Raw genomic sequence first — 56,922 nt, 5'->3', positions numbered from 1 at the left:
GGGCCGTCCGCCCGCCCCGCGGGCGGCCGTCCGGCGGCCCGGACCGAACGGAACCGGCCACCGCTCCCCCGGACCACCCGGTCGGGCGAGGGCCGCGGCGCGCCCGGCCGGGGTGGCACCCGCCGTACGCGCCCCGCAGCCGCTCCCGGGGCCGGCGCGGCGGGCGGGACCGACGGCCGGCGGGCCGGCGGGACCGACGGCCGGCGCCGGACCTCCCCGTATCCAGACGGTATACAGAGCGCGCCCAGAGGAGCGCCGCAGAATGGCGTGAGCCCGCCGACAGCGGACCGCGGCTCCCGCCTCCCGGCCACCCGAACGACCGCGGCGGGAGGCACACGCCCGGCGGCGGGCCGAACCAGCGGCACGTCCGCCCGCGCACCGGTCGTCCCGTGACGCCCGCCGTACCGGTCGGGGCTTGCCCCTGCCCGTGCCCGCCGCGAGGACGTACCGCCCTGCACACCCATGCACACGGCAAGTGATCCACCCCTGTGACCCCACGTGAACCCCAAAAGGAAGCACATGCTCACAGCCGGACGTTCCGAAGCCGCCCCCGTACCCACCGACCCCTTCCTGTCCACGGTCGACGAGATCACCGCATGGTTCGCCTCCTCCCCGGAGAAGGTGGACGCGGCTCTTTCCGGCAGCGAGCGGGAACGCGTGCTGAGCAGGGTCGCGGGGATCAACGACGCAGCCGCCGCCGGTGACCGGCAGGCGCTCTACGCGCAGCAGTTCCTGCTGGACCGCGTCTACCGACTGCACACCAAGCTCCCGGAGCAGGAGAGCGCCGAGGGCTCGGTCGTCGTCCACGAGATCGGACGGATGCTGGAGACGGCCACCTCGCAGGCCCAGGACGCGCTCGTCGAGCCCGGCCTGCTCGACGAGCTGCCCTCCGAGCCGCGCCGGTACCTCTCCTGGCTCAAGCAGACCGCGCGCAACCACCGGGTGTACAAGCACCCCTATTACCACGAGTTCATCCGCAACGATGCCACCGAGAACGACCTCCGCAACTACGTGATGCAGGAGTCGGTCGTGGACGGCCGCTTCGACGACCTGCTCGCGATGATGCAGGTGGGCACCGCCGGGGCCGCCAAGCTGGAGATCGCCTCCAACTTCTGGGACGAGATGGGCAACGGCGATCCCGCCGAGGTCCACACCCACCTCTTCAACAAGATCTTCGAGGTCTTCGAGATCCCGGAGGAGGAGCTGGAGCGCTCGCTGAGCGCCACCTCCCTGCTCAACGGCAACCTCGCCGTGCTGCTCGCCCGCTACCGCGCCCTGTACGGGGAGTCCGTGGGCTTCCTGGGCATGACCGAGTGGATGGCACCCGACCGGTTCGTCCAGGTCGTGCACGCCTGGGAGCGGCTGGGCCTGCCGGACGTGGGCATCACCTACCACCGGCTGCACATCACCATCGACTCCCAGCACGCGCAGGGCTGGTTCCACAACGTGGTGCTGCCCGCCGCCGAGTCCCCCGCCATGCGGCGCGCGATCGCGCGCGGTGTGCTGTGGCGTCTCAACTCCTCGGCCGCATACCTCGACGAGCGTATGCCGTCGGCCGCCGCCTGACCCTTTCGTCCACCCGGCTCTGGAGGAGACACGCCATGCCGCTCGGCAGCCAAGGCTTCAGCATCATCGACCTGCCGGACACAGCACCGGACATCCTGCCCAGCTACGACGACTGCCCCGTCGACGAGTACATGGGCAACGGCACCCGCTTCAAGCGGTTCTCGCAGTACCGGCTCCGGCCGGAGGGCACCGACGCGTGGTCGTTCGAGCGGCTCCCGCACCGCGACTACACGACCTACCGGAAGTTCAACTCGGTCGGCGGCGGCATCCGCCGCGTCTACGAGCCGATCAAGGTCGACTTCACCCCGCTGATCCGGGCCGGTATCACCGAGCTGGGCCTGGACCGGTCGGAGGACTGGCAGATCAACGTCCACCAGAACCGGACACGCGCCGACGGCGACCGGCCCGGCCCGCTGACGCCCGAGGGCGTGCACCACGACGGCCACGAGTTCGTCATGATCGGGATCCTCAACAAGGTGAACGCCGCCGGCGGGACGACGCGGCTGTGGAACCCGGGGGCGGACGAGCCCTTCTGGACCGGCACCCTGGAGCCCGGGCAGGCGGTCGTCCTGGACGACCGGGCGCTGGCGCACGACGTGACCGACGTGCTCTCCGCGGACGGCGGCCCCGGCCACCGGGACATCGTCATCATCGCCTTCTCCCGCTGGGCGGAGAAGTGGTACGGCGAGGAGCACGACGCCGCCGCACTCGCCGAGCAGTAGCGACTCCCGGTGCGGTCCGCCCCGCGGCGCACGCCGCCCGGGGCGGACCGCACCCGCCGCCTGACAGGACGGGTCCATGACCGATTTCTTCAAGTACCAGGCAGCGGGCAACGACTACCTGGTGATCGACCCCCGCCACACCGGCGTCGCCGTCACCCCCGAGACCGTCCGGCTGCTCTGCGACCGGCACCTGGGCGTCGGCGCGGACGGGGTGCTGCACGGCCCCCTGGAGCCCTTCTCCCCCGGTGCGCCGGTCCGCCTGGCGATGTACAACCCGGACGGCTCGGTGTGCGGGCGCAGCGGCAACGGGCTGCGGATGTTCGCCCTCCACCTCGCCGAGCAGGAGCCGGGCACCTGGGGCGGGGGCGAGGGGTTCACGGTGCGCACCCTCGCCGGGGACAGCCCCGTGCGGATCACCGACGCGGCCGCCGGACGGGTCCGGGTGGGCATGGGGCGTCCGAGCTTCGACGCCGCCGACCTCCCGCTCACCGACGAGGACGGCAAGCCTCTCTCCGGCCGCGCGGTCGACGTGCCGCTGTCGGTGGGCGACGAGGTCCTGCACGTCACCTGCGTGCACAACGGCAACCCGCACACCGTGGTCCCGGTGGAGCGCCCGACCGCGGAGCTGGCCCGGCGCCTCGGTCCGGCGATCGCCCGGCACGACCGCTTCCCCGAGGCCACCAACGTGCAGTTCATGCGGGCGGCCGGACCGGACGTGCTGGAGATCGAGGTCTTCGAGCGCGGCGCCGGGTACGTCACCGCCTCGGGCAGCAGCGCCTGCGCCGCCGCCTCCGCCGCGCGCGAGCGGGGCCTGTGCGGCGACCGCGTGGAGGTGCGGATGCCGGGCGGCAGTGTGCACATCGGCCTCGCCGCCGACGGCGCGGTCACCATGACCGGGACCGCCGAGCAGGTGGCGTCCGGGGTCCTCGCGCCGGCCCTGCGCGCCCGGCTCGCCCGGCTGACCGCGGCGGAGGGCTCGCGGTGAGCGCGCCCGCGGCTGCCGCAGGCACCGGCGAGGACCACGACTACCCCATACGCACCTGGGTGTTCGAGGACGCCGCCGGGCGCTTCGACATCGACCTCGGGGACAGCAACATGCGCCCCGTCCGGTTCGACGAGCTCACCGTGCCGCCCGGGCTGGAGCTGGACTACGGCCACGACCGCGGTATCCCGGGCCTGCGCGGGAGGGTGGCCGCGCTCTACGGCGGCGACCCCGGCTCCGTGCTGGTCACCCAGGGCGCCCAGCAGGCGCTGCACCTGGTGTACACGACCCTGCTGACGCCGGGCTCCCAGGTCGTCACCTTCCGTCCCGGCTGGCAGCAGTCCTGGGACGTCCCCTCCGAACTCGGCTGCCGGGTCGAGCTCGTCGGCTACCGGCCCGACCTCACCTTCGACGTGGAGGCGGCGGAGCGGGTCGCCGGTCCCGACCTGAGGCTGATCGTCGTCAACAGCCCGTGCAACCCCACCGGTCGCCACATCGCCGGGGCCGACCTGCGCAGGCTGGCGGCCCTGGCCGCGCGGACCGACGCCTACCTGCTGCTCGACGAGGAGTACGCGCTCGGCCTCTCCGCGTCCTTCGCCGTCGGAGCGGAGCGGGTGGTCTCGGTGTCGAGCCTGTCCAAGGTCTACGGCTTCCCCGGGCTGCGGGTCGGCTGGATGTACGGGCCGCGGGCCCTCGTCGACGCCTGTGCGCGGAGCAAGTTCCTCGCCACCATCTCCAACTCCGTGCTGTGCGAGGAGCTCGCCTGCACGGTGCTGGACGAGCGGGAGCGGCACCTGGCCGCCTACCGGGAGCTGACCGGCCAGGGCCTGGCCCTGGTGCGCGGCTTCGCCGAGCGCAACGCCGACGCGGTGCGGCTCGTGGAACCGCAGGGCACCCCCTTCGCCTGGCTCTGGCTCACCACCGGCGAGCGGCCGCTGGCGATGTGCCGCCGCGCCCTCGACCTGGGCGTGCTGCTGATGCCCGGCGAGACGCTCGGCGCACGGGACGGGTTCCGGATCTGCTTCGCCCGGGAACCGGAGGCCGTGGCCGAGGGCCTGCGGCGGGTGGAGAGGGTCCTCAGACCCCCGGGGGGAGCCGGTCCCGGCGCGGCCCCCGGCCCCGAGGCACCGACCGGCCCGCCCCCGCCCTCCTGACCCCCGGCCGGCCCGGCCCCGCCGTCCCCGGCTCCCGCCCCCTCCCTCCGTCCGGGCCCCGCGCCCGGGCGGTCGGGCGCCCCACCGAGTGACCACCCCGCGACAGCCGAATGGAGTCCCGCAACGATGAGCACCCTGGACGCCGCCGAGGACCGCATGCCCCTCTCCTTCGGGCAGGAGCAGCTGTGGTTCCTGGACCAGATGAACCCGGGGACCACCACCTACAACGTCACCTCCGCGTACCGCCTGCGCGGGTCCCTGGACGTCCCGGCCCTGGAAGGCGCCCTCAACCTGCTGGTCGCGCGCCACGACCAGCTGCGGGTGACCTTCCACCAGGCGGACGGCGTCCCCTACCAGGTCGTCGCCCCCGCCGAGGACACACCGCTGGCCGTCGAGGACCTGGCGGGCGCGGACGACCCCGAGGCCGCGCTCCGCGAGGCGCTCCAGGCCGAGGGCGACACCCCCTTCGACCTGTCGGCGGGCCCGATCCGGCGCTTCCGCCTGCTGCGCCTGGGCGACGACCACCATGTGCTCTGCACCAGCTTCCACCACATCGTCACGGACGGCTGGTCCGGCGGAGTGATCAACCGGGAGATCGCGGAGGCGTACCGGGAGCTCGCCGCCGGGCGCACCCCCGCCCTGCCGGAGCCCGAGGCCGGCTACCTGGACCACATCCGGCGCCAGCGGCAGCAGCGCGCCGAGAACGTCTGGGAGACCGAACTGGACTTCTGGGCCGAGCGGCTGGCGGGCCTGGAGGCCCTGGAACTGCCGGCGGACCGGCTGCGCCCGGCGCAGCCGACGCACAGCGGCGAGACCTTCGTGGTGGAGTTCCCGCCGGAACTCCTCACGCAGGCACGGGCCCTGGCCCAGCAGCAGGGCGCCTCGCTCTACATGGTGGCGGCGGCCGCGGTGAACGTGGTCCTCAGCCGCTACAGCGGGCGGGAGGACATCGCGCTCGGCGTGCCCATGCTGGGCCGCACCGAGCCCGAACTGGAAGACGTCGTCGGCCTGTTCATCAACATGACGGTGCTGCGCTCGGACCTGTCCGGCGGCATCACCTTCGCCGAGCTGATCGAGCGGATCGCCGACGCCAACCTGGACATGTACGACAACCAGGACGTGCCCTTCGACCAGGTCGTCGACCGTGTGCAGCCGGCCCGCGACGCGGGCCGCAACCCCCTCTTCCAGATCGCCTGCCAGCTGCTCGGCGAGACGACCTCCGGCGACGCCCTGGCGCTGGCGGGGCTCGCGTCGGAGACCATCACGGTGGCGGGCGGGCAGTCCCGGTTCGACCTGTCGTTCACCTTCATCGAGGGCACCGGGCGGCTGCGCCTGATCGTCGAGTACGCCACCGACCTGTACGACCGCTGGCGGATCGAGGCCCTCGTCGGGCACATCCGGACGGTGCTCGGCGCGGCGGCCGCGGCGCCCGACACCCCGGTCACCCAGCTGCCGCTGCTCACCGGGGAGGAGCGCACCGCGCTGCTCGAGGCGGGCCGCGGGGCGGACTTCGACTTCCCCTCCGAGCCGGTCCACGCCACCATCGCGCGGATCGCCGGGGAACACCCGGACCTCGTGGCGGCGGTGTGCCGCGGCGTGGAGATGACCTACGGCGAGCTGATGCGCCGCGCCACCGCGCTGGCCCGCTACATCCGCTCCCGCGGGGTGAAGCCGGAGCAGGTCGTGGCCATCGCCATGGACCGCGACCTGGACGCGCTGGTGTCCGTCCTGGGCGTGATGGTCTCCGGCGCGGCGTACACCCTGCTGGACCCCTCGCACCCCAACGCGCGGCTGGACCACATGCTGCGGGACACCGCCTCGCCGCTGGTCATCACGCGGTCCTCGGTGAAGGACTTCCCCGACTCCTGCGGCTGGGAGCGGTTCCTGGTCGACACCGAGTGGGACGCCGTCGAGGCCCTGCACAGCGACGAGCCGCTGGAGGAGTGGGCGACGCCCACCTCGCTGGTGTACGTGCTCTACACCTCCGGGTCGACCGGCCGCCCCAAGGGCGTGATGATCGAGCAGCGGGGCCTGCGGATCTTCATCGAGGCGTACCGGCGCTCCTTCGGCGAGTGGGGCCACCGGGACCGGCTGCTCCAGCTCCCCGCGCTGACCTTCGACATGTCCCAGGGCGAGATCTTCGCGGGTCTGATCAGCGGCTCGGCCATGGTGCTGGTGGCGCCCGAGGACGCCTCCTCCCCCGAGTCCCTGGCCGCGCTGATGCGCGGGCAGCGGGTGACCTACGCGGGGCTGTCGCCGGCGATCCTCTCGGTGGTCGAGGCCGGCCCCTACCCGGACCTGAAGCACATCATGGGCGGCGCCGAGGCCCTGCCCGCCGAGCTGGTCAACAAGTGGAACCAGCCGGGCCGGATGTTCGTGAACCTCTACGGGCCCACCGAGGCGTCCATCGCCACGACCGAGTACCTGTGCGAGCACAAGGAGTGGCGCTCCTCGCCGCCCATCGGCCGTCCCGAGTTCGGCCGCCTGCACTACGTGGTGGACAGGGAGTTCAACCTGGTGCCCGTCGGCGTGCCGGGCGAGCTGCTGATCGGCGGTGACGAGGGCCTGGCCCGCGGCTACCTCAACCTCCCCGAGATGACCGACGAGAAGTTCGTCCCGGACCCCTTCCAGGAGACCGGGCGGGTCTACCGGACCGGCGACCTGGTGCGCTGGACCCCCGACCTGCAGATCGACTTCATCGGCCGCCTGGACAACCAGGTGAAGCTGCGCGGTCTGCGGATCGAACTCGGCGAGATCGAGTCGGGGCTGCTGACCCACCCCAAGGTGCGGATGGCGCTGGTCCTGCTGCGCGAGGACGGGGGCGAGAAGCAGCTCGTGGCCTACTACACGGTGCTCGGCGAGGAGTCCCCGGCGGTGGCCGAGCTGCGGGAGCACCTGGGCCGCACCATGCCCGAGTACATGGTGCCCACGGCCTGGGTGGAGCTGCCGGAGTTCCCGCTCACACCGGCCCGCAAGATCGACCGGGCCGCCCTGCCCGCCCCGGCGGGTGCGGAGGGCGGGGGCGGCTCCTACGTCGCGCCCGCCACGCCCACCGAGGAGAAGGTCGTGGAGGCCTTCGAGGCGGTGCTCAAGCGCGGTGAGATCGGCACCGCGGGCGACTTCTTCGGCCTCGGCGGCAACTCGCTCCAGGCGATGCGGGTGGTGAGCCGTCTGAACAAGCACTTCAAGGTGAAGGTCAACGTCCGCCTGCTGTACGGCAGCGCCACCATCGCCACCATCGCCGAGGCGATCGACGCCCTGGTGGCGGAGAAGGCCGCCGGGACGGCGGGCGCCCGGTGACCGAGGCCCTGCGGGCCGGGGCCCCCTCGGGGGGCCCCGGCGCCGGGCGCGAGGGCGCGCAGCACCGGCTGCTGCGCCGGGGCGCCGCCCTGCTGGAGGAGTCGGACCCGGAACTGGCCCGGCTGCTCGACGCGGAGGCGGACGAGCAGACGCACACCCTCGCCATGGTGGCCTCGGCCAGTGTCGCGGACCCCGCGGTGCTGGCCGCGGGCGGCGCCGCGCTCTCCAACGTGACGGCGGAGGGCTACCCCGGCGCCCGGTACCACCCGGGGGCCGCGCGGTTCGACGCCGTGGAGCGGCTGGCCGCCGAACGCGCCCGGCACGCCTTCGGCGCCGCGTACGCCAACGTCCAGCCGCACTCCTGCTCCTCGGCGAACCAGGCGGTGCTGGCGGCCCTGCTGGCCCCCGGGGGGACACTGCTCGCCCTCGACCTGGACTCGGGCGGGCATCTCACCCACGGCTCCCCGGCCTCGGTCACCGGGCGCCACTACCGGGCCGTGCACTACGGGCTGGACGCCGCGGGGCTCGTCGACTACGGCGCGGTGGCCGAACTGGCCCACCGGCACCGGCCGCAGGTGCTGATCGCCGGGGCCAGCGCCTATCCGCGGCGGCTCGACTTCGAGCGCTTCCGGAGCATCGCCGACGAGGTGGGCGCCTACCTGGTGGCGGACATCTCGCACATCGCGGGGCTGGTGGCGGCCGGCGAGCACCCCAGCCCGGTGGATGTCGCCCACCTCACCACCACCAGCACGTACAAGCAGCTGGGCGGCCCCCGGGGCGGGCTGATCCTCAGCGGGGCCGAGCACCGCACCCCGGGCCCGGACGGACGCACCCCGCTGGAGCGGCTGGTGCAGCGGGCGGTCTTCCCCCAGTCGCAGGGCACCCCGGCCCCGGCGGCGATCGCCGCCAAGGCACGGGCACTCGCCCTGGTCGCGGAGCCGGCCTTCAAGGAGGCCATGCGGCTGGTGGTCGAGGACGCCTCGGCGCTCGCGGCCGCGCTCGCCCTGCGCGGCCACCGGGTGCTGACCGGGGGGACCGACAACCACATGGTGCTGCTGGACATGGGGGCCCGCGGGATGAGCGGGGTGGTCGCGGAGCGCGCGCTGGAGGAGTGCGCGATCCTGGCCAACCGCAACCGCATCCCGTCGGACACCAGGCCGCCGCTCGTCACCAGCGGGCTGCGCCTGGGAACGAACATCCTGGCCCAGCGGGGCATCGGGCCGGACGAGATGCCGCGCTGCGCGGAGCTGATGGACCGGGTGCTCGGCGCCACCACCGTCCTCGGCGACACGGAGCACCGCGTCGACCCCGGGGTCCGCGACGCGGTCCGCCGGGAGGTCGCCGCGCTCTGCCGCGCCCACCCGCTGCCCTTCTGGCCCACCGCCCGCACCGCGGTGGCCCCTGAGCGCTCAGGAGAGAGGCATTGACCGCGCACACCACTCCGCCGCCGCTCCCCGCGGCGCCGCCCGCGCTCCTGCCCGCCGACCGGCCCCGCCAGCCCGGCCTGCCGCCCGCACCGCCCGCCTGCGAGCGCCTGGTGCTGGAGGGGTCCTCCGCCGCGGCGGAGGACCCGGCGCTGCTGGGCGCGTTCGCCGCCGTGCTGCACCGCTTCACCCAGCAGGACGCGTTCGCCTGGAGCGCCCGCACCGGATCGCGGGCGGCGCGCGTCCGCCTGCACCACCGGGTGGCCTCCGGCACGACCGCCGCCGACCTGGCACGCGCCGCGACGCCCGCCGGCCCCGCCTCCGGGAACGAGGTGCAGGACGGGCCGGACGCCGGGCAGCCGCACTCCGCGGACGAGTTCGAGCTGGTGCTGCACCCGTGCGCGCCCTCGCCGGAACCGCGGCGCACCGTCGAGCTGCGCTACGACGCCCGGCTCTTCGACGCCGCCACCGCCCGCCGGCTGCTCGGCTCCTACCGCACGCTGCTCCACGACGCCCTCGCCCGTCCGGACACCCCCGTGACCGGCCTGCGGCTGCTGGGCCCGGACGAGCTCCACCGGATCCTCGTCGAGTGGAACGACACGGCCGCGGCCCTTCCCCGCGACAGCTGCCTGCACACGGCGTTCGAGCAGCGGGCGCTGCTCTCGCCGAAGGCACCCGCCGTGATCGAGGGCGGCCGGGAGCACGGCTACGACGAGATCGACACGGCGGCCAACCGCCTCGCCCACCGTCTGCGCGGGCTCGGGATCGGGCCGGACGCCCGCGTCGGCGTCTGCCTGGACCGCTCCACCGACCTGCTGGTGGCCGTGCTCGGGGTGCTGAAGGCGGGCGGCGCCTATGTGCCCCTCGACCCCGACTACCCCGGCGCACGGCTGGCGGCCATGGTGGCCGGCAGCTCCTGCTCGGTCGTCGTCAGCCGCGGGGACCTGGCGGGGAACCTGCCCGCCGCACGGGGAGCCGGGGAGGCGGGGCCGGAGCTGGTGCTCCTGGACCGGGACGGGGCGGCCCTCGACGCGCTGCCCGCGCACGCCCCCGAGGGCGGTGCGGGACCGGACGACCTGGCGTACGTCATCCACACCTCCGGCTCCACCGGCGCCCCCAAGCCCATCGCCCTGCGGCACCGCGGGGTGGTGAACAACATCGCGGACCTCAACACCCGCTTCGGCGTGGGCCCCGAGGACCGGGTGCTGGCGCTGTCCTCGCCCAGCTTCGACATGTCGGTCTACGAGTTCCTCGGGCTCACCGCCGCCGGAGGCACGGTGGTGGTGCCCGACCCGGCGCGGACCAGGGACCCGGGGCACTGGGCGGAGCTGCTCGCCGCCCACCGGATCACCGTGTGGAACTCGGCGCCCGCACTGCTGGAGCTGGCCGTCGACCATCTGGAGGTCACGGGCGCGGCGGCCCCGGGCAGTCTGCGTCTCGCCCTGCTGGGCGGGGACTGGATCCCCGTGTCCCTGCCCGACCGGGTCCGAAGGCTGGCACCCGGGCTGCGCTTCGTCGCCCTCGGCGGCGCCACCGAGGCGTCCATCCACTCCACGCTGTACGAGGTGGCCGAGACCTCTCCACGGTGGACGAGCATCCCCTACGGCCGCCCCATGGCCAACCAGCGGACCTACATCCTCGACGCGGAGTCGCGGCCCGTGCCGCCCGGTGTGCCGGGGGAGCTCCATCTGGCGGGCGACGGCCTGGCGCGCGGGTACCTGGACCAGCCGGAGCGTACCGCCGAGCGGTTCTTCGACTGGTCCTTCGGCGAGGTGGCGGGCGAGCGCCTGTACCGCACGGGGGACATCGCCCGCTTCGGCCACGACGGGCTGATCGAGCTGCTCGGACGCTCGGACTTCCAGGTCAAGCTGAACGGGCTGCGGATCGAGCTGGGCGACATCGAGGCCGCCCTGCGCGGTCACGAGGCGGTCCGGGAGGCGGTCGTCGCCGCCCGCGAGGACGCGGCGGGGACGCGGCGCCTGGTCGGGTACGCGGTGCCCGTGCCCGGGCGGTCCCCGGCGCCCGCCGAGCTGCGGGAGCACGCCGCGGGACTCCTCCCGCCGTTCATGGTGCCGGGTGCGGTGCTGGTGCTGGACCGTCTGCCGCTCACCCCGAACGGCAAGGTGGACCGGCGGGCGCTGCCCGCGCCGGAGGACGGGGAGCCCGGCGGCGGTGCCGCGGCGGAGGCGGCGGGCGTCGTTCCGCCGTCCACGGCGACCGAGCGGAAGATCGCCGAGATCCTCTCCGAGGTGCTGCCCGCCCCGCGGTTCGGCGCCGACAGCGACTTCTTCGCCTCGGGCGGCAACTCGCTCCAGGCCGTGCGTGCGGTCACCCGGATCAACAAGCACTTCGGCATCAAAGTCAACGTGCGCCTGCTGTACGGCGGGAACACGGTCGCCGCCATCGCGTCGGCCGTGGACCGGCAGCTGTCGGCGGCGCGAACGCCCCCGAACGGAGAACGGACACCGTGACCGCGCCCACTGCGGACAGCCTCGTCCCCCTCAGGGACACCGGAGACCTGGCCCCCCTCTACTGCATCCACCCGGTGTCCGGATCCCCCTACTGCTACTCGGGTCTGGTGAACGCCCTCGACCCGCGGCGTCCGGCCTTCGGGCTGGAGGCCCCGGGGTTCGACGGCGAGTCGGAGCCCGCGGGATCGATCGCGGAACTGGCGGAGCGCCATGCCGCCACGCTCCTCGACGCCCGGCCCGAGGGCCCCTTCCTGCTGCTGGGCTGGTCCCTCGGCGGCGTGCTCGCCTACGAGACGGCGCGGCTGCTCACGGCTGCCGGGCGGGAGGTGCCGCTGGTCGTCGTCATCGACGCGGCCCTGCGGCAGCAGATCGCCCTGCCGCCCGAGAACGAGATGGTGCGCTACTTCCTGCACGACTTCCTCGGTGTGATGAGCGGCATGCTCGGTTCGGCCACCGGTGAGGCGCCCGCTCTCGACGCGGTGCTCGACGGTCTCGGACCGGCGGCCGGTCCGGCCGAGCGGCTGGCGGCCGTGGAGGCGTCCGGTGCCGTTCCCGAGGAGTTCGACGCCGAGTTCCTGCTGGAGCGGTTCGCGCTCTTCCGGGCCCATGTCACGGCGATGTACGCGCACACCGTGGCCTCCGTGCACGACGGGCCCGCGGTGCTGATCCGGGCCGCGGAGTCGAACCACGCGCTGATGGAGTGGAAGCCGTTCCTGCCGCGGCTGTCCTCCCACGTCGTGACCGGTGACCACCACTCGATCTGGCGGGAGCCCGGTCTGGGGGAGATCGGCGCGGTGGTCTCCGCGGCGCTGGAAGCCGGGGCGGCCCGGTGAGCGGCGACACGGCGGGGACGGTGGGCGCCCCCGCGGAGCGCCGGGACGCCCCACCGCCCCGTCTGTGGCGCAACCGCGACTTCATGGTGTTCTGGGTGGGCGAGGCCCTGTCCGTCTACGGGACGCAGATCACCGCGCTGGCCCTGCCGCTGACGGCCGTGCTGGTCTTCGAGGTGGGTCCGGAGCAGCTGGGCCTGCTGCGCTTCGCGCAGCTGGTGCCGTTCCTCGGCCTGGCGCTGCTGTTCGGGGTGTGGGTGGACCGGGTCCGCAAGCGCCCGGTGATGCTGGGGGCGAACCTCTCCCGGCTGGTTTTGATCGGCCTGGTGCCCCTGCTGTACCAGTTCGACCTGCTGACCCTGCCGATGCTGTACGCGCTGGCCTTCGGCGTCGGTGTGGCGACCGTGCTGTTCGACGTCAGCTGGATGTCGTACGTGCCGATCCTGGTGAAGGACCGGCGCAGCCTGCTGGAGGCGAACACCAAGCTCAACGCGACCCTCTCGTCCGCGGACGTGGCCGGGCCCGGCATCGCGGGCGCCCTGGTCAGCGCGGTGTCGGCGCCCTTCGCGATGGTCGCCAACGCCTTCTCGTACGCGGTGTCCGTCGTCTCGCTGCTGGTCATCCGGGCACCGGAGCCGCCGCCTCCCGCACGGGAGACGACGCGGCGGCTGCGCACCGAGCTCGCCGAGGGCCTGCGATGGGTCTTCGGCAACCGGTGGCTGCGCGCGATGGGCCTGGTGGGCTGCTCGTGCAACTTCTTCCTGACGATGGTGCAGTCGCTGTTCCTGCTGTACGCGGTGCGGGAGCGGGGCCTGTCCGCGGCGGCCGTCGGCTTCGTCATGGGCGCGGCCGCCGTCGGCGGGCTGCTGGGCGCGGTGATCGCCTCCACGGTGGTGCGCCGGCTGAGCGTGGGCACGGCCTACCGGGTCTCGGTGTCGGTGATCTTCCTGGGACCGCTGCTGGTGCCCGCCGCGGGTGGTCCGCAGTGGCTGCTGATGTCGCTGTTCGTGGCCTCGTTCTTCCTCGAGTACCTGGGCGGCAGTGTCTCCAACGTGCTGATCGTGAGCCTCCGCCAGGCCATCACCCCGCAGCACCTGATGGGCCGGATGACGGCCGCGATGCGGATGCTGCTGTACGGCGGCGGCGCGCTCGGCGGGCCGGTCGGCGGTGTGCTGGCCGGTGTGGTGGGCCTGCGCGAGGCGCTGTGGGTGGCGGGGGTGCTCTCCGCCCTGATGCTGGTCCCCATCGTCCTCTCGCCGGTGGGCCGACTGCGGACCATGCCGACCGGCCCGGACGACATGCCGGCCTGACGCCGTCCGGTGCCGGTGTCACGGCGGGAAGCCGTGGCCGGCCAGCCCCAGGGCGCGTTCCGGCCCGCCGGGGTCGGGCGGGTCGAGGGCCGTGTCCAGGCGGACGGCGGCCTCCCGCAGCGGCATGGGCAGCCCCTTGCACAGGCGCACCAGCCGGGAGGTCGCCGCCTGCCCCTCCACCAGCCCGCTGCGGGTCAGGCTGCGCAGCAGCTGCGCGGACTCGCTGTCGGAGAGCGGCCCGAGGGTGATCATGTGTGCGCCGTCCCTGACGGCCAGTCCGGTCAGCCGTTCGCGGCTGGTGGCCAGCACGCAGGAGGAGCCCCGGGGGACGAGCGGGCGCAGCTGGTCGGCCTCCGCGACCCCGTCGAGCACGACGAGCATCCGCCGCCCGGACAGCACGCTGCGGTAGAGGGCGGCGCGGCTGGCCAGGTCCGGCGGGATCCGTGCGGGCTCGACGCCCAGGGTGCCGAGGAGGCGGCGCAGCGCCTCCGAGGCGCACCGCGGCGGATGCCCCTCCCACGGGTCGGGCGGAGCGTCGAGGTCCACGTACAGCTGTCCGTCGGGATAGCGGTCGAGGAGCCGGTGGGCCAGTTTCAGCACGAACGCCGACTTGCCCACACCCGCGGGGCCGTCGACCACGGCGATCGGCGTGGCGGAGCCCTGTGCGGACGCCGTGTCCCGCAGCCGCCCCTCCAGCCAGGACAGCTCCGCCTCCCGTCCGACGAAGCCCCGGGCCAGCGGGGGGAGCTGAAGGGGCCGGGGCATACCGGCGGCGAGGGGTGCGGACGGCCCCTCCCGGTCCGCGGCGGGGGCCCTTCGGGCGTCGGCCGGGGGCCTCGGCGCCTCCTGCGGGGCACCCGTCGCGGTGGCCGCCGGAGCGCCGGACGGACCGCCCGACGGGGCCAGTTCCGGGGAGCCGGCAAGGATCTGCTGGTGCAGGGTGCGCAGTTCGAAGCCGGGCTCTATGCCGAGTTCCCGGCTCATCATCCGCCGGGTCTCGGCGTAGACCGCGAGGGCGTGGGCCTGGCGGCCGCTGCGGTACAGCCCCAGCATCAGCAGCCAGCGCAGCCGCTCGCGCAGCGGTTCCTCGGCGACGGCCTCGAACAGCTCCGTGACGGCCTCGCCGTGGCGTCCGGCCTCCAGCAGGTCCTCGGCCCACTCCTCCACCGTGGTGAGCCGCAGGTCGGCCAGGCGCCGCCGCTCCCGGGCGGCGAAGGGGCCCGGGACCCCGGAGTAGGCCGCCCCGTGCCACAGGCCGAGCGCGGCCTCGTGCCACCGCAGCGCGCCGTCGAGGTCCCCGTCGCCGCGCAGGCGCCGCGCGGTGGTCCGGTGCTGTGCGAACAGGACGGCGTCCACCTCGCCCGCGTCGATCCGCAGCCGGTAGCCGCCGGACTCGGAGGTGAGCAGGGCGCCGCCCTCGCGCCGCCCCCGGCCGGGTTCGAGCACCCGGCGCAGTCCGGCCACGTAGGTGTGGACGCCGTTGACGGCGGTCTGGGGGACGTCGCTCCCCCACAGGGCGTCCACGATGGTCTCCACGGCCACGAACTCGTCGGCGCGGCAGGCGAGGAGGCAGAGTACGGCGCGCTGCTTCGGGGGCCCGAGGGGGATCTCCCGGCCCTGGCGCCATGCGCGGACGGGGCCCAGCAGTTCGATGCGGAGCGGTGGTGCACCGCCGGGGGCGGGGGAGCTCTCCTCGGAGGTCATGTCCGGCCCCCTCGGTCCCGGTACCGGGCGGCCCGGTCCGCGGTGGCGCGTGCGGAGGCGGATAAGCGGCGGGGCCGGGCCACCTCGGGGCCGCCTCCTCGCGGCCGCCGACGGGGTAAGTCTGCCCGTGCCGCGGCTAAGACCTGGTACATGCGCGTCTCCCCCTTGAAAGTGCACATGAGAGCCTCGAACTGAGGTCCCGGCCCGCCAGGCAAGATACGTGCTAGCCGGATTGAACGGCAATACACATAAATCGCCCAAACCTCCCAACACGAGCAACAGTGGCGGGCGCACCGCCGGGGGGCGCGGTGCCAGGTGGCCGAAAGGATGCGCTCCTCCGGCGGCGGCAAGGGGGGACGCGCCGGCGCGGCACGTCCCCCTGCCGGGGGCCGGGTCAGCGAGCGGCGCGGTTGACCGCCGAGACGACGGCCTTCAGGGAGGCCCGGGTGGTGTTGGCGTCGATGCCGATGCCCCACAGCACCTTGCCGTCGATGGCGCACTCGATGTAGGAGGCGGCCTGCGCGGAGGCGCCCTCGCTCAGGGTGTGCTCCTGGTAGTCCAGCAGGCGCACATCCACTCCGATCGCGTTCAGCGCCTCGAAGAACGCCGAGATCGGGCCGTTTCCGGTTCCGGTCAGCACGGTCTCGGTGCCGTCCACGACCGCCTCGACCGTCAGCGTGTCCACACCGTCGGTGTCGGTGGTGGTCTGACCCGAGCGGATCCGGATGCGCCCCCACGGGTTCTCCGGGTTGGGCAGGTACTCGTCCTGGAAGGCGGACCAGATCTGCGCCGGGGTGACCTCGCCACCCTCGCTGTCGGTCTTGGCCTGGATGATCCGCGAGAACTCGATCTGCATCCGGCGCGGCAGGTCCAGCTTGTGGTCGTTCTTCAGGACGTAGGCGATACCGCCCTTGCCGGACTGGGAGTTGACCCGGATGACGGCCTCGTAGGAGCGCCCGACGTCCTTGGGGTCGATGGGCAGGTAGGGCACGGCCCACTCGATCGCGTCGACGCTCTTCCCGGCAGCGGCCGCGTCGGCCTCCATCGCGTCGAAGCCCTTCTTGATGGCGTCCTGGTGGGAGCCGGAGAAGGCCGTGTAGACCAGGTCGCCCGCGTAGGGGTGGCGCGGGTGGACCTCCATCTGGTTGCAGTACTCGCTGGTGCGGCGGATGTCGTCGATCTGGGAGAAGTCGATCTGCGGGTCCACCCCCTGCGAGAACAGGTTCATGCCCAGCGTCACCAGGTCCACGTTGCCGGTGCGCTCGCCCTGGCCGAACAGGCAGCCCTCGATGCGGTCCGCGCCCGCCATGATCGCCAGCTCGGCGGCGGCCACCGCGGTACCGCGGTCGTTGTGCGGGTGGACCGACAGGCAGACGTGCTCCCTGCGGGTCAGTTTGCGGGACATCCACTCGAAGCGGTCGGCATGCGTGGAGGGCGTCGAACGCTCCACCGTGGCCGGCAGGTTGAGGATGATCTCCCGGCCCGGGCCGGGCTGCCACACGTCGCAGACGGCCTCGCAGACCTCCAGGGCGAAGTCCAGCTCGGTGTCGGTGAAAATCTCCGGGCTGTACTGGTAGCCGAAGACGGTGTCGTCGCCCAGCAGCTTCTCCGCGTACTCCATCACCAGGCGGGTGCCGTCGACGGCGATCCGGCGGATGTCCTCCTTCGACCCGCGGAAGACCACCCGGCGGAAGACGGGGGCGGTGGCGTTGTACAGGTGGACGGTGGCGCGCTTCGCCCCGACCAGCGATTCCACCGTGCGCTCGATCAGGTCCTCGCGGGCCTGGGTCAGCACCGAGATGGTCACGTCGTCGGGGATCGCGCCCTCCTCGATGATCGAGCGCACGAAGGCGAAGTCGGTGTCGCCGGAGGACGGGAAGCCGACCTCGATCTCCTTGTAGCCCATGCGCACCAGCAGGTCGAACATCTCCCGCTTGCGGGCCGGGCTCATGGGGTCGATCAGCGCCTGGTTGCCGTCGCGCAGGTCGGTGGAGAGCCAGCGGGGAGCCCGGGTGATCCGCTTCTCGGGCCAGGTGCGGTCCGGGATGTCGACGGCCTCGTAGCGGCCGTAGCGGTGGATCGGCATACCGGACGGCTTCTGGCTGTGCGTCGTGTTGGTGATCGGCGTGGGGCGGCCGATCCACTGCGACTGCGTCATGGCGTAGGGCTCCTCGGGATCCTGCGGGGGTAGGGCCGACCGGGTCGCACGCAGCACCAGACTCCGCGGGGAGGGGGTCGGCCTACGACAGGGGACCCTCGCCGCGGCAGCTAAGGAGAAGCAGCCCGAAACGCATGATGCGGAGCAGCCTAGCCGAGCTTCGGCACCGACGCGGATCCCGTTTCAGTATGCGGGACGACCGGCCGGGAACAGGCATATGCCGCGGATCACCCCATCGCAGCAGCTCCGGAGTGGCAGGGCGCCATCACCCGGACACCCTCTGCGACATTGCCCGGATGGACCACGCCCTCCCCGCCCCCTGCGGCATCGTGCCGCCCCATCTCCTCGAACGGCTCGCCCGCTCCGGCGGTGCGGCGCCCGCCGAGGCCGCGCGCCGCACCCTGGAGACCGACGCCCGGCTGCGCACCGCGCGGCGCCTCGACCCCGCGCACCGGGCCCGCGCCGCCGGGGACGGCGGGGACGGCGGGGATGCCGGGGACGGCGGGGACGGCGGCACCGCCCGCCGCACGCTGTACGACGCGGGCAACCGCACCCTGCTGCCGGGCGTGCGGGTGCGCTCCGAGGGCGGGGAGCCCGTCGCGGACGCCTGCGTCAACCGCGTCCATGCGGGGCTGGGGGCCACCGCCGCGCTGCTGCACGAGGTCTACGGGCGCCGCTCCCTGGACGGGGCGGGCCTGCCCCTGGAGGCGAGCGTCCACTACGGCGAGGGCTATGCCAACGCCTTCTGGGACGGCCGGCGGCTGGTCCTCGGCGACGGCGACGGCGAGGTGTTCGGCGACTTCACGGCCGCCGTGGACGTGATCGCCCACGAGCTGGCCCACGGGCTGACGCAGCACAGCGCCGGACTCGCGCACTTCGGGCAGCCCGGTGCCCTGAACGAGTCCGTCTCCGACGTCGTCGGCAGCCTGGTCAAGCAGCGCGTGCTCGGCCAGGGCGCCGAGGAGGCCGACTGGCTCGTGGGCGCCGGGCTGCTCGGGCCGCGGGTGCCGGGCGCGGCCCTGCGCTCGCTGCGGGCTCCGGGGACCGCCTACGACGACGCGCTCCTCGGCGCCGATCCGCAGCCGGCGACCATGGCCGGCTATGTGCGCACCCCTCGTGACAACGGCGGTGTGCACATCAACTCGGGCATTCCCAACCACGCCTTCTACCTGCTGGCCACCCGGCTCGGCGGCCCGGCATGGGAGCGGGCGGGACGGATCTGGCTCGACGTGCTGACCGGGGGGAGGCTGCACCGGGACGCGGACTTCGCCGCCTTCGCCCGGCTGACGGCGGCCGCCGCCGCGGAGCGCTACGGCCGGGGCGAGGAGCACGACGCCGTGCTCAAGGCCTGGTCGCAGGTGGGAGTGGACCCGGGCGCGCGCTGAGGCCCGCGCACGGCCTTCGGGGCCCCGCGCTCCCGCCCCGCGCGGCGGGGACCGGACGCGCGGCGGCAGCGGGTGCCCCGGCCCTCACAGGTCGAGGGTGAGGCGCCGGCTCCGGGAGCGCCCCACGCAGATCATCATCGTGGCGCCGGTCTCCCGTTCGGCCGGCCCGAGCACGCTGTCGCGGTGCTCGGGCACACCGCCGAGGACCTTGGTCTCGCAGGTGCCGCACCAGCCCTCCTCGCAGGAGGAGGGCACCCGGGGTACCACCTCGCGGACCACCTCCAGCAGGCTCCGCTCCGGCGGCACCCTCAGGACGGCGCCGCTGCGCCGGAGTTCGACCTCGAAGGCCCCGCCGGGTACCGGGTCCGCGGCCTCGCCCGTCTCCGCGGGCTCCCCGCGGTCCGGGAGCCCGGCGGGCTCCGGGCCGGGGGCGGCGCCCGCGGCGGGCCGCGCCCCGAAGCGCTCGGTGTGCAGCGGCCCGCCCCAGCGCTCCGCGACCGCGCGCAGCAGGCCCTCCGGGCCGCAGGCGTAGACGGCGGTCCCCGGGGCGAGCCCGCCGAGCGCCGCGTCCAGGTCGAGCGGCCCCTCGCGGTCCTCGGGCACCAGCACGGCCCCGGGCAGGCCGGCGAGCTCCTCCCGGTAGGCCATCGACGCCAGGCTGCGCCCCCCGTACAGCAGTGTGAAGCCGCCCGGCGGCAGCGAGCGGACCATCGGCAGCAGAGGGGTGATGCCGATCCCCCCGGCCAGGAACAGATAGCGGTCGGCGGCGACCAGCGGGAAGCGGTTGAACGGCCCCCGCACCCGCAGTGCGGTGCCGGGCCGGACGGCGGTGTGGACCTCCTCGGAGCCGCCCCGGCCGCCGCGTTCGCGGAGCACACCGAGGCGGTAGGCGCCCCGGTCGGCCGGATCGCTGCACAGGGAGTAGTGGCGCACCCTCCCGGAGGGAAGCTCCACCTCCAGGTGGGCGCCGGGCTCCCACGGGGGCAGGTCCCTTCCCTCGGGGTCGGTGAGGAGGAGCCCGAGGACGCCCTCGGCCTCCCGGACGGTCGAGCGCACCCTGAGCAGGGCCATGGCTGTGTCTCCTCGTCTGTGGTGGTCCGGCGCGGCCGGTGCCCCGGGCGGCGCGGTGCCCCGCCGGGACGCCGGCCGCCTCAGCGCACCTCCGCGGGGCCCTCCCGCCCGGGGCCGGCCGGGGGCAGCAGCGCCCCGGTCTCCGGGCTCAGCCGGCACAGCAGTGCGTACAGCAGGGCGGAGACCGTGAAGGAGGCGGGCAGGCTCAGGTCCACGCCGCCGGTGGCGGAGGCGAGCGGCCCCAGGTGGATCGGGCTGTTGACCCACAGGATCCCCACCGCGGACCCGGTGGCGAAGGCGGCGAGCGCCCGCGGGTTGACCCCGCCGGTGAACCAGTAGCGGCCCCCGCCGCCGGTGGTGAAGGTGCGCAGCGCCTCGGGGTCGTAGCGGCCCCGGCGCTGGGCGTAGCCGACGAACAGCACGGCGGCCCAGGGCGCCACCACGGTCAGCAGCAGGGTCACGAAGGCCGCCATGGCGTCCATCGCGTCGTAGACCACCGCGCCCAGGTACAGCACCGCCGCCGCCAGCGCGGAGACGACGCCCGTGACGACCGTGCGGGAGGTGCGCCAGAACACCGAGTTCGCGGAGAGCCCGGCCGCGTACAGGCACAGCCCGGCCTGCGGGAGCGTCCCGGCGAAGCCGAAGACGACGACCACCACGGCGAACCAGCCGGGCACCGCGTCGGTCAGCCCCTGGAGCCAGGGTTCCTCGGGCACCGGGAACAGCGTGGTGACATAGGCGCCGGTGAGCAGTGCGGCGAGGCTGCTGAGGAACATGGCGGCGCCGCTGTGGCGCACCAGCCGGCCGGTGGGGGTGCGGCGCGGCATGAAGCGGGTGTAGTCGCCCTGGAAGGTGGCGTAGGAGAGCGGGACGGTCGCGGCCGCGGTGGTGGCGAGGAGCCAGGTGTGCAGCGGGCTGTCGAGCGCCAGCGGGCCGCCCGCGTAGCCCGGGTCGAAGTCCGGAGCCAGCACGAGCACGGTCGCCAGCAGGACCGTCCCCCCGGCCAGGGCGGTGATCTTGTAGGTGCGCAGCAGCACCTGGTGGCCGCGCACGGCGACCAGGGCGACGGCCGCCGTGGTGACGGCCATCGCGGCGGTGAGCGCTCCGGGGCCGGTGGGGGTGGACAGCAGCCGGTGGGAGGCGACCATCACCGCGGTGCCGCCCGTCCACACGGCGATGGCGAAGAAGCCGAGGGCGGTCACCACGGTGATCACGCTGCCGACCATGCGTCCCCGCACGCCGAAGTGCGCCCCGCTGGCGACGGGGTCGTTGACGCCGGTGCGGACGCCGAAGCGGGCCAGCGGGGCGAGCAGGGCCGTCCCGGCGGCGACGCCGACCAGGATGGCGCTCGCGGCGGCCCACCAGCCGAGCCCGAAGACCACGGGCAGGGCGCCGAGCACGACGGTGCCGAAGGAGAACTGCGCGGAGGGCCAGATCCAGCCGAAGTCGGAGGTGCGGGAGGTGCGGTCGGACTCGGGCACCGGGGCGATGCCGTCGTGCTCGGCCTCCGCACGGGGCGGCACCGCGGTGAGCGGCGCCGCCCCGGTCGGGTGGAGGGTCATGAGGCGGCTCCGTGGGGTGTGTCGCCCGGGGTGGGCGGGGGCGCGGCCGCGAGGTGCTCCGGCAGCGCGTCCAGCACGCGCAGGGTGTCGCAGGCCGGCCCGGAGGTCCGTTCCCCGCTGGCGAGGTCGAAGGTGGAGTAGTGCAGCGGGCAGGTGATCCGCAGGCGGTCGCCGTCGACCCGGCCGAACTTGAGCCTGCCCTGGCGGTGGGGGCAGCGGGCGGCCGCGAGGACCTTGCGGTCCCCTATCTCGACGAGCACCAGGTCCTCGGTCACCTGGCGGACGGTCGGCTCGGGTGCCGGGCCGGGGCCGGGGCGCGCCGCGGCGGAGGCGGCCGTCACCGGGGGGTCTCCTGGGCCAGGGCGATGGCGGTCTCGGTGGCCTCGCCGACGATGTCGCTGGTCAGCCTGACCCCCGCCCAGATCTTGGCCAGGTCGGGCTGGTCGAGGACGCGGATCGCCGTCCGCATGTGGTTGCTGTGGTACTCGTCGATGTAGAGGTGCTCGGAGTAGTAGCCGCCGTTGCGGATGCCGAGCCGCTGAGCGGCACGGGCGAAGCTCTGGAAGCCGTAGAGGACGCTGGACTCGAAGTAGGCGTAGGCGCCGAGGAAGTACTGCGGGGAGGCGGCCCGGCCGGCGAGCCAGTGGAACATGTTGACGTAGGCGAAGCCCGCCGCGCTGGTCGTGTCGAGGTAGTCGTCGAGTTCGAGGCTCATGCCCAGCTCGGAGAGCAGGTCGCGGTAGAGCTGGGAGTGCGCCTTGTCCTCGTTGCCGCAGCCCAGTTCGTCGATCAGGACGCGGAAGACGGCCATGCCCGAGCGGTACGGCAGGCGCGGGACGACCGGCAGCAGGGACTCCGACTCGGTCAGGCCGTCCAGCGCGAACTCCCGTACCACGACACGGAACTGCTCGCGGGTGGCGTGCTCGGCGAGGAAGGTGTGGCTCTCGGGGAGCGACGCCTCCTCCTCCAGGAGCAGTTCCCGCAGGGCGCCGAGGAGTTCGCCCGCCGAGCCGAACCGGGGGGCGGACGCCTCGTAGGCGCGCGCCTTGGGCAGGATCCACTTCTCCTCGATACCGGTCATCGCCGCGTAGTCGCCGACGTCCGGCACCCGGCGGTAGAGGCGGTGCAGTTCGCGCTGGGCGGCCAGGGCGGGGGCGCGCACGGAGTGGGCCGCCACGGGCGGGGTGGGGCTCATACCGCCGCCACCTCGTCCCGGACCGCCGGGGAGGCGATGACCCCGCGCCGGTGGAGCTCCTTCTTGACCCAGCGGTACCAGTCGTCCTTGAAGACGCCGTACCGCTCGCAGACGGCGTCGACCTCCGCCTGCCGGGCGGGGGTCGGGTCGCCGAGCATGGCGTTGCACAGGCCCGGTTCCAGGTTGGCGAGCGGGCCGATGAAGCCGTCCACACCGGTCGCGTCGGCCAGCAGGTTCTCCCAGCCCTCGAAGACCGGGATGCCGGTCCCGGCGGCGGCCATCCGCCGGGTGAAGGCCGCGTCGCCGCTGGACTCCTTGATCCCCGCGATCCCGGGGATCTCGGCGCAGATCCGCAGCAGGGTGCCGTACTCGATGCGGTTCCCCGACAGCGCCTCCTCGTTGTAGAGGAAGATCGGCACCTCGGTGGCGGCGCGGAGCGCCTTGTAGTGGTCGACGATGGCGTCCTGGCCGACGTCCTTGCCGAAGGGCGTGGTCACGACCACCGCGTCCACGCCGATCGAGGCGGCGGTGCGCGCCCGGTCGACCACCGAGGCGGTGTCGGGGAGCTGGATTCCGGCGAGGACGGGGAGGCCCCGGGAGTGCCGGACCGTGTGGGACACCATGTCCCGCCACTGCCCGGCGTCGAGCTTCCACCCCTCGCCGGAGGTCAGGGCGGGCATGAGGCCCGTGACCTCGGTGTGCACGTGGTCGACCAGCCGGCGGACGCTCTGCTCGTCGACGGTCCCGGTCGGGTCGAGCGGGGTGATGAGAGGGACGATGGTCCCTGCGTACCTGCCTTGCATGGGAGTTGCTCCTCGCGGTTCTCAGAGGTCTTCGGATACGACCGTGAGCACCAGGGACCGCCGGTAGAGGCGTTCCAGGGGCTCGGGGAAGGACTCCTCCTCCCCCGCCGCGGCGGCCGCGACCGGTGCGACGGGCAGCCCGGTGAGCCGGGAGAGCCGGGGGCTGGCGGTGTACAGCCGGCCTCCGCGTCCGACGACCTGGGCCAGCAGGAGGCGCTCGTGGGCCGGGAGGCCGTCCAGTTCGGGGCTGGTGAAGGCGCGGCGGACGTCGTCCTCGTCATAGCCGATCCGGTCGATGGCGAGGTCGGTGTGGAGGACGTCCATGAAGGGGTAGTAGTCGTCCTGGACGCTGCGTCCGTAGCCCCAGACCAGGTCGTCGCAGCGGCCCACCTGCTCCCAGCTCATGACGACCCGTCCGGCCTCGCCGGCCGCCAGGCGCCGGGCGAAGAAGGTCTTGGCCGCGGCACGGACGGTGTCGTCCTTGCTGTGCATGCCCATGAAGAGGGTGGCGTCGACGAAGTCCGCGGGGCCTGCGCCGGCGGCCCGGGCGCCGTCCCGGTCAGCCGGCATAGCGCTCGAGGACCTTCCGCATCCGCTCCATGGCACCGGCGAACACCTCGGGCTCGCGGGCCAGCGCCAGGCGCAGGTACCGCTCGCCCCTGGCCGGGGTGTTCCAGTAGAAGAAGGTGCCCGGCAGGACGTAGACCTCCTCGTCGAAGAGGACGGCCTGCAGTTCGGTGGCGGTGAGGTTCTCGGGCGTGATGCGGAACCAGGCCACGCTGGTGCCGACGACGGGCTCCTGGAACTCCAGGACGCTGCCGCTCAGGGCCTTGCGGGCGGCCTCGCCGTTGGTCTCGATGATGCCGCGGACGGAGGCGAAGCCGTCGCTGATGGAGTCCTCGACGTACTGGGTGACCATGTTGAGGACGAAGGGCGAGACATTGAGCAGGACGCTGGTGTGGAGGTTGTAGACCTCGTCCTGGATGTCCCGGCTGGCGGTGATCATGGCGCACTTGGCGTCCTGGATGGGCCAGGTCTTGCCGGTGTCCTCCATGACCATGTAGGTGACGCCGGACTCCTCCAGGAGTTCGTAGACGTCCACCCGGCCGATGGTCTCGTCGCACAGGGCGAAGGAGGCGAAGCAGAAGTCCATCACCAGGACCTTGTCGTGGTCCACGCAGTAGCGGACCACCTCCCGGAAGCCCTCCAGCCCCTCCGCGAGCAGGGTGAAGCCGGTGGGGTTGTTCGGGTCGACCAGGTAGATGGCGTCCGCGTCGACCTGCTCGACCAGGCGCTCGTAGAGGGCGTCCTTGTCGTGCAGCGCGGACTCGTCGAGCGGGGAGATCGGCACCTGCATGTTGCGCAGCAGGTCGACCAGGTTGTCGAAGCAGGGCTCGACCAGGGCGACGGACATGCCGCGCTGCTTGAGGTACATGCCCGCGACCATGGTGGAGACGCTGGCGGAGTAGGAGAGCAGGGTGCGGCCCATGGCCAGGGCGGTGGGCTGGCGGTGCAGCCGGAAGAAGGCGTCGAGGAAGCGGCGCTCGAAGTGGGCCTGCTGCTTCGTCTCGGACTCGTGCCAGAGCTCGGGGAGGCGGGAGACGATCCGCTCCTGGGACGCGGACTGCCGCTGGTGGGTGTGGGCGTCGGCCAGGTTGAACCGGGTCTTGAGTGCTTCGATCTCGTGCTGGGTGAGGTCGACGAAGGTGCTGACGTCAGCCTTTTCGCTCAGGGACATGAAGAACTCCGGATCGAATCGAATCTGCGGGTGTGTCGGAGTGGTGTTCCCGATCCTGCGGAATTCACTGTATGAGCTTCGGCCGCTTTCGCGAATAACGGCCGGGTCACGCAATTAATAATCACCGCGATGATATGCGGGAGAAAAATAAAACGGCGACCGGGCATTCCGCTTCCCGGAATGCCTGGTCGCCGTCCCGCCGCCCTGCCGTTCGGCGGCGGTGTGCGGCTATTCGGTGGCGGCCTGGAGGAGGAGGTCCTCGTACACCTTCGGGTCGTCGGAGTGGATCACGGGCCAGCCGATGCCGTAGGAGCCCTCCCAGCCCACCTCGATGCCGGGGTTGGGGTGGTCGGACCCGTCGGGCAGGAACAGGTGCGGACTGCAGTTCACCTGCTCGCCGGCCGAGACGCGGGCCTGGTCCGCCAGGGCCCTGCGGGCCCGGCCGTCGTCCAGCGCCTCGACCAGCGCGTCGACGTCCACCGCCTCGGTGTCCCTGGCGACGTCCACGATGACCTTGCGGTGGCTGATGCAGCGGGACTCGGCCCAGAAGGCCCGGCGCAGACCGAGGTCGAGCTGTTCCGAGGCGTTCAGGCTCTGCTCCTTGGCCGCGAGGACGGCCTCCAGCGCGGGCAGGGTCGTGGAGGGGTACAGCCAGTCCTTGGCCTGCCACAGCTGCCAGCCGGCGCCCGGCTCCAGGGAGGCCATCCGGGCCACCTCGCTGTCCGTGCCGGGACGGGGGCTGGGGGCGTCGTTGAGCAGTTCGAGGGGGAAGGCCCGCAGGTCGAAGGCGACCTGCTCGTCCAGGCCGAGGCGGGTGCGGGTGGCGTGCAGCCGGTGGATCGCGATGTGTGCGAACGAGCACCAGATGTCGGAGAAGACCGTGATCACACCGCGCGGCGGGGCCAGTTCGGTGCGGGGGGCGTCGGGCATGGCGTACTCCTCGGGTTCGGTGCGTGCGGGGGTCCGCGTCGGTACGGGCGGAGTCGGGACGGGGTCGGAACAGGGACGGGGACGGGGACGAGGGGACGGGGCTAGCGCCCGCCGGCCGCCTCGTGGGCGTCGAGTGCGGCCTCCAGGTCGAGGTCCGCTTCCGGGAGCCAGGCGGGCAGCGCGGGTATGCGCACCATCGCCTCGAAGAGCCGCTCGACGGCCGCGCCCCGCACGGTGGGCCCGTGCGCGCTCAGCAGGCGCTCGGGGCTCAGCCCGGCCAGCGGGCGCAGCCGTGCGGCGAACCGCTCCTCGTCGACGATCGCGGTCCACGGCGCTATGGCCCGGTTGAGGACGTCGAAGCCCTCGAAGAATTCCTTCTCGGCCACCTCGGAGAAATCATGGCCGATTTCCTCCAGTACCGTTCCGAAGCTGTCGGAACTGTAGAGGGTGCCGTCCGAGTGGTCGAACAGGGCGAGCGTTCCGGGTGAATCGAAGGTGGGCGGCCGGTGGAAACTCAGCTCACGGTCGGCGAGCTTGATTCGACTCCCGGGGTTGGCCGTCACAACACGTTCTCCAGGAATGGTAAATTCCTCGGAAATTCGGGTGACGGATATGGCGTTGGCGACGACCTTCGCCTGCGGAGCGGCCTGGAGGACGGACCTCAGCGCACCGGTGTGGTCGCGGTCGTCGTGGGTGACCGCGACCCACCTCAGGTCGGCGGGGTCGATGAGCGACCAGAGGGCCTCCAGGAACTCCTCCCGGTCGACGGGCATGCCCGCGTCCACCAGCAGGGGCTCGGCCCCGCGGACGAGGAAGGCGTTGACCGGCTGGTCGCCCAGCCCGGGTATCGGCAGCACGGACGGCAGGACGTGGATGTCCGGCCCGGCGGTGTAGGGCGCTTTCATGGCGTACTCCGGTGGGTCGCGGTCGGTCCGGGGCGTCAGACGAGCTGGATGGTGAGGGAGCCGGCGATGAGCAGGGCGAGGCCGGTCAGACGGGGTGCGGTGAGCGTGCGCTGCGGCAGGCGGAAGAGGCCGCGGTGGTCGATGAGCGCCGAGGTGAGCTGCTGGCCGGTGACCGTGAGCGCGATGGTCACGGCCGCGCCGATGGACGGCATCAGCAGGAAGGTGCCGGTGACATAGGCGGCGGCGCAGGCCCCGCCCAGCCAGCCCCACCAGGGCATCTTCTTGAGCGGCGCGATCTTCGGCTTGGGCGTCCGCCGGGTGGCGTAGAGGACCAGGAGCACCACGGCGATGGTCAGGGTGGCCACGGCGAAGCTGATCACGGCGACGGTGATGGGCTCGTCGAGCCGGGCGCGCAGCTGCGCGTTGACCGCGCCCTGCACCGGGAGCACGGCGCCGGCGAGGATGCCCAGCCCGAGCCAGCCCACCCGCCCCACGGGGGACATCCTGGGCGCCCCGGCGGGCGCGGCGGCCTTCTGGCCCCTGATGATCACGACGATGCCGACCAGCACGGCCAGGGCTCCGGCCACGATGCCGACGCTCAGGTCCTTCCGGGCGAGGCCGAGCAGGCCGAACAGGTCCAGCGCCAGCGAGGCGAACATCTGGCCGGTGACGAAGAGCCCGACGGCGGCGAGGGCGCCGAGGCGGGGGAACAGCAGGATGCCGCTGGTGATGTAGAGGGGGCTCGCGAGCCCGCCGAGGAGCTGCCAGGGCTCCACGTCCGGCAGTTTGCCGAGGGCGCCGAGGGCACCCGCGCCGACGGCCAGGACCAGCAGCAGCCCGGTCGCCACGCCGAGCTGGATCGTCGAGGCGCCGTACGGAGTGCCGACTGCCGAGTTGAGCTGGAGGTTCACCGAGGCCTGGACGGCCAGCAGACAGCCGACCAGGAGGGCCGCGGCGAGGAGCGCGGTGTGCATCTGGATCTCCCTGGAGCGGGTGGGTAGGGACGGTAGGGACGGGGTAAGTGGACTGTGTGTCCACTTAGCATGGCACGCGGCAGCCCAAGCGGACAAGATGTCCATTTAACGGAAGGGGAAGTAAGGTCGGCCCATGAGCGACGAGCAGCGTGGGCGCCCGTCCGCCTCCGTACACCGCGTCGGCGGCCCCCTGGGCGACCTGCAGGCCCCGCAGGACAACCCGGCCACGCCCCGGCGGCGGGCGGACGCGGTGCGCAACCGTGCGCAGATCCTGGCTGCCGCCGAGCAGCTCTTCACGGAGCACGACCCCCGCACGATCACCATGGACCGGATCGCGAAGGCCGCGGGCGTGGGCCGGGCGACGCTGTACCGGAGCTTCCCCGACCCCTCCTCGGTCGCGGTGGCCCTGCTGGACGAGCACGAACGCCGGCTCCAGGGCCAGCTCATCTACGGCCCCCCGCCGCTCGGCCCCGGGGCGCCCCCGGCCGAGCGGCTCTCGGCCTTCTACCTCGCCATGCTCGACCTGCTGGAGCGCCATCTGCCGCTGGCGCTCGGCGCGGAGGTGGGGCCCGACCGGTACACGACCGGCGCCTACGGCTTCTGGCGGGTGCATGTGCGCACCCTGCTGGTGGAGGGCCGGGCAGCCGATCCGGACGCCCTCATCGACATCGTCCTCAGCCCTCTGGCGCCGGAGCTCTTCCGGTTCCAGCGCCATGGGATGGGGCTCTCTCGGGACCGGATCGCCACCTCGCTGACAGACCTCGCCCGACGGCTCATCCCACCCGGCTGAGGTGCCGCCGGGGAGCCCGGGGCCCGCAGGTGCCCGCCGCACCCTCCCGGCGGGCGTCTGCGGGCGGACGGGAGGTCAGGAGGCGGGCGCCCGAACGGTTTCGCGGGCGCGCACGGACGGCACCCCCCGGCACGGCAGGCCCGCCGGACCCGGCGGCACCAGGCCCGGCAGGATCAACTCCCAGATGCGCTCCAGCCGTTCGGCGGCGGAGCCGTGGAACGCGCCGATCTCACCCGGCCAGGGCTCCCCGTCCGGCGACGCGGGCGCCCTCATGGCGAGTTCCACCCCCTGGACGACATAGCCGATCAGGGCCGCCACCACCGTGCCGTCGACACCGGGGTGCAGCGCGCCCTCGTCCCCCGCGCGCCGGACCAGCCGTGCCACCTCGCGCCGCCACGGGCACTCCAGTGTCATCGGCGATCCGGCGGGTTGTAACTCCCGGGCCAGGCGCTCCCCCGCACGCGCCACGCAGTCCGTCTCCAGCAGCCGGACGAGCGCCCTGGTCGCGGACACCAGCTTCTCGACCGCCGTACCGCCGGACAGGCAGGCCGTCTCGACCGTGACACCCGTGACGGCGCGCGCCCGCTCGCGGACGGCGGCCGCGAGGTCCGCCTTGGTCGCGAAGTGGAACACCAGCGCCCCGGTGGTCACCTGCGCCTCGGCGCTGATCCGCGCGAGCGAGGCCCGCTCGTAGCCGACCGCGTCGAACACTCGCGCCGCGGCCGTCAGAATCGCCAGTCTCGTCCGTTCCGCCCTCTGCTGTATCGCCACCTTGTCCCCCCGTCGGTAGACGCCACGCCGGACCGCGCACTCTCCATTGTAGTGCAACACAGTGGACTGCGCAGTCCACTGCAATGTACGAAACATGTCTGGTTCCCCACACGGAACGCCCACGGGGCGCAGTGGAGGGGCGCAGCACGACCGAGCTGACGCTATCCGGATGGTGGTACGGCAAACACGCCGCCGATCGAACGCGCGGCCGAAAGACGGGCCTTGACTCGGAGGGCCGCTGATCGCGCCGGTGTCAGGACCGTCCACGACCCTTCAACCTGTCCTGAATCGGCACCCGCCCGCCGCCCGCGAACCGGCCGGAGCGGCCCGGGCCCGTCCGTCCCGGGAACGAAGGCCGGCCACCCGGCGCCGCACGGGGCCGGGCCCCTCCCGCACCGCACCCGGTGCCGCCACCATGGAGCCGTCCCGGAACAGCGGGCCGGCCACCACGAGAGGGACGCGATGAGGATCGAGGTACGGCGCAGCGGCGGATTCGCCGGCATCGAGCGGCAGGGCGAGGTCGACACCTCGGCGCGGGAGGACGAGGCGAAGCTGCGGGCGCTCGCCGAGCGGGCCGTGTCGGACGGGCACGGGGCACCGCCACCGGGCGTCCCCGACGGCTTCGCCTACCGGATCACCGTCGACGGGCGGACGACGCACTGCGCCGACCCCCTGCTGTCGGCGGCCCAGCGGGAGCTGGTCGCGCTCGTCCTGGGCGAGGGCGCCTGAGCGCTCCGGTGCCCGGGCCGGGCCCTCGGCACGGAGAGCCGGCCGCGGGGCGGGGGGAGGCCGGCCCGGGTGCCCGGGGCGGGCCCGTAGGGCACGGGAGCGCCCGGCCGGTGCGGGGGTGCCGGTGAGCCGTCAGAAGCCGAGACGGCGCAACTGCTTCGGGTCGCGCTGCCAGTCCTTGGCGACCTTCACATGGAGGTCCAGGTAGACCGGGGTGCCCAGCAGCGCCTCGATGTGGCGGCGCGACTTCATGCCGACCTCCTTCAGGCGTGCGCCCTTGGGGCCGATGATGATCCCCTTCTGGCTGGGCCGCTCGATGTAGACGTTGGCATGGATGTCCAGCAGCGGGCGGTCCGCCGGGCGGTCCTCGCGGGGCAGCATCTCCTCGACCACCACGGCGATCGAGTGGGGCAGTTCGTCGCGCACGCCCTCCAGCGCCGCCTCGCGGATCAGCTCGGCGACCATCACCTGCTCCGGCTCGTCGGTGAGGTCGCCCTCCGGGTAGAGCGCCGGGCCCTCGGGCAGCAGCGGGACCAGGAGGTCGGCCAGCAGGCCGACCTGCCGGTCGCCGACCGCCGACACCGGGATGATCTCCGCCCACTCGATGCCCAGCTCCTTGCCCAGCCGGTCGACGGCGATCAGCTGCTCGGCGAGCGCCTTGGAGTCCACCAGGTCGGTCTTGGTGACCACCGCCACCCTGGGCGTCTTGCGGATCCCGGCGAGCTCCTTGGCGATGAACCGGTCGCCCGGTCCGAGCTTCTGGTCGGCGGGCAGGCAGAACCCGATCACGTCGACCTCCGCCCAGGTGGTCCGCACCACGTCGTTGAGCCGCTCGCCGAGCAGCGTGCGCGGCTTGTGCAGCCCCGGGGTGTCCACCAGGATCAGCTGGGCGTCGGGGCGGTGGACGATGCCCCGCACGGTGTGCCGCGTGGTCTGCGGCCGGTTGGAGGTGATGGCCACCTTCTGGCCGACCAGAGCGTTCGTGAGGGTGGACTTGCCCGCGTTGGGGCGGCCGACGAAGCAGGCGAAACCGGCCCGGTGGACGGTTTCGGAGGACTGGGTACGAGCGCTCATGGCGCCCATTCTCCCTGATGCCGGAGGCCCTCCGGTACGCCGTGTCCGGCAGGGCGGGGCGCCGTACCCGGCCGGTGCCGGGAGCGGGCCCCGCATCCGGGCCTCAGCCGGCCTCCACCCGGGACCTCAGCCCACCGTCGGGACCGGCGAGGAACACCGGCGTCCCGGGGCCCCCGAGCTCCCGGACGGCCGCGAGGTCCTCCTCGGCCGGCGCCTCCTCCGCGGAGACGACCGCGGCCGCCTCCAGGGACGTGGCACCGCTCGCGACCGCCATGGCCACGGCCGTCCTCAGGGCGCTGAGCCGGAGCGAGGCCAGAGCCACCGTCCCGGCGACATAGGTGCGACCGGTCTCGTCGCGGACTGCGGCGCCCTCGGGGACGCCGTTGCGGGCCCGGGCACTGCGGGCCAGCGTGATGATCTTGCGGTCCTCGGGGCCGGGTTCGGGGCTCTGCGTCATGGAGCGAGCATAGATCGGCCCCGGAAGCGCCGCGAAGGCCGCCCCGGGGCCGGACCGCGGGTCAGCCGCGGACCCCCTCGACGAACCTGTCGCCGACGCGGGTGACGAGGTCGGCACGGGTCTTCCCGGCCTCGGCGCCACCGTCGTTGACGAAGGCGACACGGGTGAAGCCGGTGCCCTCCTGGGCGACGACCAGGTCGGCCGTCACCTCGGCGCCGGGAGCGAAGGCGAGGGTCATCGAGAAGGACTGCGAGCTCTGACCGATCTTCGGCACGTCGGTGCGCGCGATCTTCACCGGCACCTCGCTGCCCTCCACGGTGACGTTCACGGTGGGGCAGGCCTCCACCGCCTCGCCGATCGCCGCCACCCGGTCGGCGGCACCGCTGCCGGGGAAGGTGAAGACCTGCTGGGTCAGCTCCGCCCTGCCCCCGTCCTGCTGGAAGTCGGCGCTGCCTCCGGCCTCGGCACCGCCCACCCTGCTGCCCAGCATGTCGGCGAGCGGCTGGCACTCCGGCTCGGCGGCCCTCGGGGGCGGCTCCTCGGAGGTCGGCGCGCTCGTCTTCGCCCAGCCGGAGGGCAGGTCCCCGAGGACCAGCACGGCCGCCGCCATCCGCTCCGCCGTCAGCGGTTCGGCCGACGCGGCGGGCGCGTCGGCCGCGGGCCTCCCCTCCTCGCCACCGCCACCGCAGGCGGCGGTGAGGCACAGGACGGACAGGGCGAGCAGAGCGGTGGCGCCGCGGCGGACACGGACGGACATGGCGGGTTCTCCCCAGGATGCGAAGGACCGCGGGGAGGCCCCTCCCCTCGGGCGATCACCGAGGATACAGGGCCCCCCGAACACCAGTTCGCCACCCGGGTCCGGGGCGCCGGGACATGCTCCCCGGCGCTACGGGCGGTCCAGCCGCAGGCGCTCGGCACGGGGCAGCCCGGCCACGACCAAGTCGTAGGAGTCCTCGACGAGTTCGCGCACCAGCCGCTCGGGCAGCGCGGACACCGTCACCGTGTTCCAGTGGCGCTTGTTCATGTGCCACCCCGGGACGACGGCCTCCGGATGCGCGGCCCGGAGCCGGAGCGCGTCCTCCGGGTCGCACTTGAGGTTCACCGTCAGCGGCCGGGCCTCCAGCGCCGCGAGGGCGAACATCTTCCCGCCGACCTTGAACACGGAGGTCTCCGGGCCGAACGGGAACTCCTCGCCGGCCGCCGGGAAGGACAGGCACAGCGCCCGCAGCCCCGCGGCCCTCATCCGCTCGCCTCGTCGCCCTCGGGCTTGTCCACCGGTTCGGCGAGCACCGTGACGATCCTGTTCCGGCGCCCGGCGGGCGACTCGGCCGTCAGCCGCAGCGAGCGCCCGTCCGGCAGGTCCACCTCCGCACCGGCACCGGCGATCGGGACCCTGCCGAGGGCCTTGGCCAGCAGGCCGCCGACCGTCTCCACGTCCTCGTCGTCCAACTCGTCGGCGCCGAGCCCGTACAGCTCGCCCAGGTCGCCGATGTCCAGGCGCGCCGTGACACGGAAGCGGCCCTCGCCCAGGTCCTCGACGGGCGGCAGCTCGCGGTCGTACTCGTCGGTGATCTCCCCGACGATCTCCTCCAGGATGTCCTCGATGGTCACGATCCCGGCCGTGCCGCCGTACTCGTCGACGACCACGGCCACGTGGTTGCGCTTCTGCTGCATCTCGCGGAGCAGGTCGCCGGCGTTCTTGGTGTCGGGGACGAAGACGGCGGGACGCATCGCCGTCGAGACGAGGTCGGCCTCCGCGTCGCGGTTGATGTGGGTCTTGCGGACCAGGTCCTTGAGGTAGACGACGCCGACCACGTCGTCCTCGTTCTCGCCCGTGACGGGGATGCGGGAGAAGCCCGAGCGCAGCGCGAGCGTCAGCGCCTGGCGCACCGTCTTGAACCGCTCGATGCTGACCAGGTCCGTGCGCGGCACCATCACCTCCCGGACGAGGGTGTCCCCCAGCTCGAAGACCGAGTGCACCATGCGGCGCTCCTCGTCCTCGATCAGGCTCTCCTGCTCGGCGAGGTCGACCAGCGCCCGCAGTTCGGCCTCCGAGGCGAACGGCCCCTTGCGGAAGCCCTTGCCGGGAGTGAGCGCGTTGCCGAGGAGGATGAGCAGCTGCGGGACCGGGCCCATGACCCTGGCCAGGGGCAGCAGGACGTACGCCGCCGCCGTGGCCGTGTTCAGCGGGTGCTGGCGGCCGATGGTGCGCGGGGAGACCCCGACGGCCACATAGCTCACCAGCACCATCACGGCGATCGCGACGAGCAGCGCCGCCCAGGTCTCCTCGAACTCCTCCAGGCAGACGTAGGTGACGAGGACACCCGCCGCCATCTCGCAGGCCACCCGCACCAGCAGGGCGACGTTGAGGTAGCGGGTCGGGTCGCCGGCCACCTGCTCCAGCCGCGCCGCCCCGCGGCGCCCGTTGCGCACCGCCTCCGCGGCCCGGAAACCGGAGACCCGGGCGATGCCCGCCTCCGCGCAGGCCGCGAGCCAGGCCACGACCACCAGCGCGACCGCGCCGGCGAGCAGTTGGCCGGTCATGACACGGTCGGGGCCGGCGAGGGGCCGGTCAGCCCCCGCTCCGCCCGCCAGCCGTCGACGATGGCGGCCTGGAGGCCGAACATCTCCGCCTTCTCGTCCGGCTCCTCGTGGTCGTAGCCCAGCAGGTGCAGCACCCCGTGGACGGTCAGGAGCTGGAGCTCCTCGTCCATGGAGTGCCGGGTCGGCGCCTCGGCGCCCTGCCGCTCGGCGACCTCGGGGCAGAGCACGATGTCGCCGAGGAGCCCCTGCGGGGGCTCCTCGTCGTCCTTCGCCGGCGGGCGCAGCTCGTCCATCGGGAAGGACATGACATCGGTGGGCCCGGGAAGGTCCATCCACTGGATGTGGAGCTGCTCCATGGCCTCGGCGTCCACCACGATCACCGAGAGCTCGGAGAGCGGGTGGATGCGCATCCGCGCGAGCGCGTAGCGGGCCACGTCGAGGACGGCCTGCTCGTCGACCTCGGTGCCGGACTCGTTGTTGACGTCGATCGACATGGTGCGCTGTGACTACTTCCCGTTGTCGTACTTCTCGTAGGCGTCGACGATACGGCCGACGAGCCTGTGCCGTACGACATCCTGGCTCGTGAGCCGGGAGAAGTGCACGTCCTCCACCCCGTCCAGGATCTCCTGCACCTGGCGCAGCCCGCTCCTGGTGCCGTTCGGCAGGTCCACCTGCGTCACGTCACCGGTGATCACGATCTTCGAGTCGAAGCCGAGCCGGGTGAGGAACATCTTCATCTGCTCGGGGTTCGTGTTCTGCGCCTCGTCCAGGATGATGAAGGCGTCGTTGAGGGTCCGCCCGCGCATGTAGGCGAGCGGTGCGACCTCGATGGTGCCCGCCGCCATCAGGCGCGGGATGGAGTCGGGGTCGAGCATGTCGTGCAGCGCGTCGTACAGGGGCCGCAGATAGGGGTCGATCTTCTCGTAGAGGGTGCCCGGCAGGAAGCCCAGCCGCTCGCCCGCCTCGACCGCGGGCCGGGTCAGGATGATCCGGTTGACCTGCTTGGACTGCAGTGCCTGGACCGCCTTGGCCATGGCGAGATAGGTCTTGCCGGTGCCCGCCGGGCCGATCCCGAAGACCACGGTGTGCTTGTCGATCGCGTCGACGTACCGCTTCTGGTTCAGGGTCTTCGGCCGGATGGTGCGCCCGCGGCTGGAGAGGATGTTCTGGGTGAGCACCTCGGCCGGGGACTCGGCGCCCGGCTCCCCGGTGCCGTCCTCGGCCGCCTTGAGCATGGCGATCGAGCGTTCCACTGCGTCCTCCGTCATCGGCTGCCCGGTGCGGAGCACGAGCATCATCTCGTCGAACAGGCGCTGGATCAGGGCGACCTCCGCCGGGTCGCCGACCGCGCTCACCTCGTTGCCCCGGACGTGGATGTCGGCCGCCGGGAAGGCCTTCTCGATCACGCGCAGCAGGGCGTCACCCGAGCCGAGGACCGTCACCATCGGATGCTTGGCGGGGACGGTGAACTGGGCTCGCGCCTGCCCAGGCGCCGGGTTCTTGGCTGTGGGTGTCTGAGTCATGGGCCGGCTCTGTGGCCTGCACATACCTCCCGTTGCAGGGTTCTCGCCGATCGACAACCTCTGACCATCCAGGGTACGGCCTGGGGCCCGGTGCGCCGAGGGCTTTTCCCGGCCCCGACAAGGCACGCGAACCCCTGCACAGCCTGACATTCTGTCCCTGAAGGGGTGAGCCCTCCCCGGGTCGGGGCCGGGCCCCCCGTCCGTCGACGGACCGCGCGAGGAGGAGCCATGGGCCAGGGAGTGCACGTCCAGGAGCTGCCCGGGATGGGCAAGCGGTACGACATCGAGCTCGGCCGCTCCGACCAGCGGATCTCGGTGGTCGTGCGGTCCGGCGGTGTGCGGGACCTCTATGTGTTCGACGACCGCTCCTCCGAACCGGCGGCGGTCATCGAGCTGAGCGACGAGGAGGCGCGCAAGGTGGGCGCGGTGCTGTCGTCCACGTACTTCGAGGGCTGAGGTCCGGCCGGTGCACGTGGACCTCGTCGGGCTCGGCCTGGCGGTGCTCGTCGCGGGCCTGGTCGCCCGGCTGGCGCGGCGGGTCGGGCTGCCCTCCGTGCCCTGCTACATGCTGGTGGGCATCCTGCTCGGCCCCGGCACCCCGGGGCCGTCCGTCATCTCCCACCCCGAGGACCTGGGGCTGCTCGCGGCCCTGGGGCTGGTGCTGCTGCTGTTCCACCTCGGCGTGGAGTTCCCCCTGGAGCAGGTGCTCGGCGGGGGCCGCCGCCTCTTCCTCGCCGCCGGCTGCTACATCGGGCTCAACGTCGGCGCCGGGTTCCTCTTCGGGCTCGCACTGGGCTGGGGCGGTGCCGAGGCGCTGGTCGTCGCCGGGGCGCTCGGGGTGTCCTCCTCGGCGATCGTCACCAAGCTGCTCGTCGAGCTGCACCGGCTGACCAACGCGGAGACCCCGGTGATCCTGGGGATCATCGTGATCGAGGACCTGTTCCTCGCCTTCTACCTCGCGCTGCTGTCCCCGGTGCTCTCGGACGCCGAGTCGCCGCTGGCGCTCGTGGGGGAGGTCGCGGTCAGCTTCGGGTTCCTCGCCCTGCTCTTCGCCGTGGCCCGGTTCGGGGCCCGTGCGGTGGCCCGGCTGGTCGGGGACCGCGAGGACGAGCTGCTGATCGTGCTGACCGTGGGGCTGGCCGTGCTGGTGGCGGGGGTGTCGGAGGAGGTCGGGGTCTCCGATGCGATCGGCGCGCTGATGATCGGCCTGGTCATCTCCCGGACCCGCCTGAAGGAGCGCCTGGAGCGCCTGGTGCTTCCGCTGCGGGACGTGCTGGCCACCGTCTTCTTCGTGGCCTTCGGGCTGAGCATCGAGGTCGGCGAGATGGGCGCGGTCGTCGTACCGGTCCTGGTCGCCGTGCTCGTCACCCTCCTCGGCAACGTCACGGCCGGGATCGTGGCGGCGCGGCTGTTCGGCTTCAACCAGCGGGGGGCGGCCAACATCGGGCTGACCGTGCTGGGCCGGGGCGAGTTCTCGCTGATCCTCGCGACCCTGGCGCTGGGGGCGGGGCTCGACGCCCGGATCGGGCCGTTCGTGGCGCTCTACGTGCTGGTCCTGGCGGTGGTGAGCCCGGTGCTCGCGGCCCGCTCCCACCTCCTGGCCCGCGTCATGCCGGACCGGCTGCTGCGCGCGAACTGGACCTATGTCCGCGAGGAGACCATCAGCACCTCGTGCACCCATCTGGACCGGATCCGGGTGACCGGCACGGACACCGCCGTGTGCGAGGAGTGCGTGCGGCTGGGCACCCACTGGGTCCAGCTGCGGCTCTGCGTCACCTGCGGCCACGTCGCGTGCTGCGACGACTCGCCGCACCGGCACGCCCGGGCGCACGCCGAGGCGGCCGGGCATCCGGTCATCCAGTCCGCGCAGCCCGGTGAGGACTGGCGGTTCTGCTTCGTCGACGACACCCTCGTCCGCGCGCCGATGGGCTCGCCCCGCAGGTGAGGGCCGACCGCGCCCGGGGCCGGGGCGCTCCTGCCCCGTGCGGGGTCAGGCCGGTGGCCCGTGCCGGGATGCGGCTGCGGGCCGGGGCGCTCCCGCCCGTGCGGGTCAGGAGGAGCGGCCGAAGCCGATGGTGGGGACGGCGCGCCTCAGGGGCCAGGGGCGCGCCGGGGGCGGCACGAGCCGTTCCAGGAAGGAGTAGCGGCGCAGGGCGGCGGGATCCTGGCCGGGAAGGCTCTGCACGGACTGCCACCAGGCCGCGACCTCCCACCAGCCGGGCGCGGAGAGCGAGCCGCCGAACTCCTGCACCGACAGTGCGGCCGTGAGCCCGCCGAAGGCGAGCCGGTCGGCCAGCGGCCAGCCCGCCAGGGTGCCGGTGACGAACCCGGCGACGAACACGTCCCCCGCGCCCGTGGGGTCGAGTGCCTCCACCGCGATCGCGGGGACCTGGGCGGTCTCCCCCGTGGCGGCGTCCACGGCGTAGGCGCCCTCGGCGCCGAGGGTGACGACCGCCAGGCGGACCCGTTCGGCGAGGGCGTGGGCGGCGGCGCGGGGGCAGTCGGTGCGGGTGTAGTGCATGGCCTCCTCCGCGTTGGGCAGGAAGGCCTCGCAGTGCGCGAGGTCGGCCAGGTCGGCCGGGTCCCAGCGGCCGGACTCGTCCCAGCCGACGTCGGCGAAGATCCGGGTGCCGCCCCGGGCGGCCGCGGCGATCCAGTCGGCGGCCGCCCCGGACGCGAGGGAGGCCACCGCGGCCCGGGCCGGCGGCGGGCACTCGGGGGCCGGCTCGGGCGGCGGGGCCTCGTGCCCGTGCGAGACCATGGTGCGCTCGCCCTCGTAGGCCATGGAGACGGTGACGGGCGAGTGCCAGCCGGGCACGGTGCGCGAGAGCGAGAGGTCGATGCCCTCCCCCCGGGCGAGCGCGTCCCAGCAGTACTCGCCGTAGTGGTCGTCGCCGAAGGCGGCCGCGAGCGAGGTGCGCAGGCCGAGCCGGGCGAGCGCGGTCGCCATGTTGGCCACCCCTCCGGGGCTCGATCCCATGCCCCGTGCCCAGGACTCGGTGCCGCGGACCGGCGCCGAGTCGAGGCCGGTGAAGACGATGTCGAGGAAGACCGTGCCCGTGAGGTAGACGTCGCAGGCCGGATCGCCGGGGGTCCTCAGGGCGGCCAGGGGGTCCAGGCACGCCGTCCGCCGCTGCGGCTCGTCTGGGTCGGGTGTGGTCACCGTCTGCGCTCCCGTGCATGTGCGGTCGGGGCCAGTGTGCCTGATCGGGCCGTCCCGGCGGGGCCGCGTCGGCGTGTGCCGGGCGCGGGGACCCCGGCGGCCGGTGGGTGCGCCGCTCAGGTCCTCGGCGGCACGGGGATGCGCGACAGGTCCTGGGCGACGGTCACCTCCCCCGTGAAGCCCGCCTCGCGGGCCTGCCGCTCGAAGACCTCGGCCGAGTCGGTGTAGCGCTGCGAGAAGTGCGTCAGGACCAGGTGGCGGACCCCCGCCTCGTGCGCGGCCCGGCCCGCCTGGCCCGCGGTCAGATGGCCGTGCTCGGTGGCCAGCCGGAGATCCTCGTCGAGGAAGGTCGACTCGATGACGAGCAGGTCGCAGCCCTCGGCGAGCACCCGCACCCCCTCGCACAGCCGGGTGTCCATCACGAAGGCGAACCGCTGGCCGCGGCGCACCTCGCTGACCTCCTCCAGGCTGACCCCGCGCAGCACGCCCTCGCGCTGGAGCCGCCCCACGTCCGGGCCCTGGATCCCGTGGGCGGCCAGCCGCTCCGGGAGGATCCGCCGGCCGTCCGGCTCGACCAGCCGGTAGCCGAAGGACTCCACCGGGTGGGAGAGCCGGTGGGCGTGGAGCGTGAAAGCCGGGGACTCCGCGACGGGCCCGTCGCCGGAGACGGGGTGCACGTCGAGGACGGCCGTCTCGCGGTAGGCGGTGGCGTACCGCAGGCGGTCGAAGAAGTGCCGGCCGCTCTCGGGGAAGTGGACGGACACCGGGTGCGGGACCTGGTCCAGGTTGATCCGCTGGATCACCCCGGCCAGGCCCAGACAGTGGTCGCCGTGGAAGTGCGTGACGCAGATCCGGTCGATGTCGTGCGCGGAGACCCCGGCGCGGAGCATCTGGCGCTGGGTGCCCTCGCCGGGGTCGAAGAGGATGCCGCCGCCGTCCCAGCGCAGCAGGTAGCCGTTGTGGTTCCGGTGCCGGGTCGGGACCTGGCTGGCGGTCCCGAGAACCACCAGTTCGCGGGCGGACACGGCCGGCTACCCGGGCGGCCAGGCGAGCCCGCGACCGCCGAGGACGTGGGCGTGGGCGTGGAAGACCGTCTGCCCCGCCCCGGAACCGGTGTTGAAGACGACCCGGTAGCCCGTCTCGTCGATCCTCTCGTCGGCGGCCACCCTGCCCGCCTCGCGCAGCAGGTCGGCGACGGTCTCCGGTGCCTCGGCGGCGAGGGCGGCGGCGTCCCGGTGGTGGGCCTTGGGGATGACCAGGACATGGCTGGGTGCCTGGGGGTTGATGTCCCGGAAGGCGACCGTCGTGTCGGTCTCCCGGACGACGGTGGCGGGCACCTCCCCGGCCACGATCTTGCAGAACAGGCAGTCCGCCTGCGGTTCTCCGGCCATGTGCGCGGAGCCTCCTCGCGGTGTCGATCACGTGTCAGGGCATGCTATCCGCCCGTCCCACGGGCCGCCGCGCGCCCGGGAGCCGCCGGAGGAGCGCGACCGGGCTCCGCGCGCCGGGCTCCTCCGGCGGCTCCCCGAGCGGCTCCCCTGGCGGCTCCCCCGGGGTCAGGGCAGCGACGGCGGGGTCTTCGCCGGGGAGACCTCCAGTGCGGCCAGCGCGATCCGGACCGCTTCGTCCAGCTGCGGGTCACGGCCCGCCGCGTGGTCCCCGGGCGTCGGGACGACCTCGACGTCGGGCAGCACGCCCCGGTTCTCCACGTCCCAGCCGTGGCCCTCCAGCCAGATCGCGTACTTGGGCTGGGTCACCAGGGTGCCGTCGACCAGCGAGTAGCGGCTGTCGATGCCGACCACGCCGCCCCAGGTGCGGGTGCCGACCACGGGGCCGATGCCGAGGGCCCTGACGGCGGCGTTGACGATGTCGCCGTCCGAGCCGGAGAACTCGTTGGCCACGGCCACCACGGGACCGCGCGGGGCGTCCACCGGGTAGCTGACCGGGCGGCGGCCGCGCGGGAGGTCCCAGCCGACGATGCGGCGGGCGAGCTTCTCCACCACCAGCTGGGAGGTGTGCCCGCCGCGGTTCTCCCGCACGTCCACGATCAGTCCCTCGCGGGCGACCTCGACCCTGAGGTCGCGGTGGATCTGCGCCCAGCCGGGTGCCTGCATGTCGGGCACGTGGAGGTAGCCGAGCCGCCCGTCCGAGCGCTCGTGGACATGGCGGCGCCGGTCGGCGACCCAGGCGTGGTAGCGCAGCGGCTCCTCGTCGCCGATCGGCACCACCACGGCGTGGCGCAGGTCGCCCCCTCCCGCGGGGGACACGGTCAGTTCCACCGGGCGTCCGGCCGCGCCCACCAGGAGCGGCCAGGGCCCGCGGACCGGGTCGACGGGCCTGCCGTCGACGGCGACCAGGGCGTCGCCGGACCGCAGTGCCACGCCCGGTGCGGCGAGGGGCGAGTGGGCGAGCGGGTCGGAGGTCTCGGAGGGCAGGATGCGGTCGATGCGCCAGGAGCCGTCCTCGTGCCGCGAGACGTCGGCCCCGAGCAGCCCCTGCCGGCCACCGCGGCCGCCGTGGCCGCCCGGCGGGATGACATAGGCGTGGGAGGTGCCGAGTTCGCCCTGCACCTCGTAGAGCAGGTCGACCAGGTCGTCGTGGGTGGCCACCCGCGCGAGGACGGGCCGGTAGCGCTCCAGCACCCCGTCCCAGTCGACACCGCCGAGGTCCTCGCGCCAGAAGTGGTCCCGCATCAGGCGCCCGGCCTCGTCGTACATCTGGCGCCACTCCGCGGCCGGGTCGACGGTGCGGCGCACCCGGCCGAGGTCCACGGTGATGTTGGTGTCGCTGTCCTCGTCCCGGGAGGCGCGGCGGTCGCTGGGGACCAGCTTCAGCTTGCCGTCGGTGTGCAGCAGCACGCGCCTGCCGTCGCCGCTGACGCGGAAGCGCCCCGCGTCGCCGGCCAGTTCCTCCACCCGCAGCCGGCTGAAGTCGAAGCGCTCCAGGGCAGTGGTGGGACCGGAGTCCTCGGGGTGGGCGCGGGTGGTGCCGAGGACTCCGCTCATCGGGTGGCGCAGCCACAGCAGGCCGTCCCGGGCCGCGCGCAGGGTCGAGTAGCGGGCGGCCTCCACCGGGAAGGGCACGATCCGGTCCGCCAGGCCGTCCAGGTCGATCCGGGTGGCGGGGGCGGACGGCTCGTCGCCGTCCTGCCCGTCGCCCTCGTCCTCCGCCTCGAAGGGGCGGCCGTGCCGCTGCGGGCCGAACGGCGAGGGGGTGGAGGCCGCGAGGGTGATCAGGTGGGGGCGGCAGCCGCCGACGAAGGCGAGGTCGAAGACATGGGAGTCGTAGACGGGGTCGAAGGCGCGCTCGGAGAGGAAGGCCAGGTGCCTGCCGTCGAGCGTGAACGCGGGCTGGTAGTCGGCGAAGCGCAGCGGGGTGGCCTCGCAGACGGTCAGGTCGCCGGTGCTCGCGAGCTTGATCTGCCGCAGCGGCTCGGGGCCCGCGTGTGACCAGGCGAGCCAGGCGGAGTCGGGTGAGAAGCACAGCCCCTCGGCGTCGCCGTGCTCGCTGCGGTCGACCTCGCGCACCTCGCCGGACTCCCGCTCGACCAGCAGGACGCGGCCGTCGTGGGCGGCGACCGCCGCACGGCTGCCGTCCGGTGCCGCGGCCAGTTCCACCACGCGGCCCAGACGGCCCGCGGCGAGGCGGCGGGGGGTGGCTCCGGCGGGCCTTCCGGTGGCCGGGGCGAACTCCAGCGCGTCGTCGCCCTCGGCGTCGGTCACCCAGACGACGTGCTCCTCGCCGTCCGCCCGGAAGGTGCGCGGCATCCGGGCGCGCACGCCGGGGTCGGCGGAGAGCTCCCGGGCCGGGCCCTCCCGGTGGGTCACCCAGTGGATGCCGCCGCGGACCTCCACGGCGCTGCCCCGGCCCGTGTGGTCGGGTGCGGCGGCGCCGAGGTGGTGCTCGGCGCCGACCGTCCAGGGGCGCAGGTCGGTGCGCTGGCCGCCGAGGCGGGGGGCGAGGCGCCGGGGGGCGGCGTCCTCCAGGTCGTCGAGGATCCACAGCTCCCCCGCGGCGGTGTAGACGACGCGGGTGCCGTCGGTGGCGGCATGGCGTGCGTAGAAGCCGCCGAGCGGGGTGTGCCGGCGCAGCGCGGACCCGTCGGGCCGGGAGGAGTACAGCGCACCGACGCCCTCGTGGTCGGAGAGGAAGGCGATCCGGCCGCCGACCCAGAGCGGGTACTCGAGGTTGCCGTCGAGTTCCTCGTGGACGCGGACGAAGCCCCCCTCGGCCCCCGTCCCCTCCGGCGGGGCGTGAGCGGCGGTGCCACCGTCCGCGGTGCCCTCGTCCGCAGGGTCCCCGGACGCGATCCACAGCTTGCCCGCGGTGCCTCCGCGGTAGCGCTTCCAGGCGGCGGCCTCACGCCCCATGGCGGCGGAGAGCAGCAGGGTGCGCGGGCCGAAGGCGACATCGCCCACGGGCCCGAAGGGCAGCCTCTCGGCCGGACCGCCGTCCAGCGGCACCGCGCGGGCCCAGGTGCGGCGCGGGGAGGGCTGGTCGTGGGCGGCGAGCGCCAGCACCCGTCCGTCCGGCGTCCAGCCGCGGACCGCGGTGCGCATGCTCCCCCAGTGCGTGAGGCGGTCGGCGGGGCCTCCCTCGACGGGTGCGACATGCACCTCGGGTGCCCCGTCCCGGTGGGAACTCCAGGCGATGCGGGTGCCGTCGGGCGAGAAGCGGGGGTGGTTCACGGGCATGTTGTCGGCGCTGACACGCCACGCCCGGCCGCCGTCGAGCGGCGCCACCCAGACGTCGTCCTCGGCGGTGAAGGCGATCAACTCACCGTGCAGATGCGGAAACCGGAGGTAGGCAGGGTGCGTCACGGACTCACCCTAGGCGCGGCGGCACCCGGTGCGGAGGGCTTCGGATCACTTGGCCGGATCGGCGCAGCGCGGGGAGCGGCCGTCCACCGGGCGGCCCGGACCGGGCGGGGTCACTTGGCGGGCTCGGCGGTGACCGTCACGGTGCGGGTGACGGTGACGGTCGCCCCGGGGGCCGGCCGGTCGCCGGGCTGCCGCGAGGGCTCAGGCGAGGCGGTCGCCGCCGCCGAGCAGTCGCCGAGCATGGTGGCCTCGAAGACGATCTCCCCGGCGATCCTGGCGGTCATGTCCCCGCGGACGCAGACCCCCCCGCGCTCCTCGGTCACCGTGCCGTCGAGCGTGATCTCCTGGCCGGATTCGGTCTCCCCCTCGCAGTCGACGGTGGCCGCGGCGGGGGTTTCCGCCGCCGGGGAGCCCTGCGCCGGCGTCGGGGCCTGCGCCCGGCAGCTGAACCAGGCGACCTCGAAGGTGAGTCGTTCGAGTGTGCTGGTGGCCGTGCGGTCGGTGGTGACGGCCACGGCAGCGGAATTGAGCCCTCCGCCGACCGGCTGGCAGGCGGCGGTCCCGGCGAGGCCCACCGCGCAGGCACCGGCGGCGGCCATGGTCCTCCACGCCCTCATGCGGGGCATGGTCCCATGCAGGAACCCGGCTGAGAAGGCGAGTTGCGGCCATGTCCCCCTGTCGCGCGCCGGTGTCCCGCTCAGGACCAGCGGCCGGTGCGCCCCAGCAGCAGGGCGACCGCGGCGGTACCGGCCGTCGAGGTGCGCAGCACGCTGCGGCCCAGGCGGTACGGCCGGGCCCCCGCCTGGGCGAAGACCGCCGACTCCTCCGGGGAGACGCCGCCTTCGGGGCCGACCACCAGCACGATCGACCCCTCGGCCGGCAGTGCCGCGGTGGCCAGGGGCTCGGCGCCCTCCTCGTGCAGCACCGCGGCGAAGTCGGCCTGCGCCAGCAGCGCGGCGACCTGCCTGGTCGTCGCCGCCTCGGCGATCTCCGGGAAGCGCAGGCGGCGGGCCTGCTTGCCCGCCTCGCGTGCCGTGGAGCGCCATTTGGCAAGGGACTTGGCCCCGCGGTCGCCGCGCCACTGGGTGATGCAGCGGGCGGCCGCCCACGGCACGACGGCATCCACCCCGGTCTCCGTCATCGTCTCCACGGCGAGTTCCCCGCGGTCGCCCTTGGGCAGCGCCTGGACCACGGTGATCCGCGGCACCGGCTCCGGTTCGGCCGGGAGGGCGGCCACCTCGACCACGAGGCGGTCCCTGCCCTCGGCGGCGAGCACGGTGCCGGACGCGCCGGAGCCCCGCCCGTCGGTGAGCACGACCTCCTCACCGGGCGTCAGGCGGCGGACGGAGACGGCGTGGCGCCCCTCCGGGCCGTCGAGGGTCACGGTGGTGCCGGGGCGGACGCCGTCGAGGGAGCCGACGACGAAGACGGGAGCGGTCACCGGGCACCTCCCGCGGCCCCCGGGGCGGCGGCCGGGGCCCCCGCGGGGGGCCCGGCCGCGGAGTGGCCGCCGGGCGCGGTCCGGGCCGCGTCCAGTTCCGCGGCCAGCGTCCGCACCAGTTCGGCGGCGGGCAGCGGGCGCGCCAGCCGGTGGCCCTGACCGGCCCACAGCGCCATGCCCTCGGGGTCCCCGGCGGCCGCCGCGGCGCGCCGCAGACCGCTGGTGAGGTGGTGGACGTCCGGGTAGGCGGCCGGTGCGTGCGGCCCGTGCTCGTGCAGGAAGCGGTTGACGAGGCCGCGCGCCGGGCGCCCGGAGAACGCGCGGGTCAGCTCGGTGCGGGCGAACCGGGGGTCGGTGAGCGCCTGCTTGTGCAGGGGGTGGGCCCCGGACTCGGGGCAGGCGAGGAAGGCCGTGCCCAGCTGGGCGGCGCTCGCGCCGGCCGCGAGGACGGCGGCGACGTCCCCGCCGCGCATCAGTCCGCCGGCGGCGATCAGGGGGAGCCGGACGCTGTCGCGGACCGGCGGCAGCAGGGCCGCCAGCGGTGTCGCGGGCGGTCGGGGGCCCGGGGCGTCGCGGTGGGTGCCCTGGTGGCCGCCGGCCTCCGCGCCCTGGACGCACAGGACGGCCGCACCGGCCTCCTCGGCCGCTCGGGCCTCCTCGACGGAGGTGACGGTGACCACCGTGACCATACCGGCGGAGGCGAGGGCCGCCAGCGCCTCGGGGGCGGGGCAGCCGAAGGTGAAGGAGACCACCGGCACGGGGTTCTCGGCGAGGACCGCCATCTTGGCCTCGTAGCCGTCGTCCCGGCCGCCGTCCGGGTCCCCGAGGGGGGTCCCGTAGCGGGCCGCCTCCCCGGCGAGCCGGTCGCGGTAGGCGCCGACGGCGGCGCGGTCGGCGGTGGCCGGCTGGGGCATGAAGAGGTTGACCCCGAAGGGCCGGGAGGTCAGGCGGCGGACCTCGTCGATCTCCCGGCGCACGGCCTCGGCGGTCTTGTACCCCGCGGCGAGGAAGCCGAGGCCGCCCGCCTCGGACACGGCGGCGGCCAGTTCGGGGCGGGAGGCGCCCCCTGCCATGGGCGCCTGCACGATCGGGTACCGGAACAGGCCGGTCGGTGCCAAGGACATGCAGGCATCGTGCCACGTCCCACGGGGGCCGCCGAATCGCGTGGCCGCGGGGCGTCAGGTCCGCTGACCGGGCGGGCGGTTGCCGGTGCGCGCGGCGGATGCGGCCGGTCGTGCGGGGCGCCGCGGGGCCCCGCGCACCGGCGCCCCGGACCGGTGGTCCGGGGCGCCGGGCCGGGTCGCCGCCGCGAGGGCGCGGACCTAGCGACCGTTGAACGCGTCCTTCAGCCGGGAGAACAGCCCCTGCTGGCCGGGCTGGAACTGGCCCTGGGGCCGCTCCTCGCCGCGCAGCTTGGCCAGGTCGCGCAGCAGGCGCTCCTGTTCCGCGTCGAGCTTGCCCGGGGTGGTCACCTCGACATGGACGATCAGGTCGCCCCGGCCGTTGCCCCTCAGGTGCGTCACGCCCCGGCCGTGCAGCGGGATGGACTGACCGGACTGGGTCCCGGGCCGGATGTCGACCTCCTCCAGCCCGTCGAGGGTCTCCAACGGGCACTTGGTGCCGAGGGCCGCCGCGGTCATGGGGATGGTCACCGTGCAGTGCAGGTCGTCGCCGCGCCGCTGGAAGACCGGGTGCGCGAGTTCGTGGATCTCCACGTACAGGTCGCCCGCAGGACCGCCGCCCGGGCCGACCTCGCCCTCCCCGGCGAGCTGGATGCGGGTGCCGTTGTCGACGCCCGCGGGGATCTTCACCGTCAGCGTGCGGCGCGAGCGGACCCGGCCGTCGCCCGCGCACTCGGGGCAGGGCGTGGGGACGACCGTGCCGAAGCCCTGGCACTGGGGGCAGGGCCGGGAGGTCATGACCTGACCCAGGAAGGACCGGGTCACCTGGGAGACCTCGCCCCGGCCGCGGCACATGTCGCAGGTCTGCGCCGAGGTGCCGGGGGCGGCACCCTCGCCGGAGCAGCCGTTGCAGACCACGGCCGTGTCGACCTGGATGTCCTTGGTGGTGCCGAAGGCGGACTCGCCGAGCTCGACCTCCAGCCGGATCATGGCGTCCTGGCCCCGGCGGGTCCGCGAACGCGGGCCGCGCTGCGAGGCCGTGCCGAAGAAGGCGTCCATGATGTCGGAGAAGTTGCCGAAGCCGCCCGCACCGAAGCCGCCCGCTCCCCCGCCTCCCGCCTGGGAGAGGGGGTCGCCGCCGAGGTCGTAGACCTGCTTCTTCTGCGGGTCCGACAGCACCTCGTAGGCGGCGTTGATCTCCTTGAAGCGCTCCTGCGTCTTCGGGTCCGGGTTCACGTCCGGATGCAGCTCGCGGGCGAGGCGGCGGAACGCCTTCTTGATCTCGTCCTGCGATGCGTCGCGGCGCACGCCGAGTACGGCGTAGTAGTCCGTGGCCACTTACGACTCCGCCAGGATCTGTCCGACGTAACGTGCCACTGCGCGTACCGCTCCCATCGTTCCGGGGTAGTCCATGCGGGTCGGTCCGACCACGCCGAGTTTGGCGACTGCTTCGCCGCCCGAACCGTAACCGACCGAGACGACGGATGTGGAGTTCAGCCCCTCGTGGGCGTTCTCATGCCCGATCCTCACCGTCACGCCCGATTCCTTGGCCTCGCCGAGCAGCTTGAGCAGCACCACGTGCTCCTCCAGCGCTTCCAGCACCGGCCTGATGGTCAGGGGGAAGTCGTGTCCGAAGCGGGTCAGATTGGCGGTGCCGCCGATCACGAGCCGCTCCTCGGTCTCCTCGACCAGTGTCTCCAGCAGCGTCGCGAGGACGGTGGAGACGGTGGCCCGGTCCTCCGCGTCGAAGGACTCGGGCAGATCCTGCACCAGCTGCGGCACGTCGGTGAAACGGCGGCCGACGACACGGCTGTTGAGCCGGGCGCGCAGATCGGCGAGCGCGGTCTCCCCGAAGGGCGCGGGGCAGTCCACCATCCGCTGCTCGACGCGGCCCGTGTCGGTGATGAGCACGAGCATCAGCCGGGCCGGCGCCAGTGAGAGCAGTTCCACATGCCGGACCGTCGAGCGGGTCAGCGAGGGGTACTGCACCACGGCGACCTGCCGGGTCAGCTGCGCGAGCAGGCGGACGGTCCTGCCGACGACGTCGTCGAGGTCGACCGCGCCGTCGAGAAAGCTCTGGATGGCCCGGCGCTCCGCGGCGGACAGCGGCTTCACCCCGGCGAGCCGGTCGACGAACAGCCGGTAGCCCTTGTCCGTGGGGATGCGGCCGGCGCTGGTGTGGGGCTGGGCGATGAAGCCCTCCTCCTCCAGCACGGCCATGTCGTTGCGCACCGTGGCCGGGGACACACCGAGCCGGTGGCGCTCGGTCAGCGCCTTGGAGCCGACCGGTTCCTCGGTGCCGACGTAGTCCTGCACGATGGCGCGCAGCACCTCCAGCCGCCGTTCGCTGAGCATTCCGCGCACCTCCAGCTGCGTTGCGTCGGTCCTCGGTGTGTCGTCTGGCACTCGGTGGGCCCGAGTGCCAGGGGTCCCCGGCCAGTGTACGGCCGACGGGTACGCCCGTAGCAAGGGTGGCAACCGACCGAACGGACCGCGCGGGCGGCCGGGCGGCCCTTCGCGTCCTCCCCTCCCGGCCCCGGACCCGGTCCGCGGCGGGCGGTGCGCGGTAGCGTCCGGGCATGGACGTGGCGTGGGAGGAACAGGGCTGGGAGCGGCTCGGCGAGGGCGTCGGGCGGCGCAGGTTGCCGGTGTGGGACGCGACCGTGGGCCTCGTGGTGGGCGAGCGGGGGGCGCTGCTCTTCGACACGGGCTCCACCCTCCGCGAGGGGGCCGGGGTGCGGCGGGAGGCGGAGACCCTGCTGGGAGGCGGGCGCGGGGTGACGCACATCGCACTGAGCCACCCCCACTTCGACCATGTGCTCGGTACGGCCGCCTTCCCCCGCGCCGAGGTGTACGCGGCCGCGGGGCCGGGCCTGCCGCCGGGCCCGGACCGGGACGCCCTGTGCGAGGACGCGGTGCGCCACGGGGTCGAACGGGGCGAGGCCGCCGAGGCCGCGGCGGCCCTGCGGCGCCCGGACCGCGAGGTGGCCGGTGAGCTGACCCTGGACCTGGGCGGGCGGACGGTGGTGCTCTGTGATGTCGGGCCCGGCCACACCGCCCGCGATCTGGTCCTGCTGGTCGCCGGCCCGGACCCGGTCGTGTTCTGCGGCGACCTGGTCGAGGAGTCCGGCCCGCCGCAGGCCGGTCCGGACGCCGTCCCCGCGCGCTGGCCGGACGCGCTCGACCGCCTGCTCCGCCTGGGCGGCGGGGAGGCGGTGTACGTGCCGGGCCACGGGGCGGCGGTGGACGCGGCGTTCGTCCGGGCGCAGCGGGGCGAACTGGCGGCGCGCTTCGGCGTGTCGTGAACAGGACCGCCCGTATCGTCCTCCGATATGCGCAGCTACAGTCCTGATCTCACGCCGCCCTGGAAGCGTTCCGCCGCCGTGCCGGAGGTTCCGGCCGAGCCCGGTCTGGTCGTCGAGGAGCCCTCCACCGGCTTCTGCGGGGCGGTGGTCGGCTGCGAGGCGGGCACCGTGACCCTGGAGGACCGGTTCGGCAAGCACCGCGCCTTCCCGCTCGCGCCGCGCGGCTTCCTCCTGGAGGGCCGGGCGGTGACGCTCGTGCGTCCCTCCTCCGGTGCCCCGGCCGCGCCGTCGCGGACGGCCTCCGGATCGCTGGCCGTGCCCGGTGCCCGGGCCCGGGTCGCCCGCGCCGGGCGGATCTACGTCGAGGGGCGCCACGACGCGGAGCTGGTCGAGCGGGTCTGGGGCGAGGACCTGCGCGTCGAGGGCGTGGTCGTGGAGTACCTGGAGGGCGTGGACGACCTGCCCGCGGTGGTCGAGGAGTTCGGGCCGGGCCCGGACGCACGTCTCGGCGTGCTGGTGGACCACCTGGTCCCGGGGTCGAAGGAGTCGCGGATCGCGGCGTCGGTGGACGACCCGCACGTGCTGGTGGTGGGCCATCCGTACGTCGACGTGTGGGAGGCGGTGAAGCCCTCCTCCCTCGGCATCCCCGCCTGGCCCGTGGTGCCGCGGGGCCAGGACTGGAAGACGGGCGTCTGCCGCGCGCTGGGCTGGCCCGGGAACACCGGTGCCGCCTGGCGGCACATCCTGTCCCGGGTGCACTCCTACCGGGACCTGGAGCCGGCGCTCCTCGGCCGGGTGGAGGAGCTGATCGACTTCGTCACGGAGCCCGGCTCGCAGGTGTGTTGACCCGCAGGCGCCTGTTCATGCGGCTGACCGGTGGGGCCGCCGGGTGCGGCGGGGCCGCGGTGCCGGGGGCGGGCGCCCGCACGGCGGAGGGGGATCGTGCGGGCGCGGCGGATCCGCGCACGTCCGGTGCGTGCGCGCACGGCGGAGGGAGCGGGGGCCGGCGGGCCTTCCGTGCGGCGGGGCCCCGGGGCGGGGCGCCCACCGCGGCCGTGCCGGGGTCCGGGGTCCGGGGTCCGGGGTCCGGGCTCCGGGGTCCGGGCTCCGGGGTCCGGGCTCCGGGCTCCGGGCTCCGGGCTCCGGGCTCAGTCCACCAGGTCCCGGACGACGGCGTCCGCCAGCAGGCGGCCGCGCAGGGTCAGCGCGGCCCGGCCCTGCCGGTAGGGGCCGGGCCGCAGCAGGCCGTCCGCGAGGGCGCGGCGGGCGGCCGCGAGGCCGGCCTCGCGCAGCAGGTCCAGCGGCACGCCGTCCCGCAGGCGCAGCTCCAGCAGGATCCGCTCCACCCGCCGGTCCTCCGCGGCCAGGACCTCGCGGCCCGCACCCGGCGAGCGGCCCCCGGCGAGGGCGGCGGCGTAGGCGCCGGGGTGCTTGGCGTTCCACCACCGCACACCGCCGACGTGGCTGTGCGCCCCGGGCCCGGCACCCCACCAGTCGGCGCCGCGCCAGTACAGCTCGTTGTGCAGGCAGCGGGCCGCGTCCGAGGCGGCCCAGTTGGAGACCTCGTACCAGTGGAGCCCCGCGGCCGTGAGGACCTCGTCCGCGATGAGGTAGCGGTCGGCGTGGACGTCGTCGTCGGTCATCGGGACCTCGCCGCGCCGGATGCGGCGGGCCAGCTGCGTGCCCTCCTCGACGATCAGCGCGTAGGCCGACACATGGTCGGGCCCGGCGCCGACGGCCGCCTCCAGGGAGGCCCGCCAGTCGTCGTCGCTCTCCCCCGGGGTGCCGTAGATCAGGTCGAGGTTGACGTGGTCGAAGCCCGCGGCCCGGGCCTCGGCCACACATGCCTCGGGCCTGCCGGGGGTGTGGGTGCGGTCCAGCACGCTGAGCACGTGCCGCCGCGCGCTCTGCATGCCGAAGGAGATCCGGTTGAAGCCGCCCTCGCGCAGCGTCGCGAGGTAGGCGGGGTCGACCGACTCCGGGTTGGCCTCGGTGGTGACCTCCGCGTCGTCGGCCAGGCCGAATTCCTGGCGGACCGCGTCGAGCATCCGCACCAGGTCCTCCGCCGCGAGGAGCGTCGGGGTGCCGCCGCCGACGAAGACCGTCCGTACCGCGCGGGGGTCGTCGCCGAGCACCTTGCGGGCGAGGCGGACCTCCTCGGCGAGGGTCCCCGCGTAGTTGTCGCGGGAGGCCAGGACGCCCCCCGAGCCGCGCAGCTCGGTGGCGGTGTAGGTGTTGAAGTCGCAGTAGCCGCAGCGGGTCGCGCAGTAGGGCACGTGCAGGTAGAAGGCGAGCGGTCGGCTGCCCGCGGAGTCGAGGGCGGACGCGGGGAGCGCGCCGTCCTCGGGCACGGGCTCGCCGTCGGGCAGTACGGAAGGCATGGCCCCATTGTCCGTCACCGGGCGGGCGCCCGGGTCCGGTGCGGGCGGGCCCGCCGCGGGGCCCTCGGGCGGGCCGCTACCCGTGCTCCGGCGCAGGCCCGTCCACGGAGTCGCCGGGTCCGTCCGCGAGGGCGCCCGCCGGTCCGGCGGGGCCGGGCTGGAGGACCAGGAGCGCCAGGTCGTCACCCGGGGGCGTCGGCGCGAACCCGTGCACCGCGCTCCTGATCCGCTCGGCCACGCCCCGGGCGGACAGACCGGCGCACCCCGCGAGCAGGACGGCCAGTCCGTCCTCGTCGTCGAACATCCGGGCCCCGAAGCGCCGCTCGGTGACCCCGTCGGTGACGCACAGCAGCGTCTCCCCGGGTCCGAGGTCGAAGGTGGTGCTGCCGTACGCCACGTCCTCGACCACCCCGAGGAGCACCTGCGGCTCGCCGACGGCCGAGACCTCCCCGTCGGGGCGCAGCAGCAGCGGCAGCGGGTGCCCGGCGCTCGCCAGCGTGCAGCGCACGCCGCCGGAGCCGTCCGGGGCCGGCACGACCTCGCCGTAGAGCAGGGACAGGAAGCGGGAGGGCTGGCCGTCGGCGAGGCCCGCTCCGTGCCCTCCGGTGGCGTACAGGGCGGCCGCCTCGGCGGCCTCCATGGCGTCGTCGAGGAGCAGTCCGTTGAGCCGGTCCAGCACCTGCCCGACCTGGTAGCCCTCGCGGGCGAGCAGACGCAGCCAGGGCCGGGCGAGGCCGGTGACGACAGCCGCCTCGGGACCGCTGCCCTGGACGTCGCCGAGGGCGAAGCACCAGCGGTCGCCGGACCCGGCGGGGAACACGTCGTAGAAGTCGCCGCCGACCACGCCGTCGCCGCTGGGTTCGTAGACGAGGCAGGTGTCGACCCCGGGGATGCGGCCCAGCTTGCTCGGCAGCAGGCCCCGCTGGAGCACTCGGCTGATGGTGGCCTGCCGGGTGTACTCGCGGGCCGCGCTGACGGCCAGGGCGACCCGACGGGTGAAGTCCTCGACCAGCGAGGTCACCTCGTCGGGCAGCCGGGCGCCGCCCTCGCGGCCCACCAGGAGGACGCCGAGCCCCCGGTTGCCGACCGCGAGCCGGTAGGCCACCGCGGCCCCGGAGCCCGGCGCGCCGGGCCAGGGGACGGACAGCGGCACGCCCGAGCCGGGTGCCGGCGCAGCCGGGGCGGCTGCGGCCAGGTGCTCCCTCAGCTGCTCGACGGCCGCCTCGTCGCGGTGCCAGACGCCGGTGAGCCGCGGCGGGGGCGCGGCGCGTCCGCCCGCCTGCGGGGCGTGCGCCCCGCCCTCGGCGTCGAGCCAGACGGCGCACCAGTCGGCGAGACGGGGCACCAGCAGCTGCCCGGCGAGGGCGGCGGCCCTGTCCTCGTCGAGCTGACCGGCGAGGAGGTCGGACGCCTCGGCCAGGAAGGAGGCGGCACCGCCGCGGGCCAGCCAGTCCCACTCCTCGCGGGCCTGGGCGGGGAGGGCACCCGCGGCCTGTTCCCGGTCGGGGGCGCCGGAGGCCGCCCGGCCGCCGTCCGCGGTGCGGAGGCGGGCGCCGCGGCCGTCCAGCGGCAGCCGGGCCCAGACGGTCTTGAGCGCGGCGCGGTAGGTGATGCCCCAGCGCTCGGCGAGGGCCGCGACCAGGTGCAGTCCGCGGCCGTAGTCCGGGGTGCCCGACTGCTCCGAGCCGTGCGGGTGGCTGTGCACGGGCCGGTCGGGGTGGCGGTCGGACACCTCGACGACGAGAGCCGCGGGCTCGTCGTCGAAGGGCTCCTCGTAGCGGCACAGCAGCTCGGCCTCGGTGCCGGCGTGGACGACGGCGTTGGTCACCAGCTCCCCCGCGACGAGGGCCGCGTCCTCGGCGAGCCGTTCCGGGCAGGGCACCCCGGGCGGGCAGCCGCCCTCCCGGGCGGCGCAGCCGGGGCAGGCGTCGAGCAGGCCCAGCGCCTCCCAGTCGGCCACCGCCGCCCGCACCAGGCGGCGCGCGGTACCGGGCGCCAGCAGGCTCCCGGGCAGGCTGACGCGCACGCCGTCGGCCCGGGGGTCGGACCAGCCGGGCGACATGGACGCCGAGCGGTTGGCGGTGTCTCGCTGCAACGGAATGGACCCCACGTGCGGCTCCTGGTCGGTGCTGTTGTGCGCCGCTGATGACACCGACAGGGTGACAGACCGAGCGTGCCCATATGCACGGAGTCACTGAACTGGCCGAGGTGTTTCGCATCGTCCCAGGTCCCGGGCCGGGGCACGGGGGCCCGCGCACGCGGGTGGCGGGGGGCGCGCGGGGCGGCGGGCCGCGGGCGGGCACCCGGCGGGGCCACTGCCCGGGGCGGCCGACGGCGCGCCGGGCTCACCCGTGTGCGCCCCCCTTCCGCCCGGCGCCCGGCGGGGCGGGAGGGGGGCTGCCCGGGGCGGGCGGTCAGCCCTCGCGCGAGCCCGCGTACATGCCGTCGATGAGCTCCTTGTACTCGCGCTCCACGACGGGGCGCTTCAGCTTCAGGCTGGGCGTCAGCTCGCCGTGCTCGATGTCGAGGTCGCGCGGCAGCAGCCGGAACTTCTTGATCGTCTGCCAGCGCTGGAGGCCCTCGTTCAGCCGCTGCACATAGCCGTCGACGAGCTGCTCGGTCTGCGGGGCGGCGACGACCTCGGCGTAGCTCCTGCCCTCCAGCCCGTTCTCCGCGGCCCAGCCGAGGATCGCGGCCTCGTCCAGGGCGATCAGCGCGGTGCAGAAGTTGCGGTCGGCGCCGTGCACGAGGATGTTCGAGACGAACGGGCAGACGGCCTTGAACTGGCCCTCCACCTCGGCGGGGGCGATGTACTTGCCGCCCGACGTCTTGATCAGGTCCTTCTTGCGGTCGGTGATCCGCAGGTAGCCGTCGGGGGAGAGCTCGCCGATGTCGCCGGTGTGGAACCAGCCGTCGGACTCCAGGACCTCCGCGGTCTTCTCGGGCAGCCCGTGGTAGCCCTCCATGATGCCGGGGCCGCGGAGCAGGATCTCGCCGTCGTCCGCGATGCGCACCTCGCAACCGGGCAGCGGCTTGCCGACGGTTCCGGTGCGGTAGGCCTCGCCCGGGTTGACGAAGGAGGCGGCGCTGGACTCGGTGAGGCCGTAGCCCTCCAGGATGTGGATGCCGGCCCCGGCGAAGAAGAAGCCGATGTCGGGGGCGAGCGCGGCGGAGCCGGAGATGGCCGCCCGCAGCCGTCCGCCGAAGGCCTCGCGGAGCTTGGCGTAGACGAGCGCGTCGGCGACCTTGTGCCGGGCCGTCAGGCCGAAGGGGGCCGAGGCCCTGCCGGTGCGGCGGAAGGCGTCCTGGGTGGTCTTCGCGTACTCGCGGGAGACCCCGGCGGCCCACTGGAAGATCTTGTACTTGGCCGCGCCTCCGGCCCGGGCCTTGGCGGCGACCCCGTTGTAGACCTTCTCGAAGATCCGGGGCACGGCGGCCATGTAGGTGGGCTGGACCACCGGGAGGTTCTCGATGATCTTGTCGACGCGGCCGTCGACGGCCGTGACGTGGCCGACCTCGATCTGGCCGGAGGTGAGCACCTTGCCGAAGACGTGGGCGAGGGGCAGCCAGAGGTACTGGACGTCGTCCTTGGTGATCAGGCCGGTGGCGGCGAGGGCCTTGGCCATGTAGGACCAGTTGTCGTGCGGCAGGCGGACGCCCTTGGGGCGGCCCGTGGTGCCCGAGGTGTAGATGAGGGTGGCGAGCTGGTCGGCGGTGATGGCCGCGACGCGCTCCTTGACCGCCTCCGGGTGCTTCTCCAGGTAGGCGGCGCCGCGGACCTCGAGGTCCGCGAGGCTCAGCACCCAGCCCTCGGGGTCACCGGGGGCCGCCTCGACGCCCGCGGGGTCGATGACGACGACATGGGCGAGCGAGGGCAGCTCGGAGCGGCGCTCGCGCGCCTTGGCCAGCTGCGCGGCGTCCTCGGCGATCAGGACCCGGCTGGAGGAGTCGGCGAGGATGTAGGCGGACTCCTCGGCGTTGGTGGACGGGTAGACCGTGGTCGTCGCCCCGCCGGCGCACATCACGCCGAGGTCGCACAGGATCCACTCGACCCGGGTCGAGGAGGCCAGGGCGACGCGGTCCTCGGCAGCGACGCCGAGGTCGATCAGCCCGGCCGCGACGGCGTACACCCGCTCGGCGGCCTGGCCCCAGCTCAGGGACTTCCACTCGTCGGGTCCCGACCCGGAGGGCGACGGGACGGGATAGCGGTACGCCTCGGCGTCGGGCGTGGCCGCCACCCGCTCGGTGAACAGGGCCGCCACCGACGGCGGGCGGTTCTCGATCAAGGTCTGGGTTTCGCTCACGACGTCCTCCGGGCCTGCGGCAGCACTGCACGACTGGCTGGTTGTTTAACTGGCGAGTAACCATCGAGCCGTGATCAGGGTAGAGCGCGTTCCCCTGGCGCGTAAGAGCCTGCGCGTCGTGGCTTCATAACGAACAGAGCGCAGGTCCGCCCGTCAGAGCAGCGGATGGCTGTCATGTACAAGAAAATGGGAAGATCATCGGTGCGGGGGGTGCGGGCCGCCCCGCGGGGCGGGCCGCCCCCCCCGCACCGCCGGGGGGAGATGGTGGGCGGGGCGCCCCGGGGGCGGGGGTGGACGGCGGTGGTTGCCCCCGGG

The 56,922-nt window shown here is 74.2% G+C and carries 48 protein-coding genes; 16 read left to right on the top strand and 32 right to left on the bottom strand.

Annotated features, from left to right (window positions below):
* Nucleotides 1-519 precede the first annotated feature (519 nt).
* From ACGF15_RS22330 to ACGF15_RS22290, 9 genes are all read left to right on the top strand, one after another.
* Nucleotides 520-1,566 (top strand): iron-containing redox enzyme family protein, encoded by a 1,047-nt coding sequence (locus tag ACGF15_RS22330; RefSeq protein WP_345610408.1) that lies wholly within the window; start codon nucleotides 520-522, stop codon nucleotides 1,564-1,566.
* Between the two features lie 35 nt (nucleotides 1,567-1,601).
* Nucleotides 1,602-2,288, top strand: coding sequence for a 2OG-Fe dioxygenase family protein (locus ACGF15_RS22325; protein WP_362615163.1), 687 nt, complete (start codon nucleotides 1,602-1,604; stop codon nucleotides 2,286-2,288).
* Between the two features lie 76 nt (nucleotides 2,289-2,364).
* Entirely contained in the window at nucleotides 2,365-3,273 is a 909-nt protein-coding gene (gene dapF, locus ACGF15_RS22320; protein ID WP_362615160.1) for a diaminopimelate epimerase, read from the top strand.
* Nucleotides 3,270-4,424 carry a pyridoxal phosphate-dependent aminotransferase gene (locus ACGF15_RS22315; RefSeq protein ID WP_362615158.1) on the top strand — a complete coding sequence of 385 codons (1,155 nt, stop codon included), beginning with the start codon at nucleotides 3,270-3,272 and terminating at the stop codon, nucleotides 4,422-4,424. Before dapF ends, ACGF15_RS22315 begins: the two co-directional genes overlap by 4 nt.
* Before the next feature lie 126 nt (nucleotides 4,425-4,550).
* Nucleotides 4,551-7,724 (top strand): amino acid adenylation domain-containing protein, encoded by a 3,174-nt coding sequence (locus ACGF15_RS22310; RefSeq protein WP_362615155.1) that lies wholly within the window; start codon nucleotides 4,551-4,553, stop codon nucleotides 7,722-7,724.
* Nucleotides 7,725-7,795: 71 nt separating this feature from the next.
* Nucleotides 7,796-9,151: a serine hydroxymethyltransferase gene (gene glyA, locus ACGF15_RS22305; RefSeq protein ID WP_392801642.1), complete on the top strand. Its 1,356-nt coding sequence runs from the start codon at nucleotides 7,796-7,798 to the stop codon at nucleotides 9,149-9,151.
* On the top strand, nucleotides 9,148-11,619 hold the full coding sequence (locus ACGF15_RS22300) for an amino acid adenylation domain-containing protein (RefSeq protein WP_392801319.1): 2,472 nt from the start codon (nucleotides 9,148-9,150) through the stop codon (nucleotides 11,617-11,619). The genes glyA and ACGF15_RS22300 overlap by 4 nt, the downstream gene beginning before the upstream one ends.
* Nucleotides 11,616-12,452: an alpha/beta fold hydrolase gene (locus ACGF15_RS22295; protein ID WP_345610425.1), complete on the top strand. Its 837-nt coding sequence runs from the start codon at nucleotides 11,616-11,618 to the stop codon at nucleotides 12,450-12,452. The genes ACGF15_RS22300 and ACGF15_RS22295 overlap by 4 nt, the downstream gene beginning before the upstream one ends.
* Nucleotides 12,449-13,759 carry an MFS transporter gene (locus tag ACGF15_RS22290; RefSeq protein WP_345610427.1) on the top strand — a complete coding sequence of 437 codons (1,311 nt, stop codon included), beginning with the start codon at nucleotides 12,449-12,451 and terminating at the stop codon, nucleotides 13,757-13,759. Before ACGF15_RS22295 ends, ACGF15_RS22290 begins: the two co-directional genes overlap by 4 nt.
* Before the next feature lie 18 nt (nucleotides 13,760-13,777).
* On the opposite strand, the gene ACGF15_RS22285 is transcribed toward ACGF15_RS22290, so the two are convergent.
* On the bottom strand, nucleotides 13,778-15,463 hold the full coding sequence (locus ACGF15_RS22285; RefSeq protein WP_345610429.1) for a BTAD domain-containing putative transcriptional regulator: 1,686 nt from the start codon (nucleotides 15,461-15,463) through the stop codon (nucleotides 13,778-13,780).
* A gap of 394 nt (nucleotides 15,464-15,857) precedes the next feature.
* On the bottom strand, nucleotides 15,858-17,621 hold the full coding sequence (gene leuA, locus ACGF15_RS22280; protein WP_345610432.1) for a 2-isopropylmalate synthase: 1,764 nt from the start codon (nucleotides 17,619-17,621) through the stop codon (nucleotides 15,858-15,860).
* Nucleotides 17,622-17,917: 296 nt separating this feature from the next.
* Between leuA and ACGF15_RS22275 the strand changes: the two genes are divergently transcribed.
* On the top strand, nucleotides 17,918-19,006 hold the full coding sequence (locus ACGF15_RS22275; protein ID WP_392801314.1) for a M4 family metallopeptidase: 1,089 nt from the start codon (nucleotides 17,918-17,920) through the stop codon (nucleotides 19,004-19,006).
* Between the two features lie 84 nt (nucleotides 19,007-19,090).
* Here ACGF15_RS22275 and ACGF15_RS22270 read toward each other — a convergent pair whose 3' ends face one another.
* From ACGF15_RS22270 to ACGF15_RS22225, 10 genes are all read right to left on the bottom strand, one after another.
* Entirely contained in the window at nucleotides 19,091-20,077 is a 987-nt protein-coding gene (locus ACGF15_RS22270) for a PDR/VanB family oxidoreductase (RefSeq protein WP_392801311.1), read from the bottom strand.
* Nucleotides 20,078-20,157: 80 nt separating this feature from the next.
* A complete protein-coding gene (locus ACGF15_RS22265) occupies nucleotides 20,158-21,639 on the bottom strand; it encodes a purine-cytosine permease family protein (RefSeq protein WP_392801308.1) in 1,482 nt (493 codons plus the stop codon).
* Nucleotides 21,636-21,980, bottom strand: a complete 345-nt coding sequence (locus ACGF15_RS22260; RefSeq protein ID WP_345610451.1) for a Rieske (2Fe-2S) protein — start codon at nucleotides 21,978-21,980, stop codon at nucleotides 21,636-21,638. Before ACGF15_RS22260 ends, ACGF15_RS22265 begins: the two co-directional genes overlap by 4 nt.
* Nucleotides 21,977-22,834, bottom strand: a complete 858-nt coding sequence (locus ACGF15_RS22255; protein ID WP_392801305.1) for an iron-containing redox enzyme family protein — start codon at nucleotides 22,832-22,834, stop codon at nucleotides 21,977-21,979. The genes ACGF15_RS22260 and ACGF15_RS22255 overlap by 4 nt, the downstream gene beginning before the upstream one ends.
* Nucleotides 22,831-23,637 (bottom strand): dihydrodipicolinate synthase family protein, encoded by an 807-nt coding sequence (locus ACGF15_RS22250; protein ID WP_345610458.1) that lies wholly within the window; start codon nucleotides 23,635-23,637, stop codon nucleotides 22,831-22,833. The genes ACGF15_RS22255 and ACGF15_RS22250 overlap by 4 nt, the downstream gene beginning before the upstream one ends.
* Nucleotides 23,638-23,658: 21 nt before the next feature.
* On the bottom strand, nucleotides 23,659-24,207 hold the full coding sequence (locus ACGF15_RS22245) for a DUF6190 family protein (protein WP_392801302.1): 549 nt from the start codon (nucleotides 24,205-24,207) through the stop codon (nucleotides 23,659-23,661).
* Nucleotides 24,197-25,375: an aminotransferase class I/II-fold pyridoxal phosphate-dependent enzyme gene (locus ACGF15_RS22240; RefSeq protein WP_345610466.1), complete on the bottom strand. Its 1,179-nt coding sequence runs from the start codon at nucleotides 25,373-25,375 to the stop codon at nucleotides 24,197-24,199. The genes ACGF15_RS22245 and ACGF15_RS22240 overlap by 11 nt, the downstream gene beginning before the upstream one ends.
* Before the next feature lie 228 nt (nucleotides 25,376-25,603).
* Complete coding sequence (locus tag ACGF15_RS22235) at nucleotides 25,604-26,305, bottom strand: DsbA family protein (protein ID WP_345610470.1); 702 nt, start codon at nucleotides 26,303-26,305, stop codon at nucleotides 25,604-25,606.
* 101 nt (nucleotides 26,306-26,406) lie between these two features.
* Complete coding sequence (locus tag ACGF15_RS22230) at nucleotides 26,407-27,210, bottom strand: MBL fold metallo-hydrolase (RefSeq protein ID WP_360641939.1); 804 nt, start codon at nucleotides 27,208-27,210, stop codon at nucleotides 26,407-26,409.
* Nucleotides 27,211-27,245: 35 nt separating this feature from the next.
* Nucleotides 27,246-28,184 carry a DMT family transporter gene (locus tag ACGF15_RS22225; protein ID WP_345610478.1) on the bottom strand — a complete coding sequence of 313 codons (939 nt, stop codon included), beginning with the start codon at nucleotides 28,182-28,184 and terminating at the stop codon, nucleotides 27,246-27,248.
* Between the two features lie 133 nt (nucleotides 28,185-28,317).
* On the opposite strand from ACGF15_RS22225, the gene ACGF15_RS22220 reads away from it, so the two are divergent.
* Nucleotides 28,318-28,974 (top strand): helix-turn-helix domain-containing protein, encoded by a 657-nt coding sequence (locus ACGF15_RS22220; protein WP_345610482.1) that lies wholly within the window; start codon nucleotides 28,318-28,320, stop codon nucleotides 28,972-28,974.
* Between the two features lie 75 nt (nucleotides 28,975-29,049).
* Here the strand turns inward: ACGF15_RS22220 and ACGF15_RS22215 are convergent, their stop codons facing one another.
* Entirely contained in the window at nucleotides 29,050-29,745 is a 696-nt protein-coding gene (locus ACGF15_RS22215; protein ID WP_345610485.1) for a TetR family transcriptional regulator, read from the bottom strand.
* 462 nt (nucleotides 29,746-30,207) lie between these two features.
* Here ACGF15_RS22215 and ACGF15_RS22210 point away from each other — a divergent pair, with 462 nt between their 5' ends.
* Entirely contained in the window at nucleotides 30,208-30,474 is a 267-nt protein-coding gene (locus tag ACGF15_RS22210; protein WP_392801296.1) for a protealysin inhibitor emfourin, read from the top strand.
* Between the two features lie 132 nt (nucleotides 30,475-30,606).
* On the opposite strand, the gene era is transcribed toward ACGF15_RS22210, so the two are convergent.
* The 7 genes from era to ACGF15_RS22175 form a co-directional block, all read right to left on the bottom strand.
* The gene (gene era / locus ACGF15_RS22205) at nucleotides 30,607-31,557 is read right to left on the bottom strand and encodes a GTPase Era (RefSeq protein WP_345610492.1); all 951 of its coding nucleotides are present in this window, start codon (nucleotides 31,555-31,557) and stop codon (nucleotides 30,607-30,609) included.
* A 94-nt stretch (nucleotides 31,558-31,651) separates the two neighbouring features.
* Entirely contained in the window at nucleotides 31,652-32,005 is a 354-nt protein-coding gene (locus ACGF15_RS22200; RefSeq protein ID WP_345610496.1) for a cytidine deaminase, read from the bottom strand.
* A gap of 61 nt (nucleotides 32,006-32,066) precedes the next feature.
* Complete coding sequence (locus tag ACGF15_RS22195; RefSeq protein WP_345610499.1) at nucleotides 32,067-32,762, bottom strand: hypothetical protein; 696 nt, start codon at nucleotides 32,760-32,762, stop codon at nucleotides 32,067-32,069.
* A gap of 129 nt (nucleotides 32,763-32,891) precedes the next feature.
* On the bottom strand, nucleotides 32,892-33,248 hold the full coding sequence (locus ACGF15_RS22190; protein WP_345610503.1) for an MmcQ/YjbR family DNA-binding protein: 357 nt from the start codon (nucleotides 33,246-33,248) through the stop codon (nucleotides 32,892-32,894).
* Entirely contained in the window at nucleotides 33,245-34,549 is a 1,305-nt protein-coding gene (locus tag ACGF15_RS22185) for a hemolysin family protein (protein ID WP_345610506.1), read from the bottom strand. Before ACGF15_RS22185 ends, ACGF15_RS22190 begins: the two co-directional genes overlap by 4 nt.
* Nucleotides 34,546-35,043, bottom strand: coding sequence for an rRNA maturation RNase YbeY (ybeY, locus tag ACGF15_RS22180; protein ID WP_345610517.1), 498 nt, complete (start codon nucleotides 35,041-35,043; stop codon nucleotides 34,546-34,548). The genes ACGF15_RS22185 and ybeY overlap by 4 nt, the downstream gene beginning before the upstream one ends.
* Before the next feature lie 12 nt (nucleotides 35,044-35,055).
* Entirely contained in the window at nucleotides 35,056-36,072 is a 1,017-nt protein-coding gene (locus tag ACGF15_RS22175; RefSeq protein WP_360641961.1) for a PhoH family protein, read from the bottom strand.
* 228 nt (nucleotides 36,073-36,300) lie between these two features.
* On the opposite strand from ACGF15_RS22175, the gene ACGF15_RS22170 reads away from it, so the two are divergent.
* Complete coding sequence (locus tag ACGF15_RS22170) at nucleotides 36,301-36,528, top strand: potassium transporter TrkA (protein WP_345610524.1); 228 nt, start codon at nucleotides 36,301-36,303, stop codon at nucleotides 36,526-36,528.
* A 10-nt stretch (nucleotides 36,529-36,538) separates the two neighbouring features.
* On the top strand, nucleotides 36,539-38,017 hold the full coding sequence (locus ACGF15_RS22165; RefSeq protein WP_345610526.1) for a cation:proton antiporter: 1,479 nt from the start codon (nucleotides 36,539-36,541) through the stop codon (nucleotides 38,015-38,017).
* Between the two features lie 105 nt (nucleotides 38,018-38,122).
* Here ACGF15_RS22165 and ACGF15_RS22160 read toward each other — a convergent pair whose 3' ends face one another.
* From ACGF15_RS22160 to hrcA, 9 genes are all read right to left on the bottom strand, one after another.
* Nucleotides 38,123-39,235, bottom strand: coding sequence for a PfkB family carbohydrate kinase (locus tag ACGF15_RS22160; protein WP_345610528.1), 1,113 nt, complete (start codon nucleotides 39,233-39,235; stop codon nucleotides 38,123-38,125).
* A gap of 116 nt (nucleotides 39,236-39,351) precedes the next feature.
* On the bottom strand, nucleotides 39,352-40,260 hold the full coding sequence (locus ACGF15_RS22155; RefSeq protein ID WP_392801285.1) for a ribonuclease Z: 909 nt from the start codon (nucleotides 40,258-40,260) through the stop codon (nucleotides 39,352-39,354).
* Between the two features lie 6 nt (nucleotides 40,261-40,266).
* Entirely contained in the window at nucleotides 40,267-40,626 is a 360-nt protein-coding gene (locus tag ACGF15_RS22150; protein WP_345610534.1) for a histidine triad nucleotide-binding protein, read from the bottom strand.
* A 165-nt stretch (nucleotides 40,627-40,791) separates the two neighbouring features.
* Nucleotides 40,792-44,055: a S41 family peptidase gene (locus tag ACGF15_RS22145; protein WP_392801280.1), complete on the bottom strand. Its 3,264-nt coding sequence runs from the start codon at nucleotides 44,053-44,055 to the stop codon at nucleotides 40,792-40,794.
* 110 nt (nucleotides 44,056-44,165) lie between these two features.
* Entirely contained in the window at nucleotides 44,166-44,672 is a 507-nt protein-coding gene (locus tag ACGF15_RS22140) for a hypothetical protein (protein ID WP_345610541.1), read from the bottom strand.
* 80 nt (nucleotides 44,673-44,752) lie between these two features.
* Entirely contained in the window at nucleotides 44,753-45,496 is a 744-nt protein-coding gene (locus ACGF15_RS22135; RefSeq protein ID WP_345610545.1) for a 16S rRNA (uracil(1498)-N(3))-methyltransferase, read from the bottom strand.
* Nucleotides 45,493-46,620, bottom strand: a complete 1,128-nt coding sequence (locus tag ACGF15_RS22130) for a nitronate monooxygenase (RefSeq protein ID WP_392801276.1) — start codon at nucleotides 46,618-46,620, stop codon at nucleotides 45,493-45,495. The genes ACGF15_RS22135 and ACGF15_RS22130 overlap by 4 nt, the downstream gene beginning before the upstream one ends.
* A 198-nt stretch (nucleotides 46,621-46,818) precedes the next feature.
* The gene (gene dnaJ / locus ACGF15_RS22125) at nucleotides 46,819-47,955 is read right to left on the bottom strand and encodes a molecular chaperone DnaJ (protein ID WP_345610560.1); all 1,137 of its coding nucleotides are present in this window, start codon (nucleotides 47,953-47,955) and stop codon (nucleotides 46,819-46,821) included.
* On the bottom strand, nucleotides 47,956-48,972 hold the full coding sequence (gene hrcA, locus ACGF15_RS22120) for a heat-inducible transcriptional repressor HrcA (protein ID WP_345610563.1): 1,017 nt from the start codon (nucleotides 48,970-48,972) through the stop codon (nucleotides 47,956-47,958). It abuts the gene before it with no gap.
* A 224-nt stretch (nucleotides 48,973-49,196) separates the two neighbouring features.
* Between hrcA and ACGF15_RS22115 the strand changes: the two genes are divergently transcribed.
* A complete protein-coding gene (locus ACGF15_RS22115) occupies nucleotides 49,197-49,922 on the top strand; it encodes an MBL fold metallo-hydrolase (protein WP_392801272.1) in 726 nt (241 codons plus the stop codon).
* Nucleotides 49,923-49,949: 27 nt separating this feature from the next.
* Nucleotides 49,950-50,768, top strand: coding sequence for a DUF3097 domain-containing protein (locus ACGF15_RS22110; protein WP_392801270.1), 819 nt, complete (start codon nucleotides 49,950-49,952; stop codon nucleotides 50,766-50,768).
* Between the two features lie 302 nt (nucleotides 50,769-51,070).
* Here ACGF15_RS22110 and hemW read toward each other — a convergent pair whose 3' ends face one another.
* From hemW to ACGF15_RS22095, 3 genes are all read right to left on the bottom strand, one after another.
* Entirely contained in the window at nucleotides 51,071-52,303 is a 1,233-nt protein-coding gene (hemW, locus tag ACGF15_RS22105) for a radical SAM family heme chaperone HemW (protein WP_392801268.1), read from the bottom strand.
* A 76-nt stretch (nucleotides 52,304-52,379) separates the two neighbouring features.
* Entirely contained in the window at nucleotides 52,380-54,398 is a 2,019-nt protein-coding gene (locus ACGF15_RS22100; protein ID WP_392801639.1) for a SpoIIE family protein phosphatase, read from the bottom strand.
* A 319-nt stretch (nucleotides 54,399-54,717) separates the two neighbouring features.
* Nucleotides 54,718-56,607, bottom strand: coding sequence for an AMP-dependent synthetase/ligase (locus tag ACGF15_RS22095; RefSeq protein ID WP_392801266.1), 1,890 nt, complete (start codon nucleotides 56,605-56,607; stop codon nucleotides 54,718-54,720).
* Between the last annotated feature and the right edge of the window lie 315 nt (nucleotides 56,608-56,922).

It is taken from the genome of Streptomyces sp. NPDC048001 (assembly GCF_043203115.1).
Lineage (GTDB): Bacteria > Actinomycetota > Actinomycetes > Streptomycetales > Streptomycetaceae > Streptomyces > Streptomyces sanyensis.
The sequence above is the reverse complement of the archived record's forward strand: the minus strand, read 5'-3'. Positions and strand labels throughout refer to the sequence as shown.

What these genes read in the sequence shown, in the direction of transcription:
- ACGF15_RS22330 (WP_345610408.1), top strand. Translation starts at nt 520, where the DNA reads ATGCTCACAGCCGGACGTTCCGAAGCCGCCCCCGTACCCACCGACCCC.
- ACGF15_RS22325 (WP_362615163.1), top strand. Translation starts at nt 1,602, where the DNA reads ATGCCGCTCGGCAGCCAAGGCTTCAGCATCATCGACCTGCCGGACACA.
- dapF (WP_362615160.1), top strand. Translation starts at nt 2,365, where the DNA reads ATGACCGATTTCTTCAAGTACCAGGCAGCGGGCAACGACTACCTGGTG.
- ACGF15_RS22310 (WP_362615155.1), top strand. Translation starts at nt 4,551, where the DNA reads ATGAGCACCCTGGACGCCGCCGAGGACCGCATGCCCCTCTCCTTCGGG.
- ACGF15_RS22285 (WP_345610429.1), bottom strand. Translation starts at nt 15,463, where the DNA reads ATGACCTCCGAGGAGAGCTCCCCCGCCCCCGGCGGTGCACCACCGCTC.
- leuA (WP_345610432.1), bottom strand. Translation starts at nt 17,621, where the DNA reads ATGACGCAGTCGCAGTGGATCGGCCGCCCCACGCCGATCACCAACACG.
- ACGF15_RS22275 (WP_392801314.1), top strand. Translation starts at nt 17,918, where the DNA reads ATGGACCACGCCCTCCCCGCCCCCTGCGGCATCGTGCCGCCCCATCTC.
- ACGF15_RS22270 (WP_392801311.1), bottom strand. Translation starts at nt 20,077, where the DNA reads ATGGCCCTGCTCAGGGTGCGCTCGACCGTCCGGGAGGCCGAGGGCGTC.
- ACGF15_RS22265 (WP_392801308.1), bottom strand. Translation starts at nt 21,639, where the DNA reads ATGACCCTCCACCCGACCGGGGCGGCGCCGCTCACCGCGGTGCCGCCC.
- ACGF15_RS22255 (WP_392801305.1), bottom strand. Translation starts at nt 22,834, where the DNA reads ATGAGCCCCACCCCGCCCGTGGCGGCCCACTCCGTGCGCGCCCCCGCC.
- ACGF15_RS22250 (WP_345610458.1), bottom strand. Translation starts at nt 23,637, where the DNA reads ATGCAAGGCAGGTACGCAGGGACCATCGTCCCTCTCATCACCCCGCTC.
- ACGF15_RS22245 (WP_392801302.1), bottom strand. Translation starts at nt 24,207, where the DNA reads ATGCCGGCTGACCGGGACGGCGCCCGGGCCGCCGGCGCAGGCCCCGCG.
- ACGF15_RS22240 (WP_345610466.1), bottom strand. Translation starts at nt 25,375, where the DNA reads ATGTCCCTGAGCGAAAAGGCTGACGTCAGCACCTTCGTCGACCTCACC.
- ACGF15_RS22235 (WP_345610470.1), bottom strand. Translation starts at nt 26,305, where the DNA reads ATGCCCGACGCCCCCCGCACCGAACTGGCCCCGCCGCGCGGTGTGATC.
- ACGF15_RS22230 (WP_360641939.1), bottom strand. Translation starts at nt 27,210, where the DNA reads ATGAAAGCGCCCTACACCGCCGGGCCGGACATCCACGTCCTGCCGTCC.
- ACGF15_RS22225 (WP_345610478.1), bottom strand. Translation starts at nt 28,184, where the DNA reads ATGCACACCGCGCTCCTCGCCGCGGCCCTCCTGGTCGGCTGTCTGCTG.
- ACGF15_RS22220 (WP_345610482.1), top strand. Translation starts at nt 28,318, where the DNA reads ATGAGCGACGAGCAGCGTGGGCGCCCGTCCGCCTCCGTACACCGCGTC.
- ACGF15_RS22210 (WP_392801296.1), top strand. Translation starts at nt 30,208, where the DNA reads ATGAGGATCGAGGTACGGCGCAGCGGCGGATTCGCCGGCATCGAGCGG.
- era (WP_345610492.1), bottom strand. Translation starts at nt 31,557, where the DNA reads ATGGGCGCCATGAGCGCTCGTACCCAGTCCTCCGAAACCGTCCACCGG.
- ACGF15_RS22200 (WP_345610496.1), bottom strand. Translation starts at nt 32,005, where the DNA reads ATGACGCAGAGCCCCGAACCCGGCCCCGAGGACCGCAAGATCATCACG.
- ACGF15_RS22195 (WP_345610499.1), bottom strand. Translation starts at nt 32,762, where the DNA reads ATGTCCGTCCGTGTCCGCCGCGGCGCCACCGCTCTGCTCGCCCTGTCC.
- ACGF15_RS22190 (WP_345610503.1), bottom strand. Translation starts at nt 33,248, where the DNA reads ATGAGGGCCGCGGGGCTGCGGGCGCTGTGCCTGTCCTTCCCGGCGGCC.
- ACGF15_RS22185 (WP_345610506.1), bottom strand. Translation starts at nt 34,549, where the DNA reads ATGACCGGCCAACTGCTCGCCGGCGCGGTCGCGCTGGTGGTCGTGGCC.
- ybeY (WP_345610517.1), bottom strand. Translation starts at nt 35,043, where the DNA reads ATGTCGATCGACGTCAACAACGAGTCCGGCACCGAGGTCGACGAGCAG.
- ACGF15_RS22175 (WP_360641961.1), bottom strand. Translation starts at nt 36,072, where the DNA reads ATGACTCAGACACCCACAGCCAAGAACCCGGCGCCTGGGCAGGCGCGA.
- ACGF15_RS22170 (WP_345610524.1), top strand. Translation starts at nt 36,301, where the DNA reads ATGGGCCAGGGAGTGCACGTCCAGGAGCTGCCCGGGATGGGCAAGCGG.
- ACGF15_RS22150 (WP_345610534.1), bottom strand. Translation starts at nt 40,626, where the DNA reads ATGGCCGGAGAACCGCAGGCGGACTGCCTGTTCTGCAAGATCGTGGCC.
- ACGF15_RS22140 (WP_345610541.1), bottom strand. Translation starts at nt 44,672, where the DNA reads ATGAGGGCGTGGAGGACCATGGCCGCCGCCGGTGCCTGCGCGGTGGGC.
- ACGF15_RS22130 (WP_392801276.1), bottom strand. Translation starts at nt 46,620, where the DNA reads ATGTCCTTGGCACCGACCGGCCTGTTCCGGTACCCGATCGTGCAGGCG.
- hrcA (WP_345610563.1), bottom strand. Translation starts at nt 48,972, where the DNA reads ATGCTCAGCGAACGGCGGCTGGAGGTGCTGCGCGCCATCGTGCAGGAC.
- ACGF15_RS22115 (WP_392801272.1), top strand. Translation starts at nt 49,197, where the DNA reads ATGGACGTGGCGTGGGAGGAACAGGGCTGGGAGCGGCTCGGCGAGGGC.
- ACGF15_RS22110 (WP_392801270.1), top strand. Translation starts at nt 49,950, where the DNA reads ATGCGCAGCTACAGTCCTGATCTCACGCCGCCCTGGAAGCGTTCCGCC.
- hemW (WP_392801268.1), bottom strand. Translation starts at nt 52,303, where the DNA reads ATGCCTTCCGTACTGCCCGACGGCGAGCCCGTGCCCGAGGACGGCGCG.